We start from the raw sequence: 56,331 nt of genomic DNA, 5'->3' as shown, positions 1-56,331 counted from the left end.
CGCCGAGCAGTGCCAGGCGTAGATTTTTGCCTCCTTGCGGCTCAACTGGTTTTCCTGCATGAACTTGCCGACTTTGAAGAGGCGCGGCGAGAAGAGCAGTGGCACTCCCGCCAGGCAGAGCGCCGTCGCTGTGAGCATCGATGTCACCGAGGGGCGGGCGGAGAGCAGCGTCACTGTCGCAAGGCTCTCCGCGGCGATGAAGCCGCCGCCTTTGATGGCGATCTTGCGGAAGTCCGCTTTCCAGAACGGGCTGCCGAGCCGGGCCTCCCGCGCCCGCACGGCGGCGAAGCCGTAGCCGGAGCGGTAGGCGCGTTTGAGGTACTGTTTGAGCGTGGTCATGGCCAGGTCGTGGCGCGTCATGACGGCGTCGATGCGCTCGATCTTCCATCCGGCGCGGATGACGCGGCGGCTCAACTCCGGGTCTTCGCCGCCGACGAGCGTTTCGTCGTAGCCGCCGGTCGTTTCGAGCGCTTCGCGGCGCAGGAGCACGTCGCCGCCGAAGCAGTCCGACTCGCCGACCGGCCCGTTCCATTCGAGGTCGCCGATCCAGTTGTAAATCGAGCGCTCCGGGTGCAGCTCGCGCCGGAAGCCGATGACCGCGCCGAAACGGGCGTCACGCATCCTGCCGACCGCTTTGCCGAACCACTCCGGATCGACGATGGTGTCCGAGTCGAGGAACTGCACCAGCGGCGCGGAGCCGCTTCTCCATCCGGCGTTCCGGCCAAGCCCCGGCGTCGGGTACTCCGGCGTCAGCGCGAGCACCCGCACGCCGTCGTAGCGTCTGGCCACCGCGATGCTTTCGTCGGTCGAGCCGCCGTCGGCGTAACAGATGCGAAGCTTTTCCGGCGGATAGCTGCCGGAGCGGATCGACTCGATGCAGCGCCCAAGCGTCTTCGCGCTGTTGACGCCGATCAGGACGCAGTCGATCTCCGGCAGGTCGCGGCCATTGCGGTACGCCGGGCTGTCGAGGTGCTTTTCGTTCATCGTGAGTTTACTTCGCGGCCTTGGTTTTCTGCCGGTTGAGGATGGTCAGCGCCTGGCTCGCCTTGTTGACGAGCGACTTTTGCGACAGGCAGGTGAGCAGGCAGAGCTTGTCGCACTTGATCGTCGCTTCGCGAATCTTCCTGGCCCTCGCGCCCGTCCATATCTCCCGTGCTGACTCCCTCGTGGTGTTGCCGATGGAGGGGAAGTGGAAGCAGAGCTTTACCTCGCCGTCGGGGCGGATGTAGAATTCGTGCAGCCCGATGCGGCAGGGGAGGTGCTCCGGCGAGGCCTTCTCTTCGCGGAAGCTCGCGGGCATCAGTCGCAGAATCTCCTCGCTGTTCATGATCGGCGACCCGGCGCGTTTCATTTCGATGAGCCGCTCGATCACCTTTTCAAATTCGGCCATCTCCTTCTCTTCGATCCACAGTTCGTCGTACGTCTCCGGCGTCCAGCGACCGAGCGGCTGGAAGTTCACCGCCGTCGCGCCAATATTCTCCGCCCAGCGCACGATCTCCGGCAGTTCGCGGAAGTTGGCGGACATGACCGTCGGCTTGATGATGATCGGAAAGGTGACGCCCTGCTTCTCTTGCTCCGCCTTCAAAAGGCCGATGCCGCGCACGATGCGCTCGAAGAGGCCCGTCATGCCGCGCACGTAGTCGTGCACCGCCGCCGTGGTCGAGTCGAGCGAAATGTTGAGATTGAACGGACGGGCGGCCACGAGCGCCTGCACGTTTTTTTCGTTCAGCAACGCGCCGTTGGTGGTGACGCCCGCCAGAATATCGTTGTCGCGGCAGAAGCGCAGGAGGTCGATAAATCCTTTTTTTATAAAGGGTTCGCCGCCGCTGAAGTTCACGGAGAATCGCCCGGTGAACTCCTTGATGCTGAGCAGGGTTTTCTGCCACTCCTCGATCGACATCTCAGGAATGTACTCCGCCTGCCGCCAGTACTCGCAGTGGCGGCACTTGCAGTTGCAGCGCTCGTTGACCAGCGCGTGGAAGGTGACGGGCCGGGTGAAATCGATGCCGCTTTTGATGTAGAGCGATTCGGCAAGCGCGTTGCGTGAATGGTTCAGCCCCATGCGGGCAAGTTCGGTGATCTTCATCTCCGTGGGGATTTATGCGTGATTTAGGCGCTGCTGATGGCGAGGAGGTCGATGCTGAACGTTGTTTTCAGGCTTATTTATGCTGTCGGGATCAGTTGCCGCAATTGCGCGATGTCGCCGGGCAGCGCGGCGGGAACCGGCAGGTTCATCAGCTCACAGAAGCGCTCTATCCGGTAGCGCCAGTCGTGGTTCGTGATGACCTGCGTGATGTTGACGAGTCGCTGCTCTTCGAGTTCATCGTTTCGCGAGAGCATATCCACCAGCTCATCGGCGGCGGTAGCGGGATCGTCTGAAAGCTCGGTTGTCGCTCCGGGCCAGAAGAGCATCTCGTCGGCCATTCGCGAAACCGGCAGTTTTCCGGCGACGATGCAGCCCGAGAGCAGCGATTCGAGCCATCGGCTCGTCACCATCATCGAGCGGGGCCGGTCGCCTTGCGGCTCCACATAGAGATGAAAGGCGAGCGAAATGCGGGTGCGGTGCAGCAGTTTGAACAGCATTCCCCGTTCAAGGCGAATCGTGGGGCCGGTCAGATTGCCGAGAGGGGAGTGAAGGTAGAGCCAAGGTGATTTCATCGGGTGAAAACGCTCCGTGAAACAGGCTTGATAGCTTGACGGCATCCGCCCGAAACCCGTGATGTCGATCTCTCTGGCCATCAGTTTGCGCGGCGTCCAGCTCAGGGCGTCCGTTCCCTGGTAGAGCTGATGGACGGTGATGCCGAAATGCTCTTTCGGATAGGCCGCGTCTTCGTGAGCGGTGACGGTTATCGCGTCGAATTTCGCCGTCTCTTTTCCGTATCCGGCGTGGAAATAGGAGTCGGTGACAAAGCCGTAAATCTTGCTGAATTTTTTGCGGCAGTCGGCGATGGCGTTAATCATTCCGAGATCGCCCGGATTTCTGGCAACCACGATCAGCACGTCGCCGCCAGAGGTCTGCAACGGCTCGTAAACGATCCTGTCAGGTTTTATCAGCCTTTCCGGCCATCCTGCGGCTTGAGGTTTCGGCGAGAGTATTTCGGCATCAAAATAGGCGGCCAACAGCTCCGCCAGTTCGTCGATAGCCAGCCAGCCGACATGCGGCGATGCGAGTCCTGCGTAGAGTATGGAGACTTTCATGGCTTTCAGGGTGCTCTCGTTATGAATTACCGGTTTTTGCGTACGCGGGGTTCAGCTTTTGAGCTGCCTGCACGGGTTGTCGTGAGTGTTGCCGGGCGTGCTATCTGCTTCCGTTGTCAGCGGCTCGCGTTCATAGTGCAGCTTGAGGCGAACAAAGAATCCGGCGGCAATACCGGCAAGGACTCCGGCGTTGTTGGCAAGGGCGTTGATGGCGTTGAAGCTCTCGCCGGTCATCATCATATGAAAGTTTTCGAGCAGGTAGCCGACCGGGGCCATCGATATGGCCAAGAGAAAGGTGGTTCTCCTGTTTCTGAACAAAATCATCGGCATGAATGCCAAAATCGCAAAAATCATCAGGTGCATGAGGGTGTCGAGCATGAAAAATCCGTACCGGAACTCCGGTTTGGGCACGAATGCTCCAACCAGACCCGCGATGAACGCTGCAATCCACAAGCTTCTGATTCTGGACACTGAACCGGATTCAGACCACGGATGTTCTTTTGGCGCTCTGCTCATACCTTGATGTTCTCAACTGATAAAGCGTGACGAACCCTGAAACGAGGGGGAGGGGAGGAAACGGGTTTTTGGCATGACGAATCGAGGCGTTTCAGTCAAATCACTGCCGGCATTGACGTTAAACGCCGTTTCGCCTTTGAGCAACATGCCGACGATGCCGCCGCTAAAGACCATATAGACCGGATTTATCATGGCGTTCAGGAGGCTGTCGATCATGTAGGTGGCCATAAAAACGACCATCACCGTGGGCGCGCCACGGTTTTTTTCGTTCCATCGTTCCGGGGCGCTTCGCATGAGGTAGAAGATTACCGGCGTCTGTACGGCGAGTATCAGGGCCATGAGGCCGAAAATGCCGTTCTGGCCGAGGGTGATGATCCAGAGCCCGTCGGTGACGCTGACGTCCTTGCCGGTTTCATCGTACACGCGCGAGCGGCCGTAGCCGCCCCAGCCGAACACGGTGCCTTCCATCGCTTTCCGGATGAGGATCGTTTCGTTGTCGAAGCGGAACTGGAGTGACTGGGCGCGGGTCGGGCTGAATTTTTCGGCCACGAAGCTTGAGAGGTTCGTGCCATCCCAGATGCCGGTCGTCCGGGTATAGACATAGAGATGTGGCGCGGCGAGTAACACCACAATCAGCCAGTAGTTTTTCATCTTGTTGGAGAGAAAGGCGAAAAGCAGCCCCAGAAAAATCAGGAAAATCGCTCCGTATGACTTCATCATCAGAAAGGTGACGGCAAGCGCCAGCAGCAGCAAACCTGATGGCAGCGACAGGATTTTTTCAGGAAGCTCCCTGGTATAGAGTAGCCATGCGCCGAGAAAAAGGGCAAGCCCCATCCAGGTGGCGGTCATCAGCCCGTGATCCATATAGGCCATTGGCCGGAATCCGCCGCCATCCCTGAGCGTCTGGAGAAAGCTGTGCTGGTGGAATCCGTAGGTCAGCCGGTGGAGCTGCGGACTCATAATCAGCTCGAACCAGCAGAAGGGGATGTAAATGATCGCCCCGATAAAGATTGCCGTACCAAGCAGTTTCAGGCCGTCGGCGTCGCTGAACCAGACTCTTCCGATGTACCAGGGCACGCCCCAGGTGATGCTCTGGTACATGGTTTGCGAAAGGCCGTCATAGAGGCCGAGGTAGTTGAAAACCGAAGAGAAGAACGGGGCGATGCACCAGATGAGTATCGGCAGGTCGATAGGGCTGAAGGAGACGTTCCGGAGCCGCTCTCGGTCGAAATGGCGCGCCCAGAACAAAATGACCATGCAGGTGGCGGTCACTTTGTTGTATTCGGGTATTCCCTTGATTTTCAGGCCCGCGACAGGCAGAAACTCCCAGCCGCCGACAAAGGCGATGGCGATGGCCAGCCTTACGTCGAATCGCTTGAAAAGCGACTTGACGATGGGAATCCAGCCGAACAGGGCGACCGGCACCATGAAATTTCCGCCGTTTTCAAGCATGAGGGCCGAGTCTGTTGCGTTGTGTTCCGGAAACCGGAAAAGCGCCCGTGATGAATGCTTTTGCCCGCCGCGTCACCATGGTATCGCTCCGGTGACAAGTCATCATTTTCCGGATCGAAGGTGTCGGGCTGACGTCATGATTTGTTTTGCCTTAGTTACTCTCGAAAGAGTTCTTCTTCAACGGAGGGAGGCTGTCTCAAAAGTCATTTATCAAACACGTTCTCTATACTCAGGCTCTGTGTTATTCTGAACGAAGTGAAAAATCCGGTTCCCGAAGAACACCTGTAAATAAATAATTTATAGCGCTTTATGAGAATTTTCCGGATTCTTCGCCCGACCGCATCGGACTCAGAACGACAAAAAATGAAGCCGTGAAATCACAAAAAACGACTTGTTTTCGCTTTTGAGGCAACCGCTTCGTTTTCGGGGCCGCCCACTCTTCAGACGCCCTCACTGTTTCGGCTCGACAACTCTCGCCGGAATACCGACGGCGGTGGCGTGCGGGGGCACGTCGTCGAGCACGACGGCGTTCGCGCCGACCAGCGCGTGGTCGCCGATCCGGACGCCGCCGAGAATCTTTGCGCCCGCGCCAATATCGACATGCCCGCCAATGACGGGAGCGCCGGGTTTGCGTCCGCCCATGCCTATCGTCACCTGTTGGAACAACAGGCAGTTGGGGCCTATCCGCGCATCCGGGTGAATGACGATGCCGTTCGGGTGCGGCAGGAGCAGCCCGCCGCCGATCTGCGAGTCGAGCGGAATGTCCGCGCCCGTGACCGCGCTCCAGAATCGGTGCCGCAGCACGGCCAGCGGACGCAACGCGCGGGCCACGATGCTGCCGCTCGTCTTCAGCCGTTGATAGCGGCGCAGCGCCGCAAGCAGCTTTTTGGCGGGTTCGTAACGTCCCGGAACTCGCTTTTCGCGCCTCCAGTCCGGCTCGGTTGCTGAAATTGGCGCGGTGGTTTCCATCGTTTTCATTGATGCAATGGGCCGGTCGTTATTTCCAAAGCTCCGGGTAGCGTGCTTCGAGCAATCCGGCTCGGCGTACGGCAACCTTTCGCCAGGTGAACTCCGCCGCGCGCTCACGCGCTTTTCGCCCCAGCGCTTCTCTTTTCTCTCGCTTTTCCGACATTTCCGTCAAGGCCGCTGCCCAGGCATCGACATCCAGATCGGGCAGCACCACGCCGCTGACGCCATCCTCGACAATCGCGCCCGCGCCCATCGCCGTGACGAGTGGTGGAACGGCGTGAGCCATCGCTTCGTAAGTCACCATCGGCCCGCCCTCTTCGAGGCTGGGAAAAACGAACACATCAGCCATGCCGAACACCTGGTCAATAGTGCGAGTGTCGGCGATGTGGCGAATGTTGTACTGGCCGAGATGCCGCGACACGATCGGTTCGATTGCCGGGTCGATGCCGCCGCACAGCACCAGCTCGCCATCGATCCGGGCGCGTTTCCACGCTTCCAACAAGAGCAGCACCCCTTTGCGCAGGCAGAGCGTACCGGCAAAGAGGAAAACCGGCCTTGGGTTTTGCGGCGCGGGCTGATCTATCGACGCAAAGCGTTCCGGCGCCCACCCGTAGCTGCTCGACATCAGTTTTTCTTTAGCCACGCCGCTGTCGAGCATCGATTTTCTGACCATCGGACCCGGGCAGAAGACCGAATCGGCAAGCAGCAGTTTGCGGTTCTCTTCGGCAATTTGCTCGTCAGATATGGTATCGGTCGGCGTCGTGTTCCAGAATTCGGCGGCTTTGCGCAAGATAGCTCGCGCCGAGCCGCGATGGCAGTTGATGCGCTCGATGATGATTTTCGCGCCCAGAGCGCTGAAACGCTCGAAGAGGTCGAGCCAGAGACCCGCCCAGAGATAGACGGGTGAGGCGCTGCCTTCCGTTCTGAAGAAAGCCTCTTCGGCCATCATGCGTGGCCGGGAGCTGCTGCCGAGCCGGTAAACGAGGCTTTTTCTTATGCCGGTCATGGCGGGTTTGAGCCACGGCGCGGCGAGTGACTCTTCGCAGCTCGGCACGGTCAGCGTCGTGGGGCGTCCTGATTCGTTCCGGTAACGGCACAGCGAGAGCGGCACGTGGCTGTTGCCGAGGTTCGATGCGTGGTAGCCGAACAGAACCGGCAGATGCTTCATTGCGGTGTCATTGATTGGGGGGCTGCTTTTTGCCCGACGCTTCCGGTCTCTTTTGTTTCGAGACTTTTTTGAGCGAAGCGAGTACGCCGGAGAGAAGCTCGAAGAGGCGGCGTCCCGACGGCAGATTCAGGAGCAGCGCTTCGAGCTTTCCGGTGTCGATCTTGTCGAGAAACTCCGGAGGCTTTTCCAGCAGCTTGTCGATGCTCGAACTCTTTGCCGGGCCGCCCCAGTTCAGGATCGGCATGATCGCCGGAACCTCCAGCCGCACGAACGCCTCGGCGGCTGACCGGAGGTCGCGGTACATCGTGCTTTCGCCAAGGGCGACGAGGGTGACGATATCGGCATGGAGCGCCAGATTTTCGGTCAGGTTGCTCTCCAGCACCGGCGGGCTGTCGATGCAGATCAAATCGTACTCTTCCCTCAGCCCGGCGAGTATTTCGGGGAGGTGCTGTTGCGGCGCGATGCCCGTCGCCTTTCCGTGGTAGAGAATGGCGGGCGAACCCTCGGCACCGTTAACCGTGATCTCTCCGGGCGATTTGCCGCCCGCCAGCGCCTCTCGCAGGCCATCGGGTTCATTGGCGAGGCCGTTGAGTTCGCTGAGCGGCGGCGTGTTGGCAGCGGCCTCGATCAGGAGCACCTTCGGCACGAGCGAACTGAGAGCCTGCGCGCTGTTCCATGCCAGCGAGGTTGCGCCCGTTTGTCGTTCAACGCCGCTGAAGAGAATGATTTTCGAGTGATTGAGCTGGTTTTCATGAACAAACTTCACCGCCAGACTTCTGATTTCCTTTGCCGCAGCGTCGCCGGGCTGAAGCGAGAGTATCTGGTGAAAGCTTTTCTCTTCGCCGGATTTGGGAATCTCTTTTGCCGGGGGATAACCGAGGGCCGACTTTATATCCTCTTTGCGCCTGATCCGGTTGTCGAGAAAATCGAACGCCACAAAGAGCACGACCACTGATCCGAACGAGAGGCCGAAAAAGACCATCATCAGCTTTTTCGTGTTGGAGCCTGCCGGTTTGTCGGGTTCACGGGCAAGCGATTCGATGGCGATGTGCAGCGGCGCTTTGCCTTCGAGCTCGAGTTCGTGAATGCGGGTGTCGATTTGGTCGAGCAGGTCGCGCTTGTGTTTCAGGGTCGATTTGAGCGCCTCGCCGAGGTGCAGGCCGAGTGAAATGCGCACCGACTCTTTCCTGGTTTTATCGAGCTCCTTGACCAGTTCTTCTTCGGTGCTTTTGGCTTTTTCCGCCTTGTTGTTGGTCTGGATCAGCTCCTTTTTCTGTTCGTAATCGCGTTTGCCGTAAATGATCGTTTTCGCGGAGGTGCGGACTTCGTTCTGCAATTTTTTCTCGTAATCGCGCATGGCCTTCATGCGCTGCTCGACGTAGATGCGGTCGGGGTTGTTCGGCGTCAGGCCGTCCGTGGTGCTTCGGAGTTGTTGCTGCTGCTGGTAGGTCCACGAACTTGTGAAGTCAAGCGACTGGTCGCCCATCACCATCTCTTCGACCATCGGGTCGAGGCTGAGGGCTTTGAGCTGCCGGCTGTTTCTTTCCGCTTCGTGGAACTGGTTTTCGGACGAAACCCTGTCGGCGAAGGCGTTGACGGCGACCTGCTGAAGCTCGTCAGCCTTTTTGCTGGCCATGTTGTTGGCTTCGGAAAAATCGGCTGTCGAGATGTCCTGCGTGAGCAGCTTGAGTTTCTCCTCGATCGAGGCTATATCGTTGCTCAGTACCTGCTGTTCATTTTTGAGATAGACCAGTCGCTCATTGTCCTGCATCTCGTTGCCTCTTCTCATCTTGTCCAGATAGACCTGCATCAGGTTGTTGAGGAGGGGGGCGAGTCCCTTTTTCTTCGGCCCGGCAATGCCGATGTCGATCAGGTGCGTGCCCGGCACGGGGTTGACCTTGACGAGGATTCCGGCTATTTCGGCGCAGGTCGCCGAAGGGAGGTTCGGCGCGAAAATCGAGGCTTTCTGATCGGGCGTGAGTTTGTTAACCGTTGTTTCGAGAATATCGAAATCGAGTATCCGCCTCGCCTGGGTGTTGGCGTAGTCCTGGTAGTAGTTGATGATGGAGAGGTCTTCGGAGTTGGTGATGACCTGCGGAATGATCGGGTCCACTCTCAATACGGCATGAACCTCGTAATTGGGTTTGCTGATGAGCAGCACGAGCGGCACGCTGAGGGCGAACAGGAACGATCCGATCACCAGCACGAACATGCCGTATCTTTTGATGAAGCCAACGAGGTCGATTGGCTTGTTCGGTTTGCCGAATGGCAACGCCTCTTTTGGAGCGTTGTCCTGCATCAGGCCGACTGTTTTTTTATTGGCAGAAACTCCAGCGCCTTGGCTTTTTCCGTTTCGTTGAGCACGAATTTCCAGAGCAGCCCGGCGCTCGACAGAACGAACAATGTGCCGCATGAGAGAATCTGGATCATCAGATTCAGGCGGCCTGTCTGCGGCCAGAGCTTCGTGGCGGCGTAAATCAGCACTCCGGGCACGAGCGGCAGCAGTGCCGGCAAAATGGAGTAGGCAAGGAATTCACGCAAGCCGATGCTGAAGGTGTTGTTGCTGCGCCAGATGAGGAACAGGGTGCTGACGGACATGCTCGCGGCGATGGCGGCGGCGGCTCCGGAGAGTCCCCAGGCTATCGTTCCGGCGGGAATCCAGAGCACCATGAGGAGCGTCTGCACCAGCATGTATTCGAGTTCGCGCCCGTTGCGGTCGATGCCTCTGAAGAGCATCGTGACCGGGCCGGTGCAGAGCTGGACCGAATAGGCGATGGAGAGAAAAATCATGACATCGGCGGCTCCGGGATATTTCGTGCCGACCCAGACGTCGATGAGGGGATGGGCCATCGAGACCAGAAAGCCAAACAGAACCGAGTTGAGGATATTGGTGAAGCGGATGCCGTCGAGGTAGAGTTTTTTCAGCTCATCGCTTTCGAGGCGCTTTTCGGTGTTGAACGAACGGACGAGGAGCACGACGAGCAGCAGGCACAACCCGGCGGCGGCAAGCGCAGTGATCGGGCCGCTTGTCGGCAGCCAGGGGCGAACCTTTTCGAAAAAGGCGATCGGGATGAGCGCCAGGGTGGCCGTGGCCAGCAAAATATGAACATAGGTGAAAGCTCGCTCATGCGGAGATTTCCATTTTTCGCCTCTCCACTCCCCTTCAAGATGCGCCGATGTGGAGAGGATGGGGCCGAAAGCCGAAGAGGAGACGCCGCCCGCCGTCGAGGGGAGCTTGCGGCCTATCTCAAACATGCCGCCAGCCGCCAGCCCTGAAATGGCGGTGATGAACATCCGGTCAACCGCCGTCAGGAAGATGCCGAGTACGCCGAGCACCTGCACCTTGCCTCCGAAACCGAAGAAGTGGCGCAGATGTTCGCGGCTGAAAAGCCTCCAGGAAACCCGCAGGGAGGGGAGCATCGTTTTGGCGATGAACCAGCAGCCGAGGGTTTCGAGAATGAGGCGAATGGCGTAGGCGTAAAGCAGCCCCTTGACTCCTGCGCCAAGGGCGAGAAATCCGATAATCGCCCCGATTTCGATCAGCCCGGCGATAATGGCGACCGTTTTTTCCTTGGTGAACTCGTGCATTCCGTTGATGATGAACCGGAAGCCTCCAAGCGTGAGTTCGATGCTGAAGACGATTGCTGTGCCGAGAATCAGCGTCGAGGCGACCTCCCGCTGCGATGGTTCGACATTGAAGCGTTCAATCAAAAAAGGCATCAAAAGGTAAAGTCCCACGAAAAAGAGCGAGCAGAACAGAAGCATGTAGGCAACGCCGGTCGAGAGCAGACGGCTGATCTCCTCTTCCTTGCCTTCGGCAAGGTAGCGCGCCGCGTAGCGGATGTAGGTGCTGTTGACGCCGAATCCGCCCATGCCGGCATAGGAGAGAATGATGAAGCAAAGCGACCAGAGACCGAACTCGCTCAGGGAGAGATAATGCAGGGTGAACGGCGTCAGCATCAACCGACTGAGCATATAGATAATCGTGGCGACGATGCCCGATATGGCGTTGCTGGCAAGCCGGTTCTGCGCGTTTTCTGTTTTACTCATGGAGTGGTATGGCGTTGCGAGCTTCAGGCGGTCTGTTTGTTCAGCAGCTTTTTGATCGTTGTTTTCAGGTTTTTCGGGATCATCGATTTGAAGAGGTGCGCCGGTCTCAGGTCGGAGTAGATGGCGCGGCGGTACGGAGTCATTTTCAGATAGTTCCAGTACAGGCTTTTGTACGGGTGCCGGTTCCTGAAGTGCCAGGGTTTCGAGCCGCCGGTGTAGTGAATGATGATCGGATTCGCTCTGGCTTCACGCAACTCCTCCTTGCTGAAGCAGTCAAATTTTTCATCGAACCCTTCGCTGAAAATTGACGATTGCTGATTGAATTTCAGCGGCACTTTTTTCCACTGCCCGTTGATGACCGAGTTCAGTCCGCACTGGTCGGGAAACCAGATCGCATCAGGGTTGTTTTCGATAAAGTCGATCACCTTTTTCTGCAAGCCGGTCGCCTTCCATTTCGCCAGGTTGATGAGCATCATTCCGGAGTTGAAATAGCGAGAACTTGCATCCATCTTCAACTGCCGGTGGCGGTCGAATCCGGGATCCTCGATAGCGCAGACATAGGCGTCGCCGAACTCCTGGTTGTACAACTCCTGTATCGAGCCGTTGACGATGATGTCCGAATCGAGGTAGAGCACCCTTTTTTCATCGATGAGCGAGGGAATGAGCAGGCGGTAGTAGATGCCTTTCGGATACATCGGATGTTCGGTGGCCAGCCTGGCGAACAGGTCGTCCGAAACGGTCAGATGCCTGATTTCGCAGGAGTGCCCTTTCGTGATTTCGTCGATGCGGCGACGGTCTTTCGGCGTCATGCCGCTGCTGATGATAGAGACGGTGAACGGCACGTCGCGGTTATTGAAAAGCAGCGAAACGAGCGCGGCGGCCAGGTGCTGGATGTAGTTCCTGTCGGTGGCGAAGACGATGTTGACCCTCTCGTTCATGGGCGGCGCTCTCCATTGATTGTCGAAAGCAGGTGGCTGATCCGGTTTTTGTAAGTGGTTTCGAAATCGTGCTTGCGGCCAAAACCGGCGGCGTTCCTCGATTTTCCGGCAATCTCCCCGCGACCGAGATCGAGCCGGAGGATCATCCATGCGACCGCGTCGAGATCGTCGGGCTTGACTCCCCACCCCACGTCGGCCAGATCGAGAATACCGCCAAAGGCCCGGTTGCGGTAGCCCACGATCGGTACGCCGCAGGAGAGGGTTTCGAGATAGGTGCACGAAGGGTCGCTCTGCCGGTGCAGGGCGACGAACAGATCGACCTTCTCCTTCAGTTCGGGCAGCAGTTGGCGGTGGAAGTCAACCGCGCCTCGCATCACGACCTCGCCGCCGAGGTCGTTCCTTTCGATAAACCGCTTCATCTCCTCTTCCCGGTCGCCGGTTCCGTAGATGGAGAGCAGGAACCGGAGATTGAGTTTCTTCAGCTTCACGGCGAGCTGGACAAGGTGATCCGCGCCCTTCATGGCGATGAGGCGTCCGGAGAAGGCCAGGCGGAGCGGTTGTTTGTTTTTGAGCGCGGCAAGGCGCGTTTCGAGTTCGTCGTCGCCGATAATCTGCTCTTTCGAGACTCGCGTATCGAAGTAGAGCAGGCGGTTCGGTATCTCCCTGTACTCGCTGAAAGCGGGCGCGCCGTTGCACTGAAGCCCGTCGCAAAGCTCGAAAGCCTTCACTCTTTTGCGCTCGTTGAGCCAGAGGTAGAGGTTCTGGCGAAGCCGCACGGCGGGATTGTGCGTGTCGAGGGCGACGATCTGGTAACGGGTTTCGGGAATGTACTCGATGACATAGACGCACTTGACGCCCATCTGTCGGCACAAAGCGGCGATATGGAGCTGGTCGAAAGCATCGGCGGAGGCCATGACGATCGTCGCACTCCTGATATGCTCTTTTCCGGCGATTTCGTTCTTTTTGAGCACGATGCAGTTGAACGGCATTGACGCAGGCGTTGCCTCGACCACACCGAAACTCTCAAGCGGAGAGTCGCTCGACGCCATCACGCAACTGACCGGGCCGGGCCACAACTGCGTGTAGAGCACGATGCCGTCGTAGAATTTTCGGTCGAAGCAGAGGGCTTCGCCCTTTTTCCAGACCGGCACGGAGGGGATGATGGTTAATGCTGGTTTCTGCAAGGAGCTGCTTTTTTTCAGGCCGGTTACGGGCTCGTGGTTGTTGTGGTGGTCGTGGAGGTGCCGCTCGAGCTGCTGTTGATAAACCCCGACTGGCCCCATATCTTCGAGCGCAACCGCTCCATGACGCCGAGCGATTCGAGGTCGGTGAAGCCGAGGTTCAGCATCTGCAACGAAGGCATGATTTTTTCGAGCGCATAGTTGAACCTGGCCATGCCGCCAGGGCTGACATAGATGATGTCGTTGGGCATCAGCGAGAAGTTCCTGGTGAAGTCGCCGGTTTCGAGCAGGTTTTTCAGGCTCACCCGGATGACCTCTCCCTTGAGGGTCTCTTGGCGGATGACGAACACCTTTTCGGGATCGGCATTTTTGTTCAACCCTCCGGCCAGCATGACCGCCTTGACGACCGTCATGCCGCTCCTGATCTGGATCGCGCCCGGCGTCTGTACCTCGCCGAGTACATAGACCATCTCGTCCGAAGACTCCGGAATGTAGATCACGTCATTGTTCCGGATCGGAGCGTTCAGCGCCATATTGCCGTTCCGGAGCAAATCTTCGAGGTCGATCCAGATGATGGTGTCGTTGCCCCGGATGATGGCGCACTTGGTGAGCGAGGTATCCTTGTTCTGGTCGGGAATGCCGCCCGCCAGCGCCAGCGCTTCGAGCAGCGTACCCCTGCCGGGGAAGTTGATGACGCCCGGCTTGCTCACCCTGCCAAGCACGAACGCCTTGTTGTTGTGGAACTCCTGCACGCGGATGGTCACTTCGGGCCTGATGTAGAACACTTCGAGCTTCGAGGTGACCAGCGCCATCACCTCGCCGACCGTCTTGCCGAGCACCCGGATGTTGCCGAGCCTCGGCACGGTGAGGAAGCCGTCGGGCGAAACGAGGATGCCCTCCTGCGATAGTTCAGGCCGCCGCCACACCAGAATGCTCACCATGTCTCCAGGCCCCAGGCGGTACTCGAAGGCCTCCTGCGTGTCGAGCGCCTTGACCCGGCCGGGCGTGGCGAACGCCTGCACCTTTTTCGGCGGCTCCGATTTGAAGCTGCTTTTCTGTTTTTCGGTGACGGGAGTCTCGCGCGGAGAAATAGAGCTGCACGCCGAGAGCAAGAGCAACAGCAGCGAGCAGAGTAGAGAACTCGTTCGCCTGAATCGCGCGTCGCAGCGAGTCGCGCCGGGTTGAGGGCAGGCGCAGCGCGGGAAAAACAGTTCGGTTCGTCTCATGGAAGCGTGGAATCGATCAAGACTTTTTCGGAATGATTCGGGCCGGAATGCCGACGGCGATCGAGTTCTCCGGCACCGACGAGATGACCACCGCGTTGGCTCCGACATCGACGTTGTCGCCGATGGTGATGTTGCCGAGCAGCTTGGCTCCCGCTCCGATGTTGACGTTGTTGCCGATCTTCGGGGCGGCTTTCTCCTCGATGTTTTTCAGCCCCACGGTAACGCCGTTGCGGATGATGCAGTCGTCGCCGAAGCTCGCGTAGCCGCTGATGACGATGTCGCCGAAGTGCTCGATGCGGAAGTTCCTGCCGACCGGCACTTCGCAGGGCAGCTCGATGCCGGTGAGAATCTGCGCCACCTTATAGAGAAACCGGTAGAGCAGTGAAAAGGGTTTGCGCAGCAGCGGGTTTTTGATGCCGTAGCGCCACCGGCCGTAACGATAGACCACCATCACCCAGAACCCCTGCTGGCTCCACTGGCCGCCGTAGGTTTTCAGGTCGGCCCGTATGTTCGGGAAAAGGCTCATGCGAACTTACCAGGGAATTGGTGGCGAGAACTTGCCGAAGCGCGTGTCGGCGACCGAGCGGGTGACCTGGCTTATGGTCGAGCGGGCCATCTCTTTTTTTCGCGCGGCGTCGCCAGTCGGGATCAGGAGGTTTTTCAGGTAGCGCATCGAGAACCACAGCAGCTCGATGCCAGCGCTCGCGAGCATGGTCGCAATTCCATAATTTTTGCGGTAGTAGAGCCACTCGCTGCGCATCCGGAAGGAGAGCACCTGCGAGGCGGCGCTGTCGAAGGTCTTGTCCTTGCGCGTCTTGCTGCTCGCCCCGCCGATGTGCATCACCTCGGCGTTCGGGATGAAGAAGACCTTCCAGCCCGCCTTTTTGGCCCGCAGGCAGAGGTCGGTCTCCTCGTAATAAATAAAGAAGCGCTCGTCGAAGGGGCCGATCTTGTCGAGCATCGCCTTGCGCACGATGGTGAAGGTGCCGGGCACCCAGTCCACCTCCATCGGGCGGTCGTGGGCGAAGTCGCCGAACTCGTGCCAGTTCAGCCAGCGCGATTTCGGAAACTTCGCCCGAAGGCCCGAGAGCGTCAAGAGCTTGGTCAAAGGCGAAGGGAAGCGCCGAGCCGACGGTTCGAGCCGTCCCTCCGGCGAGATGATCTTGCCGCCGCACAGGCCGCATTCGGGGTGCTCGTTCATGAAACGCACGGCGTTGGGAATCGACGACGGGCCAACGTAAGCGTCGGGATTCAGGAGCACGATGTACTCGCCGGAGGCTTGCCGGAACGCCTGATTATTGGCCGCCGCGAAGCCGAGGTTCTGCCTGTTGGCAATGAGCCGAGCCTCCGGAAAGCGCTCGGCGACCATCTCCGCCGACTGGTCGCGGGAGTCGTTATCGACCACGAAAACCTCCATCTCCCTGCCCATGCCGCTTTTGAACAGCGCGTCGAGGCAGTTCGCGAGAATCTCCCGCGTGTTGAAACTGACGATAACGACCGTGACCATCGGTTCGAGTGTTTTTGACATGGAGATGATATTGGAATTTCCTTCGCGCCGGTAGGTGACGCGCCTCATGCGTGGTCGCGCTGCCAGTTTTCCAGGTATTCCGTGGCGGCGTCGAGGTCGTCGAACAGTTGAACCAGCTCATTGGCATTGGTCGTCTCGAAAAATCTGCGCAACGGTTTGTCCCCGGCGGGTGCGCTCACGGCGCTGGCTTTACGTTTGTGCCGAAGCGTATAGACGATGTCTTCAAGGCCCTCTTCGTCAACGTTATCGACATGTTCCAGATCGATGACGACCATTTGATCCGGATAGCGAACCGGGCGGTTTTGCGCGAGTTCATTAGCCGAGTACTCGTTGAGCCTTCCGTAGAGGGCGAGGATGGCGATATCGCCTTTCGATGTTTCCTGAATGATCATGACGCGCTTTTTTTCTGTTGGCGGTAAATGGGTCCCCGCATGGTCAAAGCGTTTTTGACATGGAGATGATATTGGAATTTCCTTCGCGCCGGTAGGTGACGCAGTCCATCACCTTGCGGATGATCCAGAGGCCGTAGCCGTTTTCGGGATAGCTTTCGATGTCGGGCGCGGGCGTATCGATGCTGAACGGGCTGTTGGCATCGAGCAGGCTCACCGTGAGCCGCCGTTTTTCGATCTCGAAGGTGAGCGTGACCGTCGGCGGCGTGTCGTGCTCACCGGCGTATTTCACCGAGTTGGTAAAGGCTTCGCTGATGGCCAGTTCAAAGTCGTGGATGAATTGCGTCTCATCGGATGCGGAACGGTTTTCGCCGGTCAGGAGACTGGCCACCGAGGTTGTGGTTTGCCGGGCAACCTCGGTGAAGAGCGGGTCGCCCGGCAAGGTAAGCGTGATGATGCTGCTCATGTGCGGGCGATTTGCCGGGTTGCCGCGAAATCGACGGCGGCCGAGGTGTCATCGAAAATATGGAAAAGTCTCTGGGCGTTGGTGGTCTCGAAAGTCCTGCGCACCTTGTTGTTCATGCAGGAGAGCACAATGCCGCAGGCCGGGTCGCCTTTCTCCCTGGCCGCGCCGACGATGGCTCCCAGGCCGCTGCTGTCCATAAAATCCACCTTTTCCAGATCGAGGACAACCGCCGTTTTCGGGTCGGCAACCGGCGGGCTGCCTCGGAGTTTCGGAGCCGAGAGGGCGTCGAGCCTGCCTTCGAGGGCGACGATGACGATGCCGTTTGCCGATGTTTCGGTAATAATCATGGGGTGGTTTTTTCGTGAGGGCGGTTGACGAAGGCTTTCACGACGAGGCCGATGTCCGAGATCGGGCCGCTGTGCACGAGGTGGTAGCGCTCGACGATGGCCGCGTCGCCGCCGGTGGCGGGCCACTGTTCGGCTTCGGCGTAGCTGAAGACGCCGGGCCGGTAGGCGAGCGCGTTTGCCGGAGCGTTCGGATGCTGCGTCTCAGCCGGAAGCGGCGTGCTGCCGATGAGCGCGAGTTCGGCGGTGAGCACCCTGAAGAGCCAGGGATAGCGATCCAGCGAAAGGGTGGAAGCTATCGTGTCCAGAGCGTTTGCGGCGTCGGGTTCGACCTTGCCGAGCGAAATGGTTTCGCCGGACTTTCCGGAGAGATAGTCGCCGGTCGCCGATCTCCATCCTCCGCCAAGCCGGAGCAGCGTCGAGACGACGAGGAACGGAACGGCAAGCAGCACGATCAGGATGAGCGCGCCGAGGGCGTGTACGATTTTACGCGGAAGCGCGCCCAGTGCCTCGGATTTCCGGATGCCGCTGAGCAGGTGCGGATCCTCCATCGTGACCGCCACGCCGCTCACCGGATCGCTCAGCCGGTTGCCCGAAGCGATCCGCCCGATCACTTCGAGCTGCTCGCCGATGTAGGTGTTGTCGAAGACGATGCTCGACTCCACCGTGCTCTCCCGGTCGATGATGACGTTGCTGCCAATGATGGCCGACGGGCCGATGATCGCGTCGCCGAGGAGCTGAACGTTGTTGCCGATGCTCACGGGCTTGCGGATCTCCACCGATTTGCTCATGACCACGTTCCTGCCGATAGCGCATCCCGGCTCGCCACCGTAGCCGGGCAGAACGTAGCGGTCGGCTCCGGTTTCGAGCGCCTCCATCGATGCGCGGTAGTAGCTCGCCATGCCGTCGAGCGCCATGAGCGACAGGGGAGCGTCGGCTGCCTGCGCTTCCGGTTTTTCCGGAGCGCCGAAAAGCGTGATGCTTCCGCCGGGGCCAGCGACCCACTCGCCCTCCGGCATCGAACCGGCGAGGCTTTTGTAGTCGCGCCGTTTGTCGTAGCGGACGAACGAGAAGCCGCTCACCATCATGACCCGCTCCTTGTCGCAGAACCTGCGGTTTTTGCCGAGCATCGTCTCGACGCTGTCGCCCGTTTGCATGTTCGCGTAGGAGATGTCGATACCCCAACGACTGCCATTCTCGCAGTAGCGCTCCACCGCATCGAGTTCGCCATCGCCGAGGATGCGTACAGCCGGGCTGCCGACGAGGATGGCGAAATCGATCAGGAATTCGATGAAGGGCTTGTTGCAGATTGGCAGAAGCAGCGGATGAACGCAGGGGAACGCATCGCGAACCCACGCACACTCCGCTTCCCTGAGCGCCAGAATGGTTTTCATTTCGCGCTTCCCGGATCGGCTCCGGCGGCGAACGACGCAACCGCTTCGCCCCGGTTGGTAAAGATCGAAAAGAGCCGCGTCGCCTTGGTGAGTTCAAAAACCATGGCCACCTTTCCATTCAGTTCGGACAGTCTCAGGTCGCCCTTGTTGTCGATTGCCTTTCGCAGGCACCCCACAATCGCGCCCAGACCGCTGCTGTCGATAAAATCCAGACGGCTGCAATCAAACACCAGAAACGGCGTTTTCTCCAGCCATTCAGGCATGATTTTCTGCAACGGCTTGCTGTTGCTGGCGTCGAGCCGCCCCTCCAGCTCGGCGATGCCCACCAGGTGGCCGTCGATGTTGTCGAGAGTGAATTTCATGACAGGTTTCAGTAAGCTCCCCTGCCGCTGATGACGGCCGGGATGGTTCTCAGAAGAAGGCGCAGGTCGCTGATGATGCCCGCGCTCTGGATGTATTGCAAGTCGAGTCGTACCTGATCGGTGAACGCAATGTCGCTCCTGCCGCTCACCTGCCACAGGCCGGTGATGCCCGGAATGGCGTGCAGCCGCTTGCGCTGTTCGAGTGTGTATTGCGCCACCTCCTTCGGCAGCGGCGGGCGCGGACCGACCAGGCTCATGTCACCCTTGAGCACGTTGATGAGCTGGGGAAGTTCGTCGATGCTGAACTTGCGGATGATGCGCCCCGTGCGGGTGATGCGCGGGTCTTTTTTCATTTTGAAGATCACCCCGTCCTTCGACTCGTTCTGCGTTGAGAGTTCAGTTTTGAGCTTTTCGGCGTTCACCACCATTGAGCGAAACTTGTAAAACCGGAAGTGGCGGCCATTCCTGCCGACCCGCGTCTGCACGAAGAAGACCGGCCCCGGATTTTCCAGCACGATCGAGAGCGCCGTCAGCGCGAAGACCGGCAACAGAAGGACGAGGGCCAGCGTCGAAACCGCGATGTCGAGCAGGCGTTTGGCAAGGTAGGAGAGGCGGATGGTGTTCTCCCAGGCGGCAACTTTCAGTTTTCCCCGCAGCCGGAGCGATGGGCGGATGTTGCCGCTGATTTTCCGGATCAGCTCGCGGCGGACGGTTGGATCGAGTTCCATTGCATTTCAGGGGTTCGAGCTTTGGTCAAGCACTTTCCACTTCATCACCCGGTACAGGAACAGGGGATTGCCCACGACGTAGCGTTTCCACATTCTGCCGGGTTCCTGCAAAATCCGGTAAACCCACTCCAGGCCGATTTCACGCAGCCAGCGCGGAGCGCGTTTAATGTTGCCCGAAAAGAAATCGAACAGTCCGCCGACGCCCATGAGGATCGCTGGTTTTAGTTCCGAGCGGTGGCGGATGATCCACTCCTCCTGGAGCGGCGCGCCGAAGGCCACCAGCAGAACCGAGGCGTTCGAGCGGTTGATGGCTTCGATTACCCCGGCGTTTTCCGTTTTCCGGTCGAAGTAGCCGTGCATTACGCCCGCGATGGTGACGCTATATTTTTGCGCAATGGTGTCGCCAGCCTTTTCGGCAACGCCGGGCTTGCCGCCGAGCAGAAAGATCGAGCGCCGCTCTTCGGCGGCCATCGTGCACAGAAACGGGAGCATGTCGGTGCCGTTGATGTTTTCGCGCAGCGGCGTACCGAGCATCTTGCCCGCGATGACCAGTCCGATGCCGTCGGGCAGAATATGGTCGGCGGCCATGAGCGCCTCGCGGTAGTTGCGGTCGGCGACGCTCTTGTTCATGCAGTCGGGGTTGACGAAAAAGATGGCCGACTGCCGCTCCTCTTCGAGCGCTTGGCGGATCATTCCGATTGCCGTCTGCATCGTCATGTTGCCGATCTTCATGCCGAGCAGCCGGAAGAAGGGCGAAGGCGATGCCTCCTTTTCGGAAAAGAGCATCGCCGGAAGAGCGCGCAGAATCAGTAAAAAGTCGTAAACCGGGTGCTTTCTGAAGATGTACTCCCACTCGGTGGCCTCGCGCCCCTCGTGCGCGATCCGGCTGCTTTGCCGGATGCTCCAGAGCGAGATGATGCCCGGCTTTACCATGCTGATGTACCCCTGTTCAGGCGCGGCGGCGGGGGATGGCTGCCAGTCGCGAATCGCGGTGCCCGCCAAAGCGAGTCGCCCGGTAAAAAGCTCCAGAAACCACGGCAGCGTTGCCATGCCGCCCGAAAGCCCGTCGAAGTTCCGGAGCGTCAGAGGCTTGCCCGAACGCCCGAACACCGTGCGCTTCGAGAAGAGCGGCTTTCCGGCGGGCAGCCGGACGGCGAGCCGTGCAAGCAGCACCGGAACGAAAACGAAGAGCGAGACCGAGAGCGCCACGGCAATCTCGATCAGCCGCACGACCAGCTCCGAGAGCGCCGTGCTCACGGCAAAGGCCAGGCGGCGTCGAACGCCGCGCCGCGCTCGCGAGTGCCCGGTAAGCCGTTTTTCCAGCGCACGGGCCTCTTGCGCCGACCGGTTTACGCTCATCGCCGGATTCAGTTTCGCGCCGGTTGCGGCGCTCCGTTCCCGCCGATGCGGATCACGATGCAGGTGACGTCGTCCTCAAAATTGGTGCAGCCGCAGAACCGCATCAGCTCCTCCTCGATTTTTTCGACAATCGCCGAGGTTGGCAGCGCGGCGGATTTTTCGAGCAGGGCGGTGAAGCGCTCTTCGCCGAAGAGTTCGTCGCCGGGCGAGCGGTTTTCGGTGATGCCATCGGAGTAGAGCACGACCAGGTCGTTCTGTTCAACCGCGAAGCACGACTGCCGGTACTCCTCCTTTTCGATCATGCCCATCGGCAGGTTGTCACCCTTGACGAGGCGGCAGCGACCCGTTTTTGACGGCAGGTGGATGATCGGGTTGTGGCCGCAATCCACGAAGGCGATTTGACGGTTTTGCAGGTCGAGACGCAGGAACAACAGGGTAGAGTAGAGGCCGAGCTCAATCAGCTCGTGAATGCAGCGCTCGTGGATGCGCCCGACGATCCGCTCCACCGGCGGAAGCGCCTTCAGGCTGACCTGCTCTTCGGCGATGGTTTTCAGATAGAGCGACTTCAGCCCGGCTGCGGCCAGGGCCGACTGGATGCCGTGGCCCATTACATCGCCGATGAGCAGGTCGGCCTGAAGGGAGTCGTACTCGATCAGCTCGGTGAAGTCGCCGTCGAGATGGCCGGAGGAGCGCATCAGGTAGCTGATTTCAATGTCCCGCAGTGTGATCGGGGCCTGGCTCTGCAAGAGCTTTTTCTCGATCTGCGACTCCAGCTCCTTCTGCATGGATTCATACTGCTTGCGGCTTTTTTCCTCCTCGATCCTTGTGGTGATGTCGCGCGCCACCAGCACGCTGTGCGGGCCGCTTTCGAGGTGTACGCACCCTCTCGAAATTTCGAGCGGCAGGCGGGAGCCGTTTTGGCGAAGGCCCTCGATCTGCATGACCAGTCCGGCGCAACTCTTGGGCGTCTCCCCGGAGGCTCGGGCGATGAGGTTGTTCAGCTCCATTGCGGTTGGCGATTCCGGAAAGATTTCGGCGACCGGCTGCGCCAGGTGCTCGCTTCTCCGGTAGCCGAACATCGCCTCAGCCGCCGTGTTGCGATAGCGGATCACCCCCTTTTCATCGAGCATGAAGACCGCGTCCTGCGCTGCGTCGTTCATCGAACGGAACTGCTCCTCGCTTCGTTTCAGGTCGGCGGCCAGCTTTTCGAGCGTGGCGTTGGCCTCGGTCAGTTGCCGGTTCTTAAACGAAATTTCGTCGAACAGCTCCTCGCGCTCGATTTTCAGGCAGTAGTAGTCGAGGGCGTCGTTCAGGATGCTTTTGAACGATTCAGGATCGACGGGTTTGGGAATGAAGCGGAAAATCTCACCCTTGTTGACCGACTCGATGATCTGCTCGATGTCCTGCGATCCGCTGACGATCATCCGCAGCGTGGCGGGGAAGAGCCGCTTGACCTCCTTGATAAGCTCCAGGCCGTTCATTCCCGGCATCCGGAGGTCGGAGACGACCAGATCGACAGGGTTTTCCGCCATCAGCCGGAGCGCCTCATCGGCGTTGTCCACAAAGAATTTCCGGTACTCCTCCCTTCTCAGAAACCGGTTGAGCGAGGTGAGAATGTCAGACTCGTCATCAACGAAAAGAATGGTGAGTTCGTCACGGTTTTTCATGATGCTTCGGGTGCTGGGGCGGCCTTCAGCGGCAGCCGGATGGTGAAGACCGATCCTCCCTGCGGCGGGCAGGAGACGGCGAGGGTTCCGCCATGCTTGTTGGCGATGATGTCATACGAAATGCTCAGGCCAAGCCCGGTGCCCTTGCCGGGTTCTTTGGTGGTGAAGAACGGCTCGAAAATCCGGTTCCGGATCTCCGGAGGTATGCCTGGGCCGTCATCGGCGATGGTGCACCAGACCACCTCCTCGTCGTAGCCGGTCTCGATGATGATTCTCCCCTTCTCATGCCGCTTCTGCGAGGCGATGGCGTGGGCGCAGTTGACGACCAGGTTCAGGAAGACCTGGTTGATCTGCTCCGGATTGCAGGCCGCAGGCGGCAGTTCGGCAAGCCGGGTATCCACTTCGGCATAGTAGCGGTACTCGTTCTGGGCGATGATGAGCGTGTCGCGAATGCCCTGGTTGAGGTCGAAGGGGACCCGTTGGTCGAGCGCGTGCTGGAACGAGAAGTTGCGCATACTGCTCAGAATGGTGCCGATCCGCTCGAAGCCGCGCCGGGAGTCGTCGAACAGTTCGGGAAGCTCGTTGAGCAAGGCGTCCACGTTCAGCTTTTTTTCGAGGCTCTTCACCTTTTCCAGCGCCTCTGGCATCGGGCCTGACTCCCTGATGTTCTCGAAAAGAGAGCGATACTCCCTGACGAGTTGACCCAGGTCGTTGACATCTTCCCGGAGCGTGGCGAAGTTGATTCTCACGAAGTTGACCGGGTTGTTGATTTCGTGCGCCAGACCGGCGGCAAGCTGGCCGATCGAGGCGAGCTTCTCCTGGAGAATCATCTGCTGGTGGGTCACTTCGAGTTCCTGCGTCCTTTCCCTGACGCGCTCTTCGAGCGTCTGGTTCAGTTCGAGCAGTTTCTCTTCATTCCTTTTGCGCTCCGTAATGTCGATGCCGAGGCCGCGAATGCCGATGGGTACCCCGCGCCTGATGATCGGTTCGGTGTAGATGAGCATGGGAAAGGTCGTGCCATCTTTTTTCTGCGTGATGTACTCGTGGTTGTCGAAGCTGATGCCCTTGACCCGGGCCGTCATGTTCTGCAATACCCGAAGGCGCTCTTCGGGAGCGAACAGCCTTGTCGCCTCGAATCCCTGCGCTATATCGCTTCTGGTATAGCCGAAAAGGTCGAGGCCCGCCTTGTTGGAAAAGATGATGTTACCGGTGAGATCGATCTCGAAAACAGGCTGAAGCAACAAATCTGCCAGCTCCTGAAAGCTTTGCTCGCTTTCGGCCAGCGCCTCCTGCTCCTTTTTGCGCTGGGTAATATCCTGCTTGATGCTGATGAAATGGACGATCTCGGCGTCCGGGCCGGTGATCGGGCAGACGATGCAGTATTCGGTGTAGCGTTCTCCGTTTTTTTTCTTGTTGACGATCTCGCCCTGCCAGATTTTACCAGCGCTGATGGTCTCCCAGAAGTTGCGGTAAAAGTGCTTCGAGTTCGCCCCGGAGTTCAGAATGCTCATCGACTGCCCCTTCGCCTCCGCCTCCGTGTAGCCCGACAGCGCCGTAAATCCGGGATTGCTGTACTCAATGATGCCCTGGTCGCTGGTGATGACCACTCCCAGAGGTAGCTGCGTAATGGCCGCCGAGAAGAGCATCAGCTTGTTGCGCAGCTCGAACTCGGTCAGGGCGTTCCGGATGTTGATGCCGAGCCGGTTGATGCTGACCGGCTTGAGCAGATAGGCGTAAGCGCCGAGGTTCATCGAGAAGATTGCCTGTTCGATGTCGCTCGAACTCGAAACGATGATGACCGGAATCGATATGCTGTGCTCGTGCAGGTACGTGAGCACTTTGAGACCGGTCTTTCTCGGTTCGCTGATGTCGAGCAGGAGCAGCTCGATCATGCAGGTGCCGAACAGCTCGATGCACGCCTCGTCGCTGTCGGCCATCAGCGACGTATAGCCGAGCTGCTCGACGCTGGCCGCCGTGTGGTTCCGGGAAACGGGATCGGCATCGACAACCAGTATTGTGGTGTACTTGTCGGGCGCATACGGCAGGGTTCCCGCGCTGTCCGGAATGACATTCATGACATCTTGCCCGCTTTTTTCACTGGTTTGGCGATCTTGCCGATCACGGTCTCAAGGCCGACACCGGGATGCTGATGGGGGTTTTATGCGAAGCGGTCATTTCGTAGAGGTGCAATCCGGTGTGAGCCTGAGCTTTCCGTTGGCAGCCGGGGTGAATGCTGGAGGGCATAAGGTCAAATTGAGTGCGAACCGGTCAGATTAAACCATACAGCTTCGCTACCTTCAAACACATCTGCCTGAAAACCGGAAGCGATAGATGAACAAAAAACCAGACTAAAAGCGAGGCTCACTGCATTCTGACTTTCCGGGCGGAACGCCCCGTCGCTATGTTCCGGTTAACCGGTACTCACGTTCGACATGCCGTTCAAGAGGTTGCCGACTAATGGGAAGTTTGAGGTTATGGTAAACTGCCTGGTTGTTACCCGAAAAGGATGATGGCAACGGATGCCCGGAACGCCATTCTCTCAGGCCCATCGTCAAAGAAAAAAGATGATTGGCAGGGGTATGCTTTCATGAAATTCCAAACCACTCTGAAAAACATTCTTTTTTCTTATGGTAATGTAACATTCCATATAAATCAGATGCAACCTGGATTTTATAATCAAAGTTTCCGTTTCTTATTGTTTTTGAGGAATTTACGGCAGTTCGGCAAAAGAGCGGGCGGCCAGGCGTTACTAAAATGAACAACATGACATTGATGCGCCATTTCTGGCAGGTTCGATGTCGATAGGAACAAGTTTTAGACGCTCTTTTCAATATTATTATTGTATATGATAATGCCTTTTTTTGGGTGGAATATATATTTAACAGTGTATCAGCTTTCATCTTGAGGCAAGTCTGTTTTTTATGCGATAGTCGATGCAAGGGTTTCGGATGCGGATTTTTTTGAACAACAGGTGGACAAGAATTTGCAGAGAGTTTTCGGGGTTCATCGCGACAAGTCGTGGTGAACCCCGAAAAAGAACGTTGACTTTTTCAAAAACCAGCGACATCTCTGTTATTACTCCGGCAACAATAAATCGCAATTTCACCCATTGTAAAAGGTTGGGCTAAAGCCCTGATTTATATTGCTTTATCAGCGTACCCCGGACTAAAGTCCGGGGCAATTGTTTAAGAGTTTTCATGGCCGGAGTAATAACACTTAGAGCCGGACACTGCATCTATCATAATTCCTCTCCCGTAATCCCATGCAAAGAAAAGAAAAAGCGTTGGAGTTGTTCAGCAACCGTTGGCAATTGCGGCCAAGCGGTGTTTGCGGCTTTTCGGGTGGCGGGGGCGCTTGACGAGGCGGGTGCGTGGGATAGGGCGGCGGGATGTACGGCGCGGTGAGTGGGGCGCTTTTGGCGCTGTCGATGCGCTACGGCGGCATGGGCGGCAGCGGGGAGCTGGCGAATAAACGGAAAACCTGCGAGCCTGGGCGGCAGTTCATGGCGGAGTTCGAGAAGCGCATGGGTTCATGCCGTTGCGAATCGATTCTCGGCCTCAACATCGGCGAGCCGGAAAATCTGCAACAAGCTCGTAAACGGAAACTCTTTGAAACCGTTTGCGTCGATATGGTTGGTAGGGCCTCGGATATTCTGGAGGAGATGCTCAGTGCCGACGTTCCCTGACGGGTTGAGATCGCCGTCGGGCGGTTACTCTTCCATCTGAAAAACGGAGACTTCGCGCTGGATGGCTTCGCCGTGCTCTTCGTAAGCTCTCTCAAGATCGTACTGCATCTGCATTCCAAACCAGAACTGCGCCGAATTGCCGAAAAACCTCGCCAGACGCCACGCGGTATCGGCATCAATGTTACGCTTGCCTTGCAGAATGTCTTCGATCTCCGTTTCCGGAAGATTCAACCCCTCGGCGACCGTGGTGCTGCTCAATTGCATGGGGGTGAGGAACTCTTCAGAGAGAATCTCTCCTGGATGAAGCGTTTTCATTTTTGTTCTCGGAAGCATGATCTCTTCTCCTCTGATCTCCCTGCATTTCGGAATAGTGCCTTGTTCACTCAGTTTACCATTAATTCATGGATAATGCTTCCGGATTCGATCAAAGAACGCACAGCGATTCTCAAAATGGCAAGAAAACCAAAAAGCCCCGTTCGTACTGACGCGGGGCTTTTTGGTTATGATTGGCTCAATGGCGCTTACTTGTCGTCGCCGTCGATCACTTCGTATTCGGCGTTGACCGCTCCGTCGCCGCCCTTGCCGGACTGACCCGCCTGGCCGTCGGTTTGAGGCTGCGGGCCGGGCTGGGGTTCTGCGCCGGGCTGCTGGTAGAGGTTGGAGGCTGCTTCGCCCCAGACCTTGCTCAGCTCGTCCATCGCAGGCTTGATCGCCTCGGCGCTGCCGCTCTTGTGCGCTTCCTTCAGCTTTTCGAGCGCGCTCTCGATCTCGGCTTTCTTGTCCGCCGGGAGCTTGTCGCCAAGCTCGGTGAGCTGCTTTTCGGTGCTGAAGATGAGCGAGTCGGCGGAGTTCCTGATTTCGATCTCCTCTTTGCGCTTCTGGTCTTCGGCGGCGTGAGCTTTGGCGTCCTCTTTCATCTTTTCGATTTCAGCCTCGGTGAGCTTGCCGCTGGCCTCGATCTTGATGCTCTGCTCCTTGCCGCTCGCCTTGTCTTTGGCCGATACGTTCAGGATGCCGTTGGCGTCGATGTCGAAGGTCACTTCGATCTGCGGAATGCCGCGCGGCGCGGGCGGAATGTCGCCGAGGTGGAACCTGCCGAGCGTTTTGTTGTCGGTGGCCATCGGGCGCTCGCCCTGCAAAACGTGCACTTCGACCGAGGTCTGGTTGTCACCGGCGGTCGAGAAGACCTCCTGCTTGCGGGTCGGGATCGTGCTGTTGGCCTCGATCAGCCTGGTCATCACGCCGCCGAGGGTTTCGATACCGAGCGACAGCGGAGTGACGTCGAGCAAGAGCACGTCGGTGACGTCTCCCTTGAGTACGCCGCCCTGGATAGCTGCGCCGATGGCGACCACCTCGTCGGGGTTCACGCTCTTGTTCGGCTCCTTGCCGAAGAACTCCTTCACGAGCGCCTGCACCTTCGGGATGCGGGTCGAACCGCCGACCAGCACCACCTCATCGATCTCCTTCATGTCGAGCTTGGAGTTCTTGAGCGCACGGCGGCAAGGTTCGAGCACCTTGTCGAACAGGGTGGCGCTCATCGCCTCGAACTTGGCGCGGGTCAGGTTGATGACCAGGTGCTTCGGCCCCTCCTGCGTCGCGGTGATGAACGGAAGGTTGATCTCGGTGTCGGTGCGCGATGACAGCTCGATCTTCGCTTTTTCGGCGGCCTCTTTCAGGCGCTGCAATGCGATAGCGTCCTTGCGCAGGTCGATTCCCTCCTGCTTCTTGAACTCGTCGGCCAGAAAGTCGATGACCACCTGGTCGAAGTCGTCACCGCCGAGGTGGGTGTCGCCATCGGTCGATTTGACCTCGAAGACGCCGTCGCCCAGTTCGAGAATCGAGATGTCGAAGGTGCCGCCACCGAGGTCGAACACCGCGACTTTCTCATTCTGCTGTTTCTTGTCGAGGCCGTAGGCGAGCGCTGCCGCCGTCGGCTCGTTGATGATGCGCTTGACTTCGAGACCCGCGATGCGGCCCGCGTCTTTGGTGGCCTGGCGCTGGGCGTCGTTGAAGTAGGCCGGTACGGTGATGACCGCTTCGGTCACTTTTTCGCCGAGGAAGTCTTCGGCCGTCTGCTTCATCTTCTGAAGGATCATGGCCGAAATCTCCTGGGGAGAGTAGGTCTTGTCGCCGATCTTTACCTTGGCGTCGCCGCCCTCGTTGACCACGTCATACGACGCGAACTTTTTTTCGTTCGGCACTTCGTCGTACTTGCGGCCCATGAAGCGCTTGATCGAAAAGATGGTGTTTTTCGGGTTGGTAACGGCCTGGCGTTTCGCCGCCTGGCCAACGAGCCTTTCGCCCGTCTTGGTGAAGGCGACCATCGACGGTGTCGTGCGGTTGCCTTCGGAGTTTTCTATGACCGTCGGCTGGGTTCCCTGCATAACCGATACGCAGGAGTTTGTGGTGCCGAGGTCGATTCCGATAATTTTACCCATGATGTGTAAGTCCTTTTTTTAATGGTTTTGATCTACGTCGAACGCCTCCTTTTTGCGTGGAGGCGTTCGGGAGAATCGTTTAGCTGATTGAAATTTCCTTGGTTTTCCTGACCGGCTGGGTTTTCGGCAGGGTCACATGCAGTACGCCGTTGTCGTAGGTCGCGCCGATGTTCTCCTGGTCGATGATTTCGCCGATGTTGAAGCTGCGTGAGAATGAACCGTAGGTTCTCTCAACCCTGTGGTAATCCTTCTTTTTCTGCTCTTCCTCGTGGGTGCGCTCGGCCTTGATGGTGAGCACGTCATCCTCGATGTTCAGCGCGATCCGCTCTTTTGCAATGCCTGGAAGCTCGGCATCGAGATGGTAGGCATGTTCGTCTTCGGAAATATCGACTTTGAACGATGGGGCGGCAGGCATCTGGTTGCCGCTCCATATATCATCGAACAGCCTCATCGGGTCTTTCGCTATTTTCATCAACATGATGGTCTCCTTTGTGCTTTGTTTGTATGTACTCTCTGTTGGTTTGGCGATCATCGACCGCCTATGGTATTAAATCATCAAAAGCCGTGCCAAAGCAATATGTTCAATTTATGCCTTGTTCGTGTCTGACAAAAAAGCGCTTTTTTGTGCGCTATCTGACATGATGGCGGTCATTTTGTCAGGTTTTTGGGCGGTGAGTGGAGTGGTGGATAAAAACGGGAGAGGCTGATCGGGGCAAAAGAAGGGTGTTCAAAGGGGATAGCATCGCGCGTCAATCGAAGTTTTTCGATGGCAGAGCGGGTGGCTGCACTGGTGAAAATAAAAAAGGGCGATAACCTGGATCGCCCTTTAGTCGGTTCTGTCTTTGTAAAATTGTTCAGGTTGTAAGGTTGGTGTTCACTTTCTGAATCCAGCTCAGCCGGTCCTGAAGATTTTCAACCACGCTTTTCGAAATGAGGAAGCAGGCGTAAACGATGCTGTCGTCCGAAATCCTGTAATAACACTTGAGTCCCTCTTTGCGGCGGTTGACCACGCCATTGTCGTGCATGAGCGCCAGGTGCTTGGAGATGTTCGCCTGGCTCGCGCCGACCTCCTTGACGATCTCCTGAACGGTGCGTTCGCGGTCGCAGAGAGTCCTCAGAATTTTAAGCCGCATCGGCTCGGAAAGCAGCTTGAACCGGTTCGATACAGCTTCGAGCATCTCATCCGGCATGTTGAAGTGCCATTTTTTTACTTCTTCCTCTGTAATCGTCATCGATTTGCTCATATCGCAATCCTGTTAAAGCCTTTTTGCGCCATTTCAACGGCTCGAGTTGAAAACTTATTCCGATATATAGTTATTAAATCATATTAATCAAACCAAAAAAACATCCTTAACATCCGTTGCATGAATGCCGGATTTCAGGGGATATACTGCATGGAGGGGAGGGCCTCAGTAGGTGATGCTCGTTAGCCTGGTGATTGACTCGACAAGGCTTGTGGGCGCCTTGACGCGAACGATGCGTTCCCTGATGATGATTTTGGTCTTTTTCGCATCCTGAAACTCGGCTCGGCATTCAGGACATTCAGCAAGGTGTTGCGCAAGCTCTTCCTCTTCTTTCGGGGTGAGTTCCCCGTCGATAGCCGCGCTCATGAGCACCATCGCTTTACTACAATTCATGGCAGTCAACTGATAAATTGATTGGATTTCAAGGAGTCATTCACCGGATTCGGTGTTGTACCCGTGCTTATTGGCGTAATCTTCAAGTTTGGCACGCAACAGTTTTCTACCTCTGTACAGACGTGAACGAACCGTTCCGATCGGGCTTTCGACCATGTTGGCAATCTCCTCATAGGTAAATCCTTCAATGTCACACAACTGTATGACCTCCCTGAACTCTTCGGGAAGTGACTGCAATGCCTGGTAAACCTCTTCGTGAAAGAGGGAGTGGAAAAAATCGGACTCGGCTTCTGTGGTGTCGCTCTGTACGTCCTTGATCGTATGGTAAAAATCCTTGATCAGGTCGTAATCGACTTTTCCGGGTTCCCTCGCGTTTTTACGAAATTTGTTAATGTAGTTGTTTTTGAGAATTTTGAACAGCCATGCCTTGCAGTTTGTTCCCCGTTCGAAGGAATTGAAAAATTTATATGCCTTGAGGTAGGTTTCCTGCACCAGGTCATGGGCGTCGTCAGGGTTCATCGTGAGGTGCAGCGCATAGTTGTAGAGTGAGTTGATATGGACGACCGCTTCCTCCTGAAACTCTTGCTGTTTGACTTGTTCCTGAGCCGTGAGCGATTGCTTATTCTCTTTCATATGGCGTGTTTTTACCGGATGCTTTGAGGGGATTTTTGCTGAACTGAGCCGCGATGTTTCAATAACCCGTGATCGTGATGTTCCTGACAACAAATATAAAAATATATCTTTAGAGAACTTTGAGTCAAGCACCAAATAGTGGTTTTGCGCCAGAAGGCTTGACCCAGCACAAAAAAAGTTTGAAAAATGGCTGAAACGGTTGATGTCATTGTTATCGGCGCAGGTATCGGAGGCCTGACGGCGGCGGCGTTGTTGCAGGAGCGCGGCTTTTCGACCATTGTGCTTGAAAAGAACAGGTTCCCCGGCGGAAGCTGCTCGTCGTTTCAGAAGGGCGGATACACCTTTGACGCCGGGGCGTCGGTGTTTTACGGCTTTTGCGATGACGATGCCAAGGGGACGCTCAACCTGCATTCGCGGATTTTTCGCAAACTCGGCGTTGAGGTCGAGACCATTGCCGATCCGGTGCAGATTCACTACCACTTGCCGGCGGGTTTCGAGGTCCCGGCTTGGTTCGACCGCGACCGGTTTCTCGAATCGCTCTGCCGCCGCTTTCCGCATGAGCGGGCGGGCATCCGGAAATTTTACGACGAGCTCGAATCGGTCTATGCCATTCTCAATGCCCTGCCCGCCGGATCGCTCGAAGATGTGATGCATCTGGGGATTGTGGGCGCGAAGCATCCGCTCAAGGTAATGGCGCTTGGCGTCAAGACGCTCTTTTCGATGGGCAAGGTGGCGCGGCGTTGCATCAGCGACAGGGAGCTGCTGCGCTTCATCGATCTCGAATCGTACTCGTGGTCGGTGCAGGACGCTATTTCGACGCCACTGGTCAACGCGGGCATCTGCCTGGCCGACCGGCACCACGGCGGCATCAACTATCCTGTCGGCGGCGCGGGAGCCATTCCGGCGGCGCTGGTGAAGGGGATCGAAAAGTTCGGCGGTTCGATCCGGTTTGGCAGCGAAGTGGCGAAGGTGATTGTCGAGAAGGGCGTGGCGGTCGGCGTCCGGCTCTCTGACGGCGCGGAGGTGAGGTCGAGGGCGGTGGTCAGCAACGCCACCGCGTGGGACACCTTCAGGAAACTCGTGGACGATCCCCGGCTGCGGATTCCGGACGATCGCTTCATCAAGGCGCCGAGCTGGTTCCAGCTCTGGCTCGGAGTCGATGGCGCGATCGTGCCGCCGGAATTTCACATGCACCACATCATTGTCGGTGACTGGTCGAAGTACGACCAGCTTGGCGGCACGATCTACTTCTCCGCGCCCTCGGTGCTCGACCCGTCGCTCGCGCCGCCCGGCAAGCACGCGCTGCACCTCTTCGTGACCGCCGAAACGACGCAGTGGGATCGGTACGACTATCGCGGCGCGGAATACAAAGCCGCCAAAGAGGCCTTCGCCCGCTCGCTCATCGCGCGAGCCGAACGCCTCCTGCCGGGCTTGCAGGAGGCCATCGAACTCACGGTGACGGCCACGCCGCAGACGCACGTGCGTTACCTCAACCGCCGCGACGGCTCGTACGGCCCGCTGCTCAAGCCGGGCCAGAACGTGCTGCTCAAGCCGCAGAACCGCACGCCGGTAAGGAATTTATATGCCGCCGGAGACAGCACCTTCCCTGGCCAGGGCGTGATCGCCGTGACCTACTCAGGAGTTTCGTGCGCCTCGTACATTGCGCGGCAACTGGGCAAGCCGCTGGATTACCTGTGAGCCGGGCGTAGTATGGACTGAGTGGACGGCGTGGACTTTGTGGACGAGGAATGCCTGAAGAGGTTGTTCTTCTTCAATTCATAATTCATAATTCAGCATTCATTCTTCGCTACGCTGTGGCGAGCAGCATGTCGATTTCGCGGAAGGGGAGGTCGGTCAGCTCGGCGAGGATTTTCCTGGTGACGTACCCTTTGTAGAGGTAGGCGCCTTTCCGGAGGCTGTGGCTGTTCCAGAGAATTTCCGGAATGGTTTGGTGCGCGTTCAGCTTGAGCAGGAACGGCAGGAGCGTGTTGGTCAAAGCGTAGGTTGCGGTTTTGGCGACTGCTGACGGGATGTTCGGTACGCAGTAGTGCGTTACGCCATGCTTGACGTAAATCGGGTTGGTGTGCGTCGTGTGGCGGCTGGTGCCGAAGCAGGCTCCCTGATCGATCGACACGTCGATAATGACCGAGCCGGGCTTCATCGATTGCACTATCTGTTCGCTCACCAGCGGCTTGTTGAGCTTTAGCTTGGGACTGAGCGCGCCGATCATCACATCGGACATTTTTGCGAGTTGGGCGATATAGTGCTCGTTGGCGATGGCCGTCACCAAGTGGCGGTTGAAGAACGCTTCAAAACGCCGCAAACGGTTGATCTCCTTGTCGATCACCGTCACCTGCGCACCGAGGCCGAGCGCGTCCTGCGCGGCGAACAGGCCCACCGTGCCCGCGCCGATGATGGTGACGTGCGCGGGCGGCACTCCGGCAATGCCGCCGAGCAGAATGCCGCTCCCGCCGTAACCGGTTTCGAGGTATTTGGCCGCTGTCTGGATGGCCAGCGATCCGGCGATTTCGCTCAGCGTCCGGACGATGGGCAGCTCGCCGTCCCGCGTTTCAATGAACTCGAAGCCAAGCGCCGTGATGTTCTTGTCGATCAGCGTTTTGAGCATCTGGCGACTCACCGTGCCGAGATGCACCGCCGAGATGAGCATCTGGCCGGGCAGGAGAAGGTGCAGCTCTTCGGGCTGCGGCGGCGAGACCTTGACAATGACGTTGGCCTCGGAGTACAGCTCCTCCGGCGATTCGGCGATAATTGCGCCCGCTTCGGCGTAATCCTGATCGTGAAAATTGCAGAAACAGCCTGCGTCACTTTCGACCACCACCCGGATGCCTTGTTCCGAGAGTATCTGAACGCCCGCCGGTGAAAGCGCGACGCGACGCTCGTCCTGTGCTCGCTCTTTCGGAACGGCGATGGAGATATTCATCGTCTTTTCCGGCTTGAGCAGCCAGCGTTCGAGAGTTTTGACTCCGAGTTCAAATTCGAGAGTTCCAAAGTCGGAAGAGTAGCCCATCGTCGGTCAAATCGTCAGAATTTCTGAAACAGCTCTCGGCATTGCTATTACGCTCCCGGAGACCGTCGATGGCTGCCGGGGGCGCGGGTCAAGGTTTGTACGGCTTATTTTGCCGAGATGGTAATGCGCTCGACGGCTTCCGCCGGTTTGTCGTGGGTGGCGCAGGTCGAACCCGGCAGGTGCAGCCGCCCGCCGCTGACTGAGCACAGCGCGCCAGACGCGGTGTCGAGCGCCCCTTTGGCGGTACTGCCCGCCATGTCGAGCGGGGCTTGCATGAAGGGAAAGGTTTCGATGAAATTGTTCATGGCAAGCTGTGACGCCGGGCCGAGGCCGCTGGCGATCTTGCCGAGAGAATCGACGGGATTGAGCCGTCCGGACTGCACTCTCGACACGATGCTCGAAACGCCGGAGGGGAGCTTGTTGGTCACGTTGTAACCAATCGTTTGCGCGTAGGTAATGAAGCCGGGCGCGTTCAGTCCGAGCACGATTCTGCGGAATTTTTCGGCGCGGGTCAGCATCCGGATCGTTCCCTCCTTGACGATGGTGGTGCGGCAGGCGAGGCGTCCGCCCTCGGCGAAAAGTTTGTCGGAGATAAAGGCCTTTTCATCTTCGCCCGGTAGGGAGAGGCAGTCGGCCCCTTCGAGCACATAGACGAAACAGCTCTGGCAGATGGCGTTGCCGCCGCAGATGTAGCCGATGTGCGATTTGTTGCGTTTTGCGGCGTTGAGCAGCAGATCGCCGACCTGCGCTTCACACGGTCTGTCGTTGATGTAGATAGTCATGGCGGTAAGATTGTCATTGGTGAACGATGGCTTGTCGAATGAGTCGCCGGGAGATTTTTCCATGCAGAAATATACCTCCGGTACGATGGGTTTCAAAGAGTACTTCAAGCGTTATTTCGCCAAATGAGCGAAAATGAAAAAAGCCGGGAGTTCCGGCTTTTTTCAGACGCGGGTCAGTTGCAGGTAGCGCCGCACTCCTGATGGAGCTGGAGTCCCTCGGGAGAGACGATCCTGCGGTGACCGTTGTTACATTCCGCCCTTTTTGCAAGGATCGCCGCCACATCGCCGCCGTAGCCATCTCCTGCTCCGGGTTCGGGTTTTTCCGCCGAACGCTTCACTCCGAACAAGTCCTGTATGGCTTCGATCACGAGCTGAATGGCGTCACCTATGCCCGCCGCGACATCGTGAAGCAATTGTGTCGGTTCAAGCGCATGTTCCCCCTTTTCACGCTGCGCCTGAAAAACGATCGTGTCAGTGAACTTGACCGCCGACTCCCAACCCATCTTGCCCATATATGCCGGAAGCTGGAGCGGATTTTCGAGGGTCATCCTTTTGGCTGCCTCGACCTCGGAGAGAATCGTAATTTTGCCCGGTTTTTCTATGAGGGTCTGGCAGGCCATTCGCGTACCCTCCTTTATCAGCCTGTCGGAAAGCATCGCTTTTTCGGCGTCGCTCATCGGCGAAAGCAGCTCCGCACCTTCGAGCACCCTGACGTAACAGGTCTGGCAGATTGCGTTTCCGCCGCAAAAGTAACCAATATGGCTGTGATGAGCGCGAGCTACATCGAGCAATCTATCCCCAACCTGGGCGGAACATTTTCGGTTGTTTATGGTGGTATTCATCACTGTATGATTTTATGTTTATGAAGTGAATTGCTTCATAATTCCAATAACCGTTCGGTTTCGGGAAATAGTTTCTAACAATTGTTAAAAGTTGGGGAGGGGAGAATAGGACTTATAAGTCCTATTCGACCTATAAGTCCTATAGGAGGGAGAACGGGCTACGTGGTTTCGCTCGCAACCTCTCTCTCCGCAATGCTTTTCAGCAGCGCTTCGTACCGGTCGATGAGCGCCAGCGGAGCGGTGTCGGCGTTGGCAGGGTGCTGGAAGACGAGCTTCATCTTTTTTTCGTGCCTGAACTGCGGGTGGTACTCCCTGATCGCGCCGTTTTGCAGTGAAACGATCAGCCGATGGAAAAAGGCGCTGTCGTAGAACTCTTTGTCGTCGTCCGATGGCAGGAAGATGGTGGCGGTCGAGGGCTGGAGGTCGATCTTTTCGAGGCCGAGCGACGAGCCGAGGTGCTTCAGGCGGGCGAGCGCCAGCAGGTTCCGCACCTCCTCCGGCATCGCGCCGAAGCGGTCTTCCAGCTCTCTGGCAATGCTCTGGAGCGCCGCATCGTCACCTGTTTTCGAGATGCGGTCGTAGCACGAAAAGCGCTCCTGCGTGGCGGTGATGTAATAATCGGGAAGAAGCGCGTCGAAGAAGAAAATCATGTCGCACGGCCTCTGCGGCTTGAGCGCGGCCTTTTCGCTGTCGCTGAAGATGTGGCTGAACTCGGTGAGCTTGAGTTCGGCCACGGTCTCCTCGATCATCTTCTGGTAAAGATCGAAGCCGATTTCGTGGATGAAGCCCGACTGCTCCGCGCCGAGCAGATTGCCCGCGCCGCGAATGTCGAGGTCGCGCAAGGCGACGTTGATGCCGGAGCCAAGCTCCGTGAAGCTCTCGATCACCGCGATGCGCTGGATCGCCTCGCGCTTGAGCGTGTGCAAGGGCGGCGTAACCAGGTAGCAGTACGCCTTGCGTTCGCTGCGGCCCACGCGCCCCCGGAGCTGGTACAAATCCGACAGGCCGAACATGTCGGCGCGGTTGATGATGATCGTGTTGGCGTTGGAAATGTCGAGGCCCGAACCGATGATGGAGGTCGAAATGAGCACGTCGAGCTCCTGCTGCATGAAGTCCATCATGACGTTTTCCAGCTCCTTTGCGGGCATCTGTCCATGCGCCGAGGCCATGCGGGCGTAGGGCACGAGTTCGCGCAACTTGCGCTCGGTCTCTTCGAGGCTGGCGATGCGGTTGTGCAGAAAGAATATCTGCCCCTCGCGCTGGATTTCACGGCGGATGGCCGACTGGATCGTCGCCGAATCGTACTCGGTAATGATTGTCTCGACCGGCTGGCGGTTCTTGGGCGGCGTCGAAACGATGGAGATGTCGCGCGCGCCGAGCATCGAGAACTGCATGGTGCGCGGAATCGGCGTGGCCGACATGGTGAGCGTATCGACGCCGGGGAACTGGTGGCGCAGTTTCTCCTTGACCTCCACGCCGAAGTGCTGCTCCTCGTCGATGACGAGCAGGCCCAACTCCTTGAACACCACATCTTTCGAGACCAGCCGGTGCGTACCGATGACGATGTCCACCGCTCCGGAGGCGATGCGCTCGATCGTCTCCTTCTGCTGCTTTCGCGGCACGAAGCGGCTCAGTACGGCGATGTTCACCGGAAAGTTCTCGAAGCGCCGGGCGAACGACTCGCCGTGCTGATGGGTCAGAATCGTGGTCGGCGTCAGGATCGCCACCTGCTTTTTGCCCTCGACCGCCTTGAAGGCCGCGCGCATGGCGATTTCGGTCTTGCCGAATCCGGCGTCGCCGCAGATGAGCCGATCCATTGGCGAGGGGGACTGCATGTCCTTTTTGACCTCCTGGATCGCCTTGAGCTGGTCGGGGGTCTCCTCGAACATGAAGGAGGCCTCGAACTCGCGCTGGAAGATCGAGTCCGGCCCGAAGGCGAAGCCGGGCGTCATCTTGCGCTCGGCGTAAACCCGGATCAGCTTGGCGGCGATGTCGCGCAATTTCTTGCGAACCTTCTCCTTTTTGACGCTCCACTTCGAACTGCCGAGCTTCGAGAGGCTGGGCAGCGAACCCTCCGACGCGGTGTATTTCGAGAGCAGGTTGATGTTCTGCACGTTAACGAAGAGCTGGTCGCCGCCCTCGTACTCCACCAGCACGCACTCCTGCTCCGAATCACCCACCTGGATCGTTTCGAGCGACCGGAACACGCCGACGCCGTAATCTTCGTGCACGACGTAATCGCCCACCTTGAGGCGCTGCAACTCCTTGAGCGAAATGCCCCGAACCTTGCGCTTGCGGTGCGTTTTGTGGGTGTGGAACTTGCCGAAAATGTCCGACTCGGTGTAGAGATTCAGCTCGCCGAACACGAAGCCGGAGTGCAGGTTGGCCGGAATCCACTCGATGGCGTCCGGCGATTTGTCGGCGTTCTCGTCGGCGATGAACTCCGCCAGCTCCTCGATTTCGCGCTTCGATGCGACGGCGAAGAGCGGCTTCAGCCCTTGCCCGGCCTCCTCCTGCAATCGTCCCGCCAGCAGGCGGAAGTTGCCATGCAGCCGCTGCTGCTCGCCCGAAGCGAAGTCGATGCCCGCTTTTTCGAGTCGGTGGATCACCACGTGCCGGAAGCGGGGGAGCGCCGCTTCGAGCAGAAGGCGGTTCGCGGCGCTTGCCATCGCCGTGGCGTCGTCGATGACGATGATTGTGGACTCCGGAAGATAGTCGAGCAGACTGGCCGGTTGGGCCTCTGCCGCCACGTCCTGCGTGAAACTGCCGAACAGATCGGCCGACTCGATGGCCGAGGTCGAAAGCTGGCTGTCGGTGTCGAAATTCCTGAGCGAGCTGACCGTGTCGCCGAAAAATTCGATGCGCACCGGCTCGCGGCTGCCGTAGCAGAAGACATCGATGATCGAACCGCGTATCGAAAATTCGCCTTCATTCTCGACGAACTCCCGTTTCTCGAAGCCGTTTTGTTTCAGGAACGCCATCAGCGCGTCGTAGCCGGCGTCCGCGTTGGTGGCGAGCGAAAAGAGCCGTTCGTTCGATGCATCCGTGCGGCACACCTCGACGCCGAGATCCTCAAACGCCGCCAGCACCACCAGCTTTTCGCGCCGCGAGAGCATTCCGAGCGCAGGAGAGAGTTCATCGGCGGTGTTGCGGATGGGCTTGCCGCCGAGCAGGAGCGGCAGATCGTTGTCGTAAACTTCCTCCTCGTCGGCGCTGCAAAAGATCGCCACCGGCGCGTCGAACTCGTGGAACAACCCGGCGGCAATGAACGGCGCGAGCGACCCCCGAACGCCGCAAACGCTTACGGCACTGCGCTCTCCAGCTGTTGCCGACACTGAAAGCGCATCGCGGAGGGCGCGATACGGAGCCGATGCGGCAAGGCTGTCGAGTACGAGATCGACCGGTCTTTTGACGATACTGGCGAACTGAGGCGCAGGATTAGCGGAAAATTTCATGCAAGGACGTCGATACGGATTTCGGACAAAAGGAGAGACCTCCATGGAGGTATTCCGTGAAGCAATCGCACCAGCCGCCCGGCGGAGTGAATGGTTGAACCTGTTCAGGTTTCTGTAATAATTCGGGTAATATAATAAAGAGGCTTTATTCAGGAAGAAATAGCGGCGATGATGCGTAACGAGTTCCGAGATGGGCGTGATGTGCCGGGAGATGGCATCTATACGGCAGAACTTCGCGCAGGTGGGGTGGTGAGGGCTGGGGATGAGCTTATTGGAATGTGAGGCGTGACAGGGAACTATCGCGGTAAAGTGTTGGTAGAGTCAAAAACGCGCGTTAGATTTACACTTAGGTAATCTGATTTGTGGTGAAGATTTCAAAGTTGTCTGATTCACGTATATTTTGTCTGCGTTTTCCGGGTTGGGTGGATTATTCGACGCGAGTCTAAGAATTTAGTAACAGCAACTTACGCAGAGAAAAAAAGAAATAGAAGAGAACATGAGTGCTGATTATTTCCGTAAAGATCAGGCTGACGGTGTAACGGCACCTGATTTGTCGAAAGATTGCTCTTTTTCAGAGCATATAGTCCGTGCGAGGGGAAAAAGGACGCAACTCACAAGTGTTTCTTTATCACCGGAAAAAATCCGGGATTTTGGCCCAGTATTGTATCAAGCATTACAGCCAGAGATCAACAGTGATGGGCACGCATTGGTACAGCATTCTGATCTCATGTCCGCATTGCGAGATGCTGCTAACAGTTCTCAAAAGGAAGAACGCGCACGAGCAATCCAGGCTCAGCGATATGCCAGGCGACGCAAGGAAGGTGTGTTGCAATGGTCGTTCGACGTGACCGGTGTTGAAAAAAAAGATATGATCACTTGGGCGTTTAAAAATATCCAAAAGTATTTTAAAAGGGAGTAATGGTGGAGGAGCTATTTTCGTGCAGAAACTGCATCCATGATTGCGGACAGAGTCCGCTTATTGGTAGAGGTCCTGGCTTTTGTGTAAAGCATGATTCTGTGATCTCCGATCCTGATCGAACAACGTGTAAGTATTTACATCGTAAAGATTTGCCACGATTTGTAGTGGATGAAGGGTTAAGAGAACATGCTGGGGAATTCGCGGGCTTTTCGGGAATGGCCGATCTTGTTGAGCATAAACCAGTCGATAAACTTCAGTATAGCGAGAAATTTGCTTGGACAAACAATCAGTACGATCCAATTAATCAGGGGTTGGCGCAATATCACAAAGCAAAACCAGCATGGATATTTCTTCAGGCAATATCTGGAGGAATAGATGGTAGAAGGTCTCTCACACATGCATCACTGGTTCGTCGATATATGGATAATTGTGGGTCGTGGAAAAGCTCATATCGTTTTATTTTGGCTGTCGTTAAAGATCTTGGAAATACACCGTTTTTTCAAAATACAGACCTTTATGCTGACGAACAATATATTGATGACGAGGTTAGAGAAGATGCTGTATGGGATGTATTTTTTACTAAGTTAAGTGGCGTCCAAGAATATGGTTTTCATTCAGGCATTGAAAAACTTATGTGGTCTACTGACGAATTGAATGGTTCTTTGGCGTCTCTGGATTGGACGGGACTAAGAAGAGAATTAGAAATTAAAGTTCCTGAGTGGATAGAGCTAATCATTAAAAGCGCTATTGATGAAGGTGAGTTTTTCTCACAGAATCTCGATTACGAAAGTCTGTCAAGTTCAGAAATCTATTAGAAGAATTGTCGAAAAATGTTCTAACCTCAATCGCAACCATACTCGATTTACCAGAATCCATCAGAATTTCAGCTAATCAAAATCTCAAGCTTTTTGCCGAGCGCTTCGGCGTAGCTTGATAACGTTGAAAGCTTTACATCTTCTGCGTGGTTCTCGATTCGTGAAATCGCTGATTTGTGGGTTTTCAGCTTTTGGGCGACTTCGACCTGCGACATTCCCGCATTAAGCCTTGCCTGCTTGAGCATCACGCCGATGCGGAAATTTCTGTATCCTTCATCGAACCCTTCGGCAAAACCGGGACTTGACGCCTTCTGCTCGTCAATAAAAGCCTGCAATTCATCTCTGTTCGTGTCGTTTTTCATACTCTTGTTTTCCCTGGGAGCGCCGAGCGCCTGCTCGGCATCTTTTTTTGTTAATAAGCAATTTTACCTCAGATTAACGTTTCTTCGTAATATATCAATGACGTTGAAACCAAAATATGTGGAGCCTTCGGCTCCATTGCCGAGCAGGCGCTCGGCGTTCCCGGCCTGTTAAGGCAGCCTCCTGCAAGGCAATGATAAATCCGAGATGGTGATGTAGGGGCGGCTCTTGTGGCCGCTCGCATACGGAGTGGTGCGACGGTTCGGTTGTCTCACACGTGCCGTTTGTCCGATCCGCCCGATCAGTCAGATCGATGTCCGGCCCCCTCAACTTTCCCTCCCCATACTTTGTGAAAATTGTGCAAATTGCATTGTCGCGGGCTGTTGGGGCCGCGTGAGTCAGGGTTCTCTGTCGTACATTCACCTTCATCAAAGTTGCGCTTTCCGCCGATGGGCGCGGGCGCATGGTTATTATTTATGGAGCATATTCTCGAACTCAAGGATCTGAAAACCTGGTACCGCACCGATAGCGGTATCGCCAAGGCTGTCGATGGCGTGAGCTTTTCGCTCGCCCCGAACCGCATTATCGGCATTGTCGGCGAGTCGGGGTGCGGCAAGTCGGTGACGGCGCTTTCGATCATGCGCCTCGTGCCGATGCCGCCGGGCTACTTCGCCGGGGGCGACATCCTCTGGAAAGGGCGCAGCATCGTCAAGGCATCGGAAGCCGAGATGCGCAAGATTCGCGGCAACGAGATCGCCATGATCTTTCAGGAACCGATGAGTTCGCTCAATCCGGTCTTCACCTGCGGCGACCAGATCATGGAGCAGATTCTCAACCACCGCAACGTGAGCAAGTCGGAAGCGCGGCGGCAGGCGGTCGAGCTGCTGAACCTGGTCGGCATTCCGAATCCCGCCGAACGCATCTCCTCCTATCCCCACGAGCTGTCGGGTGGAATGCGCCAGCGAGTGATGATTGCGATGGCGCTCTCGTGCGGGCCGGAGCTGCTCATTGCCGATGAGCCGACAACGGCGCTCGACGTGACCGTGCAGGCTCAGATCCTCGAACTCATCGGCAGGCTGCGCCAGGAGCGCGGCATGAGCGTGATGCTCATCACCCACGACTTCGGCGTGGTGGCCGAACTCTGCGAGGAGGTCGTCGTGATGTACGCTTCGCGCATCGCCGAGAGCGGCGCGGTGCGGCACATTTTCGAAAACCCGCTCCACCCCTACACGCAGGGGCTGCTCAAGTCGATTCCTCGCCTCGGCGCCAAAAAGGAGCGGCTGAACGTGATCGAGGGCAACGTGCCGAGCGCCACGCGCCTGCCGGATGGATGCCGCTTCGCCGGACGCTGCCCGCTGTCGGACGACCACTGCCGCCGGGAGCAGCCGCCGCTTCTCGAACATGAACCGGGCCATCGTGCGGCCTGCTGGAAAATCGCCTGAAATGAACACAATTGAACAAGCATGGCTGAACCCTCCATACTGATCGTCGAAGATGACCGGAACCTTGCCGGACTGTTGAAGTATAACCTCGAAAAGGCTGGCTACGCCTGCGTTCACGCGGCCACCGGCGAGGAGGCGCTCGACGAGCTGAAACGTCATGCCGTGAGCCTGGTGCTGCTCGATATTATGCTGCCCGGCATCGACGGCTTCGAGGTGTGCCGCCGGATTCGCCAGGATGTGCAGTACAGCGACCTGCCCATCGTGATGCTGACCGCCAAGGGGGAGGAGATCGACAAGGTGTTCGGCTTCGAGCTTGGCATCGACGACTATGTCGTGAAGCCCTTCAGCCCCCGCGAGCTGAATCTCAGAATTCGCGCCATTCTCAAGCGCGACCGGCGCAACCGCAGCAACGTGCAGGAGGTGCTCCGTTCGGGCGGCATCGAAATCGACATTGGTCGCCACGCCGCCACGCTCGACGGTCGTCCGCTGGTGCTCACCCTCATGGAGTTCAAGCTGCTGGCGCTTTTGATGAAGCGCAAGGGGCAGGCGCAGACCCGCGAGGTGCTTCTGAGCGACGTGTGGGACGTGGACAAGAGCATCAACACCCGCACCATCGACACGCACGTCACCCGCCTCCGCGAAAAGCTCGGCGACGCCGGGCGCTTCATCAAGACCGTGCGCGGCCTCGGCTACAAGTTCGACGAAAACGGAGAGGAGTCCGGTGAAGGCTAAGCTCTCATTCAGACTCGGTCTGGTTTTCGGGCTGATCATCTTTTTTTCGCTTGCTTTCAGCTACGTTTATCAGGGACGTCAGCTCCGCAAGGTGCTTTCCCAGAACGTCCGGACAAGCCTGCTTCATGACCTCCGCCTCCTGGCCGGAATGCTGGAGAGCCGCCCTTCGGGCTGGGACGATCCGGCGCTCTCCGACCAGTGGGCCGACCGCATTGGCAAGACGCTCGATGTGCGGCTCACTCTGATCGGTCTCGATGGCAGGGTGATCGGAGACTCCTACGTTCCGGCTGACAAATTCGGCAAGCTTGAGAATCACCGCAACCGCGAGGAGGTCCGGGAGGCGCTCTCCGGACGCCTCGGAGAGGCGAGGCGCTTCAGTGTTTCCGTGCGCGAAAACATGCTCTACATGGCCATGCCGGTCGGCCAGCCGGTGCCGTGGGCGGTGCTCCGGCTGGCCAAGCCGATGCACGACATCACCGCCGTCGAGGCGCAGATCGACCGCGGCATTGAGGGCGGCCTCTACTGGGCGCTCCTGCTCGCCCTGGTAGCTGGGGCCTTGTCGGCGATGTTTCTCTCCCGCCCGCTCGTCAGGATCGCCAGCGCCGCCGACCGCTTTCTGCACGGCGAGAAGGAGGTGAAGATTCCGGTTAAGCGCGAGGACGAAATCGGACGGCTGGCGCGGGCGTTCAACTACCTTTCCGAAGAGATCGTGCGGCTGACCCGCAAGGAGGAGTGGCTCCGGGAGGTGCTTTCGAGCATTCGCGAAGCCATTATCGTCACCAACGCCTCGGGCGAAATTGTGCTGGCCAACCCTGCCGCGTCGCGGCTTTTCATGATCGAAGCCGCCCGTAAGCGCTCGATACCGGTCACCCATATCGAGGATCCGGGAATGCGGGAGCTATTCGAGCGGGTACACCGTCGCCAGAGCGGGGTTTACAACGAAGAACTGACAGCTTCGACCTCCAAAGGCAAGCGCATCCTCAAGGTGACCGCCGTGCCGGTGATGAGCGGCTCGCAGTTCGACGGGACGGTGCTGGTCATCAACGACGTCACCCGCCTGCGCAACCTGGAGCGCACCCGTCGCGATTTCGTCTCCAGCGTGTCGCACGAGCTGCGTACGCCGCTGGCGAGCATCCGGGGCTACACCGAAACCCTGCTCGAAGGGGCGGTCAACGATCCCGAAAACGCCACGGCGTTTCTGAACATCATCCTGCAGGAGAGCGAGCAGCTCACCGCGCTGGTTAACGACGTGCTCGATCTGTCGCGCATCGAATCGGGCAAAATACTCTACACCTTCGAGCCTCTCAATGTCAGGCCGCAGCTCGAAAAAACGGTGGCGCTGTTCGAGCCCGCCGCCTCGCGCAAGGGGGTGCGCATCGAGCTGAACGCGCCCGACGGCTTGCCGCCAGTCTATGCCGACAAGAACTACTTCGACATCATCATGCGTAATCTCATCGACAACGCCATCAAGTACGTCGATGAAAACCGGGGGCGCGTCAGAGTCAGCGCCTACACCACCGGCGACGGCGTCAGCATCGAGGTCGCCGACAACGGCATCGGCATTCCGCAGGCCGATCTCGACCGGATTTTCGAGCGCTTCTACCGGGTTGACAAGGCGCGTTCCCGCGAGCTTGGCGGCACCGGTCTCGGCCTTTCCATCGTGAAGCACATCGTGCTCGCGCATAAAGGCAAGGTTGAGGTGCGCTCCCGGATCAATCGAGGCTCGACCTTTACGGTTACGATTCCTGTCGCCGAAGCCTGAGGCGCGGCTTGCGCGGCGGTTTCGGTTAATCCCCATTTTTTTGTACATAGCCATACAGGCTATGCAAGAACGCGCCTTCTGCTGAATTCCGCTAATCTCCAATCCTGCCGTCATGCTCGACTCTCTTCTGCGCTACATCGAATCCTTCAAAATCGACCACGCGATCGCCATGCCGGTGGCCACGTTGCTTGCCGTGCTCGCCGCCGTCGTGCTTATCGGTATTGTCGAGGTCATCACCAAAAAGGTACTGCTGCGCTTCATCCACCAGTTCGCCAGCCGGACGGCAACCAACCTCGATGACCTCATGGTGAGCCACGGCGTGTTCGACTGGATTGCCCGGCTGGTGCCGCCGTTGCTCGCCTACCGGATGGCCGCTCCGGTTCTGAAGTTTTACCCCGGCGCGGTGCCGATGGTCAACGACAGCCTGGTCATCTATTTCGCAGTCGTGGTCATTCTCTTGGCGCTCTCCGTACTCGATGTTCTCTACCAGTTCTATTCGGGCCACCCGGTCGGCAAGAAGCTGCCGGTCAAAAGCATTGTGCAGGTACTCAAGACGGTCGTGGTTTTGATCGGCGCGGTGATCGTGATCTCCCGATTGCTCGGCCGGTCGCCGGTGGTGTTCATCAGCGGCATCGGCGCGTTCACGGCGGTGCTGCTGCTTATTTTCAAGGACTCGATCCTCGGCCTGGTGGCGGGCGTGCAGCTTTCGAGCAACGACCTGGTGCGCATCGGCGACTGGATCACGATGCCCAAATACGGCGCGGATGGCGATGTGATCGACATTTCGCTCGTGACCGTCTCGGTGCAGAATTTCGACAAGACCATTGTGGTGCTGCCGGCCTACACGCTCATTTCGGAGGGGTTCAAAAACTGGCGGGGAATGCAGGAGTCCGGCGGGCGGCGCATCAAGCGCGCCTTCAATATCGACATGCAGAGCATCCGGTTTCTCGACGACGATCTCATGAAAAAAATGGAGAGCGCCCAGCTTCTGAAATCCTACATGCGAGAGCGCCTTCAGGAGGTTGCCAACCACAACCGGGCGGTTGGCGCCGATGAAAGCTCGCCGGTCAATGGCCGCCGCCTCACCAACCTTGGCACTTTTCGTGCCTATCTTCAGGCCTACGTGCACAGCCTGGCAAAAATCAATACCGATATGATGATTATGATCCGGTATTTGCAACCAGATGCCTTCGGGTTGCCGTGCGAAATTTACTGCTTCACCAAAACGAAGGATTGGGCGGAATACGAAGCGGCGCAGTCGGACATCATGGATCACATCCTGGCCGTGCTGCCGTTCTTCGACCTCAAGGCCTATCAGCTTCAGGGCGCGGTGATCCCCTCTCCGTCGGCCGTCAAAGCGTGAGCGACAGGTCGCGCTCCGGCCAGCGACTCTCTGCGATGATCTGGCGGTGCAGCGGAATCCGAACCGGCGGGAGATTGTTCGGGCTGTAGAAGCCCGCCTCGAACACCTCGTGGTTGATCGCGATGCGCTCATGCGCCGCAATTACGCGATACGCCACCGCCATCAGCGAGCCGTACAGCGCCGATTCGAGGTGCCACACCCCGATCAGCCCGTTGATTTCGCCCTCCAGCGAGGTCTCCTCGAACAGCTCGCGCAGGCACCCCTCTTCGGGCCGTTCGCCCGCTTCAAGAAATCCGCCGGGCAACGCCCATTCGTTATAGGCCGGTTCGTGCGCCCGCCGGATGACGAGCAGCTCGTTGTGCCGGTTGACCGTCAGGGCGACGGCGACCGGCAAGGGATTGATGTAGTGTATCCATCCGCATTGCGGGCAGTTCATCCGGTCGCGGCCATCGATGAAAGCGCCGTTCAGTGGCGTTGCGCAATGCGGGCAAAATGCAAAAGGCTTCATGCCGGAAATATCGGGTATCGGTTTCGTTTCAAAGCGGAAGCACCATGCCGCCGCCCGGCTTTATCGGCAAGAACAGGAACTGCGTTCAAATAATTTCTCGAAGATAGGCGATCCTGCTTTGGCGCTTTGAAAAATCCGGGAAACTTTTTGCGGGGGGAAACGATTCCCCGATGCTGAAAACTCAATGAAAATGTAACTATAAACGAAACATCATGGCACTATTGCAGGTGGGTCAGAAAGCCCCGGATTTTACCGCGAAAGATCAGGATGGCAATGAAGTTTCCCTTCGCGATTTTACCGGACGCAAGGTCGTTCTCTACTTCTATCCCAAGGATGACACGCCGGGTTGCACCAGGGAGGCTTGTGCTTTTCGTGACAATTTGCCTAACTTTCAAAAGACAGATGCCGTAGTGCTCGGCGTGAGCGTCGATGGTCAGAAAGCCCACCGTAAATTCGCCGACAAGTACGAGCTGCCGTTCACGCTCTTGGTCGATGACGAGAAAAAAATCGTCGAGGCGTATGGCGTCTGGGGATTGAAAAAGTTCATGGGACGGGAGTATATGGGGACGAACCGGGTTACGTATCTGATTGATGAACAGGGCGCTATCGAGAAGGTGTGGCCAAAAGTCAAACCCGAAACGCACGCTGCCGAGGTGCTCGACTGGTTGCAGCAAAAAACGTGACACATGACAAACGAATTTGAAATACTCAAGCCGGGCAAGCTCCTCTTGGCTTCGGCAAATCTGCTCGAATCCAATTTCAAGCGGACGGTGCTTCTCATATGCGAGCACAACGATGAGGGGTCGATCGGTTTCATTCTGAACAAGCCGATGGAGTTCAAGGTGTGCGAAGCCATCAGCGGATTCGACGAGATCGAAGAGCCATTGCACATGGGCGGCCCGGTGCAGGTCGATACGGTGCATTTTCTGCACACGCGGGGCGACGTGGTCGATGGGGCCGTCGAGGTGATTCCGGGGCTTTTCTGGGGAGGCGACAAGGAGCAGCTCAGCTACCTCATCAACACCGGCGTCATCAAGCCCGCCGAGGTGCGCTTTTTTCTCGGTTATGCCGGATGGGGCGCAGGACAGCTCGAAGAGGAGTTCGAGGAGGGATCGTGGTACACCGCCGAAGCAAGGAGCGAGCTGGTGTTCACCGACGAATACGAGCGCCTGTGGAGCCGTACCGTGCGCTCCAAAGGCGGCGAGTACTGCTACGTCGCCAACTCGCCAGAACTTCCGGGGATGAACTGAAAGCATTTCACTCCATCTACCGCAGGGGCTGACCTGCGTGTCAGCCTCATTTGTTTGTTTTTCGACTCCTAAACTTTGCTTTTTGGAACTCTGCACCGTAAACAATTGTTGACAATGACAGGAGAAAATCGTATCTACTCCTGATGACAAATGTTCTTTGATTTACTGGGGATGACAGGCTATCGACAGGATAGGTGTAAGATGTCGTTGCACTCCGAGTTTCAGCATGGATGGACTCGTTAAAGAAGTCTATGTACCAAATAGATGCAGACGATTATTCGTATGCAATGGCTGCCTGATTAACAAAAGTTAACACAGACGCCATCGTCCAGCGGTGAATGCGCTTACTCTGAAGGCGCTGGATGGCATAACCCGCGCTTGAGCCTACGGGTTCGCGCAAGTAAGCTTCATACGTTCAGGCCCACTGGGGCGTATGAATATTTGTGAGGGATAAGGGGACGAACGCTGCTGGCGGTGTAATCGTACCACGAAAACTTAATCACCAGAGATGAGTGTGGTGACTGCATCGAGCAGTGTTCTGGACGCGGGTTCAAGTCCCGCCATCTCCACAGGTTACAACCAGTTAGGCAGGTCCGTCAGTACGAGGGCTTGCCTTTTTTTTGTGCCTGCACGTACCTCTTTTGCGATCAGTCCAATCCGACTGATCGGACTGATCTGGCGAAAAATCTACCTCGCCTTCCGCCGCTCCGCGAGCGCTGTTTTGTGTTGCTGAAGAGCGCGTCAGCGCCCAATCGGGCCGGGTGAATTCATTGAAAAATCGATACCTTGAGCAAAGCGCTCACTCAATTCAGTTTCGGAGATCAATGATGAAACCTGCCCAATCAATCGTCACGGCCATTTCGTGCGGTTTGGCCTTGTTGATGATGAACGGAACCGCCCATGCGCGTGAAACGTACCAGGCCGTACCAAACAAGGCTCCGTTGAGTATCTACAAGTATCCGAAAGTCAAGCTGGCGGCTGACCTGGAAGCACATCTCTCCGTGACCAGGGGCGACAACGGCAGGCTCAGCATTACCGGTACGATAACGAATCCGGGTAAAAGCAGTTGCAAGACAGCGTCCGTGGCCGAGCTGATTATGAACCTGAGTTACGCTCCGCAGTACTCCTACGCAAAAACGGGTGTGTCGGACATTCTTGTCTCCCGGTTGTTCAACAATCTCAAGGCGGGCGCGTCGATACAGGTCAACGCCGTTTACCAGATACCGGATTTCGGCGGCTGGGCGTCCGTCAATGTGCCGGGCAACGCCAAACGCCTCTTTACCCTGCGCGTCATCAAACAGAATGGAACCTCCTACAAGCCGGACGAAGACAGCGACATCGAGAACAATGTTGCCGATGAAGTTGTGTTTTACCGGGATTTGACGCGGTGAAGAGGCCTGTTTTCTGATTCGCTTGACGCGATGCTGCCTTTTTGAGAAGAGCCTTCAAGGTTGTGTTGTGTCAGTGGAAAACAGTCCCAGGTTTTTTGTCATTTCGAGGAACAGCCCGACCTGTCGGGATTCGCGATGACGAATCCCTGTCATACAAAACCGGCAGGTTGGCCTGCCAGTACGAGTTTCAGGCACCATCGAATCCCGAAACCATTCGGGACTATGTTTAGCGGTGCTCTGATATTTCAATTGCTTTTCTCATACTCCCCGGTCGATGAAACCGAATTGATCTCTACCGTCGAGTTGGGGAGGATGACGAATTCGCTCATGCCGACGTGGTTCTTTTCTTTGCCCCAGTCGTAGGTGTAGCCGAGTCTTGTCCACGGGTAGCCGTTCTCTCCGTAGGATTGCGCTTTCAAGTCGTTGTACCATTTTTTGAACTCGTCGCTCACTTCGATGAATTTGTTGGGCGTTCGGAAATCGGTTTCAGCTTCGCTGTCAGTTATTTCAGGGTCTGCGCTTGGGCGGTACAGGTCGGCGGGCCTGACCCACATTTCGACGAACCTGGTTTTGCCGTTGTTTGGCGGCAGGCCGAGAAGCTGTTCGAGCCGCAACGAGCTTTGCGGCTCGTGCTGTTTGCAGAAGTTTTTCACCTCCGGCACCGTCGTCACCCAGATTTCCCGCGACACCGTGACCGGTTGGCCGACCTTGTCGTCGTAGCCGTTATAGTTCGTCCAGGTTACGACGAGCACTCGCGTATTCAGCGAGTCGTTGCGGTTTTTCCAGATGAGCCGCTCGTTCGACGGCACGATGGCTACAAGATTTCTCGATATTTCCGATGGCTCGGCAACGGCTGCATCGGCGACCGCCGCGCGGTATTGCTGCTTCAGCGCGTCGTGATCGACGATGCTCTGCCGAGAGGCGCAGGCGGCAAACAGTTGGGAGAACAGGAAAAGCAGCATCAGGCTTTTCAGGCGGGCGAAAGAGTGCTTCATCGGATGGGTCTCCTTGATGGCGGGTTGGGGAGTGCAAGAATCTGTATCAAAGAAAATAAGAGTAATAAAGCTTATAATGAAAGCGGTTCAGCGTGATGAAAACGTGTTCAAACCGGGGGTCTGGCTTTGTGAGGCGTCTGGTCGTTATCCGATGGTATTGAGTGCCTTTTGAGCGGGCTTGAATGCCGGGGTACCAGAATATCGTTGAGAGCGTTGTACATTCTCGCAGTTCAAGTCAGGGGCGCCCATTCAGGTCGCGCCGGTATTGTCAGTTGCCAATTATTTCTCAATTTTCATGTATATCGGCGACGTTGTTTGCGCCATCATCGAGCGTGATGGCCGGTTCCTCATAGCCCGGCGGCCTGCGGGCAAGCATCTTGCGCGGAAATGGGAATTCCCCGGCGGTAAGGTGGAGGCTGGCGAATCGGAGGCCGAAGCGCTTGACCGGGAGCTTCTGGAGGAACTCGGTGTTCGGGTGGAGATTCTCGATCGCCTCACTCCGGTCGAGCACAGCTACTCCGACCGGTCGCTTCGGCTGATTGCGTTTCGTTGCCGCATTGCTGCCGGCGTGCCGGATGCCGGTGAGCACGAGGAGCTGCGATGGATCGAAATCGGCGAGGCGGACGCATTCGATTTTCCGGAGGCTGATCTGCCCATTCTTGTCGAGTACCGGCAGAAAATTGCCGCCTCGTCGGCGCCGTCGCCCGGAAAGAGTTGATCGGGACGGAGTATTTCGCTTGTTCTTGCTATCTTTACGGTGACGTGACGCCGGTTTCCAGCCATTCGCCCAACGATCAATAACCCCATGCTGATACTGAGTAAACTGCTGCCGTTGCTGGTGTTGCCGCCGGGCATCTGCCTCTTGCTTGCCATTGCGGGCCTGCTGTTCAAGCGCCGTTCCCTCGTCTGGATTTCCCTCGTACTGCTGTGGGTGTTAAGCCTGCCGGTTGTCGGCCAGGAGCTGATGCGTCGCATCGAGATGCCTTACCACCGCATTCCGGTCGAGCAGGTTCGGAAAGCCGGTGCCATTGTCGTTTTGAGCGGAATGCTTCAGCAACTCGACGGCGCGCCGCTCGGTGAATTCGGCGAGGCGGCTGACCGTTTCGAAGGCGGGATTGACCTCTTCAGGGCGGGCAAGGCTCCGGTGCTCGTTTTCACGGGAGGTCAGATGCCCTGGGATCCTGACTGCGTGCCCGAGGCCGAACTTCTGGCCGCAAGGGCGCGATTGCGCGGTGTGCCTGCCGGAAGCATCCGCCTGACCTCGACGGTCGTCAACACCGCCGGTGAGGCGGTCGCCACGGCCTCGCTCCTCGGCTCGGTGAGCGGCAAGCCGAAGCGGATCATTCTGGTGACCAGCGCTTTTCATATGCCACGCGCGCTCATGCTTTTCAAAGCCGCGGGTTTCGAGGTCGAACCCTACCCGGTCGATTTCAGGGCGACAGATATGAAGAGCCGGACGACGCTGCCCGATTTTGTGCCCGATGCTAACGGGATGGCCGCTTCATCGATGGCGTTGCGGGAGATGATCGGTCAAATCGTGTACGGTACCGGTATGCGATTTATGAGGTCGGTCAAGTGATGCACCCGTCGTTTTTCCGTGCCCATGAGGGCGAGAATGGTTGCGTCTCTTGATTATGCCGTTTTTTAAAGTTTTTTATATTTAAGTTAAGTTGAGTATATAGGTGTATTTTAAGTATTTACTTGCATCGCCAAGCCGAGGGGAAAGCGGTTTAAAAGCGTATATTTCAGGTGAATGCAATTATTCGATTTTTTTGCGATGACCAATGAAGAGAAAAAAAACGGTTGCTGGTATGCCGTTTACGTTCGCTCCCGCTACGAGAAAAAAGTGCACCAGTATCTGCTTGAAAAGGGACTCTCCAGTTTTCTCCCTTTAATTGAAACGCTCAGGCAGTGGAGTGACCGGAAAAAAAGGGTCGAAGAGCCGCTTATCAGAGGCTACGTTTTCGTGCATATCAACTATCACAAAGAGCATGTGCACGTGCTCGAAACCGACGGCGTGGTGAAGTTCATCGGTATCGGCAAGACGCCGTCGGTGATTTCCGAGCGCGACATCGACTGGCTGAAGCGCCTCGCTCACGAACCCGACGCGATTGGCGAGACGGTGGTCTCGATTCCCGTGGGCAAGAGGGTTCGGGTGCTGGCCGGCCCCTTCAAGGACATGGAGGGCGTGGTCAAAAAAGAGGGGCGCGAAGAGCGTCTCGTGGTCTATTTCGACAGCATCATGCAGGGTGTACAGATCACGATTGCGCCTGAACTGCTTGCCCCGATTGAAAAGGCCTCTCTGGAGCAGTCCCCTGAAACGAAGAAACCGGGGCGTCATGAGGTTGAGTCAGCCATCAGGCACATGGCGCACTCCTGAGCCGCGAGCATGAACGCCCCTTACCCCTCATCCGGCGCAGGATCGCTTGATCGACCGCTGCACCGGATTTTCGGATTCAGCTCCTTCAGGCCCAACCAGGAACAGATCGTCCGGGCGCTCATGGCCGGTCGGGACGTGTTCGCGGTGATGCCGACCGGCGGCGGCAAGTCGCTCTGCTACCAGCTTCCGGCGGTGCTCATGCCGGGCACGGCGCTGGTGGTCAGCCCGCTCATCTCCCTCATGAAAGACCAGGTTGATGCGGCCCGAGCCAACGGCATTCGGGCGGCGTTCCTGAACAGCTCCCTCGACTTCGCCGACCAGTCCGCCGTGCTCCGCTCACTCCAGAGCGCTGATCTCGACCTGCTCTACGTCGCGCCGGAACGCTTCGCGCTCGACCAGTTCCGCGAGCTGCTCACGGGCTGCCGCATCAGCATGGCGGTCATCGACGAGGCGCACTGCATCTCCGAGTGGGGCCACGACTTCCGCCCCGACTACCTCTCGCTCTCCTCGCTGGTCGAGCTGCTGCCCGACGTGCCGGTCGCGGCCTTCACGGCCACGGCTACCCGGAAGGTGCAGCAGGACATCGTCGAGCGGCTCCGTCTGCGCGATCCGTTCATGTTGCGCGCCTCGTTCGACCGGCCCAATCTGTTCTACGAAGTGCGCTTCAAGGAGCCGGGCGAAGCGCAGCTCGTGTCGCTTCTGCAAGGATTCGCGGGCCAGTCGGGCATCATTTACCGCACCAGCCGCAAGAGCGTCAACGACACGGCGGCCATGCTGCAAAAACGCGGCATTCGCGCCCTGCCGTACCACGCGGGCCTCGGCGACACCGAGCGGAAGCGGAACCAGGAGGCGTTCATCCGCGACGAGGTCGAAATCATCGTGGCCACGGTGGCCTTCGGCATGGGCATCGACAAATCGAACGTGCGCTTCGTCATCCACGCCGATCTGCCCAAAAGCGTCGAGAGCTACTACCAGGAGACCGGACGCGCCGGTCGTGACGGCGAAAACGCCCGCTGCATCATGCTCTTTTCGCACGCCGACATTCCGAAGGTGCGCTTCTTTATCGACGCGATGCAGGACGAACAGGAGCGCTGCCGGGCGCTCGACGCGCTCTCGAAGGTGGTCGCGTTCGCCTCCTCCACGGTGTGCCGCCGCCGGATGCTGCTCGAACATTTCGACGAAGCGCTGCCGGTCGAGAACTGCGGCACCTGCGACGTCTGCCAGGGGCTGCACGAAGTGACCGACTGCACGCGCCAGGCGCAGATGGTGCTCTCCACCATCGTCCGCACCGACTCCCGCTTCGGCGCGACCCATCTGGTCGATATTCTGCTTGGCAGCAAGAACCAGAAGATCATGGAGTTTGGCCACGACCGCCTCAAGGTCTATGGCATCGGCAAGGGCCACGACAAGAAGTTCTGGCGTCGGCTCATCGACGACCTCATCGCCCGCAAAGCGGTTGGCCGCTCCGAGGGGCTGTATCCGATGCTCTACCTGCTCGAAGGCGGCGCGAGGATTCTCCGGGGCGAAGAGCGGGTCGAGATGGTCAGGATCAAGGAGAAGAAGGGTAAAACTGCCGCCGCCGTGCGCGGAGGTCTCGACGCGCTCTCGGAGGCCGACAAGCAGCTTTTCGAGCAACTCCGGACGCTCCGCAAGCGTCTGGCCGACGAGCAGGGCGTGCCGCCGTATGTCATCTTTTCAGACAAAACCCTCGTCGAACTGAGCGACCTCCAACCCTCAACCCCCGAAGAGATGCTCGCCATCAGCGGCATCGGCGAAGTAAAACTCGCCCGCTACGCCACGCCATTTCTGGAGGCGATAGCCCGGCACAAGGCGGGGTGATTGCTTTTGCTCGACATTAGCTGCATTCTGAGTGGTTATTCGATTGTGTCTTATATTGGTTGTGATTCAGAGATACGCAGTTTAGGCGGATCAAGCTAAACAATGTTGGCTCAAAGCCGATCAGCAACACTACATCGTGGAGAAGGGAGCGAAAATGAGCGAAGAATTTCTATCCAAGATAAAGGGTTTCAAAAGAACTTTCGTGATCCACTCCAATGCAAACCCTTATGCTTCTGCGGCTGTAATGGGAAATATTGCTGCTCGTAGTCAAGAAGAGGGTTTTTATTTTCGCTTTTCAGACAATTTCATCCCAATGGTTGATGACTTTGCTAGCGAGGAGTTCGACGCAAATGCTGCTCCGGACCAGATCGATGCGGATTTCAAGAATGATTGGGTCGGATACCTGCGAACTAACGGTTTTCCAGCCTGCGGTCTCAAATACAAGGATAGACGCACGCCTGTAGAAAACACTATGCTTTATCTTAATGCGTATAGACGCATTCCGGCAATGAAGCCCAGGATCGTTCATGAGTCGCGAGAGCTATCGGTACCATATGAATATAGTCCAGACTATGAAAAAATTGTGGCTCTCATCAAGCCTGGAGGCGATCTTAAACCATATCTTAGCCGTGATATTCTCAAAAAGAAGCGCCCTGATAAAAATGACGCCTTGCTCAACTCTTGGGGAATACAACATCTGCATTTCCGCACAGAGGGAAGCGATCAACTATTATTTTGCGTAATAGCAGAATCAGATGTTTTCGTTATTCAGGCGCTGTCTCACAACGAGGAATATCTATGGGTAAATACTCAGCTTGTTGAGATTTTGCACAGGAATTGGCCGGAGTTGATCCTCCACGCAAAACATGATGGCCTGCGCCCAGAAGATATATCAAATACCAAACGTCACTCGCTTCGCAGCAAAAACGCGAACTTCGCAGTTACCGTTTCTGATGGAACTGTTTATCTTCCACTCGCGGGGGGGACAATGGCGTCCGGTGACTCCATGGAAGATCGGGTAAACTGTGATAAGATTTTTTCAGAACTTGAATCTCTATGGGATATATTCCCCGAAGCTCTGCTTCGTTAAAGATAAAAGTGTAATAATTGAGCACATATATTCATAAAAGTCATAATGTA

53 protein-coding genes and 1 other RNA gene (1 of these 54 only partly in view) are annotated in these 56,331 nt (G+C 57.4%); 18 read left to right on the top strand and 36 right to left on the bottom strand.

Features of this window, described 5'->3' with window-relative positions:
• The 23 genes from EST62_RS08230 to EST62_RS08120 form a co-directional block, all read right to left on the bottom strand.
• A protein-coding gene (locus tag EST62_RS08230) for a glycosyltransferase family 2 protein (RefSeq protein ID WP_129051620.1) crosses the window boundary here: on the bottom strand, positions 1–984 show its 5' portion. Its footprint begins 117 nt before the window's first position; the window shows 984 of its 1,101 coding nt (coding positions 1–984); its start codon is at positions 982–984; its stop codon lies beyond the left edge, outside the window.
• A 7-nt stretch (positions 985–991) separates the two neighbouring features.
• Positions 992–2,086: a radical SAM protein gene (locus EST62_RS08225; protein WP_129051619.1), complete on the bottom strand. Its 1,095-nt coding sequence runs from the start codon at positions 2,084–2,086 to the stop codon at positions 992–994.
• 77 nt (positions 2,087–2,163) lie between these two features.
• Positions 2,164–3,198, bottom strand: a complete 1,035-nt coding sequence (locus tag EST62_RS08220) for a glycosyltransferase (protein ID WP_129051618.1) — start codon at positions 3,196–3,198, stop codon at positions 2,164–2,166.
• A 51-nt stretch (positions 3,199–3,249) separates the two neighbouring features.
• Positions 3,250–3,669, bottom strand: coding sequence for a hypothetical protein (locus EST62_RS08215; RefSeq protein ID WP_129051617.1), 420 nt, complete (start codon positions 3,667–3,669; stop codon positions 3,250–3,252).
• A 57-nt stretch (positions 3,670–3,726) separates the two neighbouring features.
• A complete protein-coding gene (locus EST62_RS08210; protein WP_129051616.1) occupies positions 3,727–5,166 on the bottom strand; it encodes a hypothetical protein in 1,440 nt (479 codons plus the stop codon).
• 450 nt (positions 5,167–5,616) lie between these two features.
• A complete protein-coding gene (locus EST62_RS08205; RefSeq protein ID WP_245153551.1) occupies positions 5,617–6,144 on the bottom strand; it encodes a serine O-acetyltransferase in 528 nt (175 codons plus the stop codon).
• A gap of 19 nt (positions 6,145–6,163) precedes the next feature.
• Complete coding sequence (locus EST62_RS08200; RefSeq protein ID WP_129051615.1) at positions 6,164–7,303, bottom strand: glycosyltransferase family 4 protein; 1,140 nt, start codon at positions 7,301–7,303, stop codon at positions 6,164–6,166.
• Positions 7,304–7,310: 7 nt separating this feature from the next.
• Complete coding sequence (locus EST62_RS08195; RefSeq protein WP_129051614.1) at positions 7,311–9,602, bottom strand: hypothetical protein; 2,292 nt, start codon at positions 9,600–9,602, stop codon at positions 7,311–7,313.
• Complete coding sequence (locus tag EST62_RS08190) at positions 9,602–11,353, bottom strand: lipopolysaccharide biosynthesis protein (RefSeq protein WP_129051613.1); 1,752 nt, start codon at positions 11,351–11,353, stop codon at positions 9,602–9,604. The genes EST62_RS08195 and EST62_RS08190 overlap by 1 nt, the downstream gene beginning before the upstream one ends.
• A 23-nt stretch (positions 11,354–11,376) precedes the next feature.
• Positions 11,377–12,291, bottom strand: a complete 915-nt coding sequence (locus EST62_RS08185) for a glycosyltransferase family 8 protein (protein ID WP_129051612.1) — start codon at positions 12,289–12,291, stop codon at positions 11,377–11,379.
• Positions 12,288–13,475 (bottom strand): glycosyltransferase, encoded by a 1,188-nt coding sequence (locus EST62_RS08180; protein WP_129051611.1) that lies wholly within the window; start codon positions 13,473–13,475, stop codon positions 12,288–12,290. Before EST62_RS08180 ends, EST62_RS08185 begins: the two co-directional genes overlap by 4 nt.
• Before the next feature lie 23 nt (positions 13,476–13,498).
• Positions 13,499–14,698 carry an SLBB domain-containing protein gene (locus EST62_RS08175; protein ID WP_129051610.1) on the bottom strand — a complete coding sequence of 400 codons (1,200 nt, stop codon included), beginning with the start codon at positions 14,696–14,698 and terminating at the stop codon, positions 13,499–13,501.
• Between the two features lie 16 nt (positions 14,699–14,714).
• Positions 14,715–15,224 carry a serine O-acetyltransferase gene (locus tag EST62_RS08170; RefSeq protein ID WP_129051609.1) on the bottom strand — a complete coding sequence of 170 codons (510 nt, stop codon included), beginning with the start codon at positions 15,222–15,224 and terminating at the stop codon, positions 14,715–14,717.
• 6 nt (positions 15,225–15,230) lie between these two features.
• Complete coding sequence (locus tag EST62_RS08165; protein ID WP_245153549.1) at positions 15,231–16,274, bottom strand: glycosyltransferase family 2 protein; 1,044 nt, start codon at positions 16,272–16,274, stop codon at positions 15,231–15,233.
• Positions 16,271–16,618, bottom strand: coding sequence for a hypothetical protein (locus tag EST62_RS08160; protein ID WP_129051608.1), 348 nt, complete (start codon positions 16,616–16,618; stop codon positions 16,271–16,273). The genes EST62_RS08165 and EST62_RS08160 overlap by 4 nt, the downstream gene beginning before the upstream one ends.
• A 43-nt stretch (positions 16,619–16,661) precedes the next feature.
• The gene (locus tag EST62_RS08155; RefSeq protein ID WP_129051607.1) at positions 16,662–17,081 is read right to left on the bottom strand and encodes an ATP-binding protein; all 420 of its coding nucleotides are present in this window, start codon (positions 17,079–17,081) and stop codon (positions 16,662–16,664) included.
• Positions 17,078–17,428 carry an STAS domain-containing protein gene (locus EST62_RS08150; RefSeq protein ID WP_129051606.1) on the bottom strand — a complete coding sequence of 117 codons (351 nt, stop codon included), beginning with the start codon at positions 17,426–17,428 and terminating at the stop codon, positions 17,078–17,080. The genes EST62_RS08155 and EST62_RS08150 overlap by 4 nt, the downstream gene beginning before the upstream one ends.
• Positions 17,425–18,819 carry an NDP-sugar synthase gene (locus EST62_RS08145; protein WP_129051605.1) on the bottom strand — a complete coding sequence of 465 codons (1,395 nt, stop codon included), beginning with the start codon at positions 18,817–18,819 and terminating at the stop codon, positions 17,425–17,427. The genes EST62_RS08150 and EST62_RS08145 overlap by 4 nt, the downstream gene beginning before the upstream one ends.
• The gene (locus tag EST62_RS08140) at positions 18,816–19,181 is read right to left on the bottom strand and encodes an STAS domain-containing protein (RefSeq protein ID WP_129051604.1); all 366 of its coding nucleotides are present in this window, start codon (positions 19,179–19,181) and stop codon (positions 18,816–18,818) included. The genes EST62_RS08145 and EST62_RS08140 overlap by 4 nt, the downstream gene beginning before the upstream one ends.
• Before the next feature lie 8 nt (positions 19,182–19,189).
• Complete coding sequence (locus EST62_RS08135; RefSeq protein ID WP_129051603.1) at positions 19,190–19,909, bottom strand: sugar transferase; 720 nt, start codon at positions 19,907–19,909, stop codon at positions 19,190–19,192.
• A gap of 6 nt (positions 19,910–19,915) precedes the next feature.
• Complete coding sequence (locus EST62_RS08130) at positions 19,916–21,268, bottom strand: WecB/TagA/CpsF family glycosyltransferase (protein WP_129051602.1); 1,353 nt, start codon at positions 21,266–21,268, stop codon at positions 19,916–19,918.
• A gap of 8 nt (positions 21,269–21,276) precedes the next feature.
• Entirely contained in the window at positions 21,277–22,935 is a 1,659-nt protein-coding gene (locus EST62_RS08125) for a SpoIIE family protein phosphatase (RefSeq protein ID WP_129051601.1), read from the bottom strand.
• Positions 22,932–25,010 (bottom strand): PAS domain S-box protein, encoded by a 2,079-nt coding sequence (locus EST62_RS08120; RefSeq protein WP_129051600.1) that lies wholly within the window; start codon positions 25,008–25,010, stop codon positions 22,932–22,934. The genes EST62_RS08125 and EST62_RS08120 overlap by 4 nt, the downstream gene beginning before the upstream one ends.
• Positions 25,011–25,441: 431 nt before the next feature.
• Between EST62_RS08120 and EST62_RS08115 the strand changes: the two genes are divergently transcribed.
• Both EST62_RS08115 and EST62_RS08110 read left to right on the top strand, forming a co-directional pair.
• Complete coding sequence (locus EST62_RS08115; RefSeq protein ID WP_129051599.1) at positions 25,442–25,693, top strand: hypothetical protein; 252 nt, start codon at positions 25,442–25,444, stop codon at positions 25,691–25,693.
• Between the two features lie 630 nt (positions 25,694–26,323).
• Positions 26,324–26,620, top strand: coding sequence for a C-GCAxxG-C-C family (seleno)protein (locus tag EST62_RS08110; protein ID WP_245153547.1), 297 nt, complete (start codon positions 26,324–26,326; stop codon positions 26,618–26,620).
• A gap of 24 nt (positions 26,621–26,644) precedes the next feature.
• Here the strand turns inward: EST62_RS08110 and EST62_RS08105 are convergent, their stop codons facing one another.
• The 6 genes from EST62_RS08105 to EST62_RS08080 form a co-directional block, all read right to left on the bottom strand.
• A complete protein-coding gene (locus EST62_RS08105; protein ID WP_129051598.1) occupies positions 26,645–26,953 on the bottom strand; it encodes a HigA family addiction module antitoxin in 309 nt (102 codons plus the stop codon).
• A gap of 188 nt (positions 26,954–27,141) precedes the next feature.
• A complete protein-coding gene (dnaK, locus tag EST62_RS08100; protein ID WP_129051597.1) occupies positions 27,142–29,058 on the bottom strand; it encodes a molecular chaperone DnaK in 1,917 nt (638 codons plus the stop codon).
• 79 nt (positions 29,059–29,137) lie between these two features.
• Positions 29,138–29,536, bottom strand: coding sequence for an Hsp20/alpha crystallin family protein (locus EST62_RS08095; RefSeq protein WP_129051596.1), 399 nt, complete (start codon positions 29,534–29,536; stop codon positions 29,138–29,140).
• Positions 29,537–29,912: 376 nt separating this feature from the next.
• Entirely contained in the window at positions 29,913–30,302 is a 390-nt protein-coding gene (locus tag EST62_RS08090; RefSeq protein ID WP_129051595.1) for a helix-turn-helix transcriptional regulator, read from the bottom strand.
• A gap of 165 nt (positions 30,303–30,467) precedes the next feature.
• Positions 30,468–30,695, bottom strand: coding sequence for an anti-sigma factor (locus EST62_RS08085; RefSeq protein ID WP_129051594.1), 228 nt, complete (start codon positions 30,693–30,695; stop codon positions 30,468–30,470).
• Positions 30,696–30,731: 36 nt separating this feature from the next.
• Positions 30,732–31,328, bottom strand: a complete 597-nt coding sequence (locus EST62_RS08080; protein ID WP_129051593.1) for a sigma-70 family RNA polymerase sigma factor — start codon at positions 31,326–31,328, stop codon at positions 30,732–30,734.
• Positions 31,329–31,514: 186 nt separating this feature from the next.
• Here EST62_RS08080 and EST62_RS08075 point away from each other — a divergent pair, with 186 nt between their 5' ends.
• Entirely contained in the window at positions 31,515–33,026 is a 1,512-nt protein-coding gene (locus EST62_RS08075; RefSeq protein ID WP_129051592.1) for an FAD-dependent oxidoreductase, read from the top strand.
• Positions 33,027–33,135: 109 nt separating this feature from the next.
• Here EST62_RS08075 and EST62_RS08070 read toward each other — a convergent pair whose 3' ends face one another.
• The 4 genes from EST62_RS08070 to mfd all read right to left on the bottom strand — a co-directional run bounded on the left by EST62_RS08070 (position 33,136) and on the right by mfd (position 39,435).
• Positions 33,136–34,356 (bottom strand): alanine dehydrogenase, encoded by a 1,221-nt coding sequence (locus EST62_RS08070; protein WP_167599256.1) that lies wholly within the window; start codon positions 34,354–34,356, stop codon positions 33,136–33,138.
• A 104-nt stretch (positions 34,357–34,460) separates the two neighbouring features.
• Positions 34,461–35,138 carry a 2Fe-2S iron-sulfur cluster-binding protein gene (locus EST62_RS08065; protein WP_129051631.1) on the bottom strand — a complete coding sequence of 226 codons (678 nt, stop codon included), beginning with the start codon at positions 35,136–35,138 and terminating at the stop codon, positions 34,461–34,463.
• Positions 35,139–35,311: 173 nt separating this feature from the next.
• The gene (locus EST62_RS08060) at positions 35,312–35,980 is read right to left on the bottom strand and encodes a 2Fe-2S iron-sulfur cluster-binding protein (protein WP_129051591.1); all 669 of its coding nucleotides are present in this window, start codon (positions 35,978–35,980) and stop codon (positions 35,312–35,314) included.
• A gap of 158 nt (positions 35,981–36,138) precedes the next feature.
• Positions 36,139–39,435: a transcription-repair coupling factor gene (gene mfd, locus EST62_RS08055; protein WP_167599255.1), complete on the bottom strand. Its 3,297-nt coding sequence runs from the start codon at positions 39,433–39,435 to the stop codon at positions 36,139–36,141.
• A 496-nt stretch (positions 39,436–39,931) separates the two neighbouring features.
• Here mfd and EST62_RS08050 point away from each other — a divergent pair, with 496 nt between their 5' ends.
• Both EST62_RS08050 and EST62_RS08045 read left to right on the top strand, forming a co-directional pair.
• Positions 39,932–40,354, top strand: coding sequence for a hypothetical protein (locus EST62_RS08050; RefSeq protein ID WP_129051589.1), 423 nt, complete (start codon positions 39,932–39,934; stop codon positions 40,352–40,354).
• Positions 40,355–40,503: 149 nt separating this feature from the next.
• Positions 40,504–41,169 carry a hypothetical protein gene (locus tag EST62_RS08045; protein ID WP_167599254.1) on the top strand — a complete coding sequence of 222 codons (666 nt, stop codon included), beginning with the start codon at positions 40,504–40,506 and terminating at the stop codon, positions 41,167–41,169.
• Between the two features lie 68 nt (positions 41,170–41,237).
• Here EST62_RS08045 and EST62_RS08040 read toward each other — a convergent pair whose 3' ends face one another.
• A complete protein-coding gene (locus tag EST62_RS08040) occupies positions 41,238–41,531 on the bottom strand; it encodes a helix-turn-helix domain-containing protein (protein WP_129051587.1) in 294 nt (97 codons plus the stop codon).
• 474 nt (positions 41,532–42,005) lie between these two features.
• Here EST62_RS08040 and EST62_RS08035 point away from each other — a divergent pair, with 474 nt between their 5' ends.
• From EST62_RS08035 to EST62_RS08015, 4 genes are all read left to right on the top strand, one after another.
• Entirely contained in the window at positions 42,006–42,971 is a 966-nt protein-coding gene (locus EST62_RS08035; RefSeq protein ID WP_129051586.1) for an ABC transporter ATP-binding protein, read from the top strand.
• A 21-nt stretch (positions 42,972–42,992) separates the two neighbouring features.
• A complete protein-coding gene (locus EST62_RS08030; protein WP_129051585.1) occupies positions 42,993–43,703 on the top strand; it encodes a response regulator transcription factor in 711 nt (236 codons plus the stop codon).
• Entirely contained in the window at positions 43,693–45,465 is a 1,773-nt protein-coding gene (locus EST62_RS08020) for an ATP-binding protein (RefSeq protein ID WP_167599253.1), read from the top strand. The genes EST62_RS08030 and EST62_RS08020 overlap by 11 nt, the downstream gene beginning before the upstream one ends.
• Before the next feature lie 112 nt (positions 45,466–45,577).
• Positions 45,578–46,828 (top strand): mechanosensitive ion channel family protein, encoded by a 1,251-nt coding sequence (locus EST62_RS08015; protein ID WP_129051583.1) that lies wholly within the window; start codon positions 45,578–45,580, stop codon positions 46,826–46,828.
• On the opposite strand, the gene EST62_RS08010 is transcribed toward EST62_RS08015, so the two are convergent.
• Positions 46,818–47,336: an NUDIX domain-containing protein gene (locus EST62_RS08010; RefSeq protein ID WP_129051582.1), complete on the bottom strand. Its 519-nt coding sequence runs from the start codon at positions 47,334–47,336 to the stop codon at positions 46,818–46,820. The two genes, EST62_RS08015 and EST62_RS08010, sit on opposite strands and share 11 nt — an antisense overlap.
• Before the next feature lie 212 nt (positions 47,337–47,548).
• Between EST62_RS08010 and bcp the strand changes: the two genes are divergently transcribed.
• The 4 genes from bcp (at position 47,549) to EST62_RS07990 (ending at position 49,977) form a co-directional block, all read left to right on the top strand.
• Positions 47,549–48,019 carry a thioredoxin-dependent thiol peroxidase gene (gene bcp / locus EST62_RS08005; RefSeq protein ID WP_129051581.1) on the top strand — a complete coding sequence of 157 codons (471 nt, stop codon included), beginning with the start codon at positions 47,549–47,551 and terminating at the stop codon, positions 48,017–48,019.
• 3 nt (positions 48,020–48,022) lie between these two features.
• Positions 48,023–48,586 carry a YqgE/AlgH family protein gene (locus tag EST62_RS08000; RefSeq protein WP_129051580.1) on the top strand — a complete coding sequence of 188 codons (564 nt, stop codon included), beginning with the start codon at positions 48,023–48,025 and terminating at the stop codon, positions 48,584–48,586.
• Positions 48,587–48,753: 167 nt separating this feature from the next.
• Positions 48,754–49,158, top strand: a transfer-messenger RNA (tmRNA) gene (gene ssrA, locus EST62_RS07995).
• Positions 49,159–49,410: 252 nt separating this feature from the next.
• A complete protein-coding gene (locus EST62_RS07990) occupies positions 49,411–49,977 on the top strand; it encodes a hypothetical protein (RefSeq protein ID WP_129051579.1) in 567 nt (188 codons plus the stop codon).
• A gap of 245 nt (positions 49,978–50,222) precedes the next feature.
• On the opposite strand, the gene EST62_RS07985 is transcribed toward EST62_RS07990, so the two are convergent.
• Positions 50,223–50,972 (bottom strand): hypothetical protein, encoded by a 750-nt coding sequence (locus tag EST62_RS07985; RefSeq protein WP_129051578.1) that lies wholly within the window; start codon positions 50,970–50,972, stop codon positions 50,223–50,225.
• A 295-nt stretch (positions 50,973–51,267) separates the two neighbouring features.
• Here EST62_RS07985 and EST62_RS07980 point away from each other — a divergent pair, with 295 nt between their 5' ends.
• From EST62_RS07980 to EST62_RS07960, 5 genes are all read left to right on the top strand, one after another.
• Complete coding sequence (locus EST62_RS07980; protein ID WP_129051577.1) at positions 51,268–51,690, top strand: (deoxy)nucleoside triphosphate pyrophosphohydrolase; 423 nt, start codon at positions 51,268–51,270, stop codon at positions 51,688–51,690.
• Positions 51,691–51,777: 87 nt separating this feature from the next.
• A complete protein-coding gene (locus tag EST62_RS07975; protein ID WP_129051576.1) occupies positions 51,778–52,551 on the top strand; it encodes a YdcF family protein in 774 nt (257 codons plus the stop codon).
• 198 nt (positions 52,552–52,749) lie between these two features.
• Positions 52,750–53,352, top strand: a complete 603-nt coding sequence (locus EST62_RS07970; RefSeq protein WP_129051575.1) for a UpxY family transcription antiterminator — start codon at positions 52,750–52,752, stop codon at positions 53,350–53,352.
• A 9-nt stretch (positions 53,353–53,361) separates the two neighbouring features.
• Positions 53,362–55,191 carry a DNA helicase RecQ gene (recQ, locus tag EST62_RS07965; protein WP_129051574.1) on the top strand — a complete coding sequence of 610 codons (1,830 nt, stop codon included), beginning with the start codon at positions 53,362–53,364 and terminating at the stop codon, positions 55,189–55,191.
• 136 nt (positions 55,192–55,327) lie between these two features.
• A complete protein-coding gene (locus EST62_RS07960; protein ID WP_129051573.1) occupies positions 55,328–56,281 on the top strand; it encodes a hypothetical protein in 954 nt (317 codons plus the stop codon).
• Positions 56,282–56,331 lie beyond the last annotated feature (50 nt).

This window comes from Chlorobaculum sp. 24CR (assembly GCF_004118635.1).
Lineage (GTDB): Bacteria > Bacteroidota > Chlorobiia > Chlorobiales > Chlorobiaceae > Chlorobaculum.
Note: the sequence above shows the minus strand (reverse complement) of the source record. Positions and strands in the feature narration are given on the sequence as shown.

What these genes read in the sequence shown, in the direction of transcription:
- EST62_RS08080 (WP_129051593.1), bottom strand. Translation starts at nt 31,328, where the DNA reads ATGAAAGAGAATAAGCAATCGCTCACGGCTCAGGAACAAGTCAAACAG.
- dnaK (WP_129051597.1), bottom strand. Translation starts at nt 29,058, where the DNA reads ATGGGTAAAATTATCGGAATCGACCTCGGCACCACAAACTCCTGCGTA.
- EST62_RS08135 (WP_129051603.1), bottom strand. Translation starts at nt 19,909, where the DNA reads ATGGAACTCGATCCAACCGTCCGCCGCGAGCTGATCCGGAAAATCAGC.
- EST62_RS08030 (WP_129051585.1), top strand. Translation starts at nt 42,993, where the DNA reads ATGGCTGAACCCTCCATACTGATCGTCGAAGATGACCGGAACCTTGCC.
- EST62_RS08185 (WP_129051612.1), bottom strand. Translation starts at nt 12,291, where the DNA reads ATGAACGAGAGGGTCAACATCGTCTTCGCCACCGACAGGAACTACATC.
- EST62_RS08000 (WP_129051580.1), top strand. Translation starts at nt 48,023, where the DNA reads ATGACAAACGAATTTGAAATACTCAAGCCGGGCAAGCTCCTCTTGGCT.
- EST62_RS08125 (WP_129051601.1), bottom strand. Translation starts at nt 22,935, where the DNA reads ATGAAAAACCGTGACGAACTCACCATTCTTTTCGTTGATGACGAGTCT.
- EST62_RS07975 (WP_129051576.1), top strand. Translation starts at nt 51,778, where the DNA reads ATGCTGATACTGAGTAAACTGCTGCCGTTGCTGGTGTTGCCGCCGGGC.
- EST62_RS08115 (WP_129051599.1), top strand. Translation starts at nt 25,442, where the DNA reads ATGATGGCAACGGATGCCCGGAACGCCATTCTCTCAGGCCCATCGTCA.
- EST62_RS08145 (WP_129051605.1), bottom strand. Translation starts at nt 18,819, where the DNA reads ATGAAAACCATTCTGGCGCTCAGGGAAGCGGAGTGTGCGTGGGTTCGC.
- EST62_RS08140 (WP_129051604.1), bottom strand. Translation starts at nt 19,181, where the DNA reads ATGAAATTCACTCTCGACAACATCGACGGCCACCTGGTGGGCATCGCC.
- mfd (WP_167599255.1), bottom strand. Translation starts at nt 39,435, where the DNA reads ATGAAATTTTCCGCTAATCCTGCGCCTCAGTTCGCCAGTATCGTCAAA.
- EST62_RS08150 (WP_129051606.1), bottom strand. Translation starts at nt 17,428, where the DNA reads ATGATTATTACCGAAACATCGGCAAACGGCATCGTCATCGTCGCCCTC.
- EST62_RS08085 (WP_129051594.1), bottom strand. Translation starts at nt 30,695, where the DNA reads ATGAATTGTAGTAAAGCGATGGTGCTCATGAGCGCGGCTATCGACGGG.
- EST62_RS08200 (WP_129051615.1), bottom strand. Translation starts at nt 7,303, where the DNA reads ATGAAGCATCTGCCGGTTCTGTTCGGCTACCACGCATCGAACCTCGGC.
- EST62_RS08095 (WP_129051596.1), bottom strand. Translation starts at nt 29,536, where the DNA reads ATGTTGATGAAAATAGCGAAAGACCCGATGAGGCTGTTCGATGATATA.
- recQ (WP_129051574.1), top strand. Translation starts at nt 53,362, where the DNA reads ATGAACGCCCCTTACCCCTCATCCGGCGCAGGATCGCTTGATCGACCG.
- EST62_RS07980 (WP_129051577.1), top strand. Translation starts at nt 51,268, where the DNA reads ATGTATATCGGCGACGTTGTTTGCGCCATCATCGAGCGTGATGGCCGG.
- EST62_RS08050 (WP_129051589.1), top strand. Translation starts at nt 39,932, where the DNA reads ATGAGTGCTGATTATTTCCGTAAAGATCAGGCTGACGGTGTAACGGCA.
- EST62_RS07985 (WP_129051578.1), bottom strand. Translation starts at nt 50,972, where the DNA reads ATGAAGCACTCTTTCGCCCGCCTGAAAAGCCTGATGCTGCTTTTCCTG.
- EST62_RS08220 (WP_129051618.1), bottom strand. Translation starts at nt 3,198, where the DNA reads ATGAAAGTCTCCATACTCTACGCAGGACTCGCATCGCCGCATGTCGGC.
- EST62_RS08090 (WP_129051595.1), bottom strand. Translation starts at nt 30,302, where the DNA reads ATGAGCAAATCGATGACGATTACAGAGGAAGAAGTAAAAAAATGGCAC.
- EST62_RS08205 (WP_245153551.1), bottom strand. Translation starts at nt 6,144, where the DNA reads ATGAAAACGATGGAAACCACCGCGCCAATTTCAGCAACCGAGCCGGAC.
- EST62_RS08015 (WP_129051583.1), top strand. Translation starts at nt 45,578, where the DNA reads ATGCTCGACTCTCTTCTGCGCTACATCGAATCCTTCAAAATCGACCAC.
- EST62_RS08060 (WP_129051591.1), bottom strand. Translation starts at nt 35,980, where the DNA reads ATGAATACCACCATAAACAACCGAAAATGTTCCGCCCAGGTTGGGGAT.
- EST62_RS08170 (WP_129051609.1), bottom strand. Translation starts at nt 15,224, where the DNA reads ATGAGCCTTTTCCCGAACATACGGGCCGACCTGAAAACCTACGGCGGC.
- EST62_RS08040 (WP_129051587.1), bottom strand. Translation starts at nt 41,531, where the DNA reads ATGAAAAACGACACGAACAGAGATGAATTGCAGGCTTTTATTGACGAG.
- EST62_RS08065 (WP_129051631.1), bottom strand. Translation starts at nt 35,138, where the DNA reads ATGACTATCTACATCAACGACAGACCGTGTGAAGCGCAGGTCGGCGAT.
- EST62_RS08190 (WP_129051613.1), bottom strand. Translation starts at nt 11,353, where the DNA reads ATGAGTAAAACAGAAAACGCGCAGAACCGGCTTGCCAGCAACGCCATA.
- EST62_RS08110 (WP_245153547.1), top strand. Translation starts at nt 26,324, where the DNA reads ATGTACGGCGCGGTGAGTGGGGCGCTTTTGGCGCTGTCGATGCGCTAC.
- EST62_RS08035 (WP_129051586.1), top strand. Translation starts at nt 42,006, where the DNA reads ATGGAGCATATTCTCGAACTCAAGGATCTGAAAACCTGGTACCGCACC.
- EST62_RS08010 (WP_129051582.1), bottom strand. Translation starts at nt 47,336, where the DNA reads ATGAAGCCTTTTGCATTTTGCCCGCATTGCGCAACGCCACTGAACGGC.
- EST62_RS07990 (WP_129051579.1), top strand. Translation starts at nt 49,411, where the DNA reads ATGATGAAACCTGCCCAATCAATCGTCACGGCCATTTCGTGCGGTTTG.
- EST62_RS08225 (WP_129051619.1), bottom strand. Translation starts at nt 2,086, where the DNA reads ATGAAGATCACCGAACTTGCCCGCATGGGGCTGAACCATTCACGCAAC.
- EST62_RS08210 (WP_129051616.1), bottom strand. Translation starts at nt 5,166, where the DNA reads ATGCTTGAAAACGGCGGAAATTTCATGGTGCCGGTCGCCCTGTTCGGC.
- EST62_RS08175 (WP_129051610.1), bottom strand. Translation starts at nt 14,698, where the DNA reads ATGAGACGAACCGAACTGTTTTTCCCGCGCTGCGCCTGCCCTCAACCC.
- EST62_RS08195 (WP_129051614.1), bottom strand. Translation starts at nt 9,602, where the DNA reads ATGCAGGACAACGCTCCAAAAGAGGCGTTGCCATTCGGCAAACCGAAC.
- bcp (WP_129051581.1), top strand. Translation starts at nt 47,549, where the DNA reads ATGGCACTATTGCAGGTGGGTCAGAAAGCCCCGGATTTTACCGCGAAA.
- EST62_RS08165 (WP_245153549.1), bottom strand. Translation starts at nt 16,274, where the DNA reads ATGAGGCGCGTCACCTACCGGCGCGAAGGAAATTCCAATATCATCTCC.
- EST62_RS08155 (WP_129051607.1), bottom strand. Translation starts at nt 17,081, where the DNA reads ATGAGCAGCATCATCACGCTTACCTTGCCGGGCGACCCGCTCTTCACC.
- EST62_RS08070 (WP_167599256.1), bottom strand. Translation starts at nt 34,356, where the DNA reads ATGGGCTACTCTTCCGACTTTGGAACTCTCGAATTTGAACTCGGAGTC.
- EST62_RS07970 (WP_129051575.1), top strand. Translation starts at nt 52,750, where the DNA reads ATGACCAATGAAGAGAAAAAAAACGGTTGCTGGTATGCCGTTTACGTT.
- EST62_RS08120 (WP_129051600.1), bottom strand. Translation starts at nt 25,010, where the DNA reads ATGAATGTCATTCCGGACAGCGCGGGAACCCTGCCGTATGCGCCCGAC.
- EST62_RS08130 (WP_129051602.1), bottom strand. Translation starts at nt 21,268, where the DNA reads ATGAGCGTAAACCGGTCGGCGCAAGAGGCCCGTGCGCTGGAAAAACGG.
- EST62_RS08105 (WP_129051598.1), bottom strand. Translation starts at nt 26,953, where the DNA reads ATGCTTCCGAGAACAAAAATGAAAACGCTTCATCCAGGAGAGATTCTC.
- EST62_RS08075 (WP_129051592.1), top strand. Translation starts at nt 31,515, where the DNA reads ATGGCTGAAACGGTTGATGTCATTGTTATCGGCGCAGGTATCGGAGGC.
- EST62_RS08160 (WP_129051608.1), bottom strand. Translation starts at nt 16,618, where the DNA reads ATGATCATTCAGGAAACATCGAAAGGCGATATCGCCATCCTCGCCCTC.